Origin of the sequence: Pseudomonas sp. P9_35 (assembly GCF_034008205.1) — a bacterium.
Lineage (GTDB): Bacteria > Pseudomonadota > Gammaproteobacteria > Pseudomonadales > Pseudomonadaceae > Aquipseudomonas > Aquipseudomonas kilonensis.
Genome location: NZ_CP125373.1, coordinates 1,266,240 through 1,321,803 on the forward strand (window position 1 = coordinate 1,266,240; position 55,564 = coordinate 1,321,803).

General features: G+C 62.0%; 56 protein-coding genes, 1 pseudogene and 1 riboswitch (2 of these 58 only partly in view). Of the genes and pseudogenes, 33 read left to right on the forward strand and 24 right to left on the reverse strand.

What is annotated here, in order from left to right; genetic code table 11:
* A protein-coding gene (locus QMK47_RS05370) for an ABC transporter ATP-binding protein/permease (RefSeq protein WP_214511239.1) crosses the window boundary here: on the forward strand, positions 1-499 show its end. 1,229 nt of this gene lie to the left of the window's left edge; only the last 499 of its 1,728 coding nucleotides appear in the window; the start codon falls outside the window, past its left edge; the stop codon is at positions 497-499.
* Between the two features lie 264 nt (positions 500-763).
* Positions 764-1,510, forward strand: coding sequence for a FadR/GntR family transcriptional regulator (locus tag QMK47_RS05375; protein WP_003197797.1), 747 nt, complete (start codon positions 764-766; stop codon positions 1,508-1,510).
* Positions 1,511-1,780: 270 nt separating this feature from the next.
* On the opposite strand, the gene QMK47_RS05380 is transcribed toward QMK47_RS05375, so the two are convergent.
* Positions 1,781-2,134, reverse strand: coding sequence for a hypothetical protein (locus QMK47_RS05380; RefSeq protein WP_253471613.1), 354 nt, complete (start codon positions 2,132-2,134; stop codon positions 1,781-1,783).
* Between the two features lie 371 nt (positions 2,135-2,505).
* Here QMK47_RS05380 and kdgD point away from each other — a divergent pair, with 371 nt between their 5' ends.
* The 5 genes from kdgD (at position 2,506) to QMK47_RS05405 (ending at position 9,256) form a co-directional block, all read left to right on the forward strand.
* Positions 2,506-3,417 (forward strand): 5-dehydro-4-deoxyglucarate dehydratase, encoded by a 912-nt coding sequence (gene kdgD / locus QMK47_RS05385; protein WP_003177964.1) that lies wholly within the window; start codon positions 2,506-2,508, stop codon positions 3,415-3,417.
* A gap of 128 nt (positions 3,418-3,545) precedes the next feature.
* Positions 3,546-4,991: an aldehyde dehydrogenase family protein gene (locus QMK47_RS05390; protein WP_253471616.1), complete on the forward strand. Its 1,446-nt coding sequence runs from the start codon at positions 3,546-3,548 to the stop codon at positions 4,989-4,991.
* A gap of 202 nt (positions 4,992-5,193) precedes the next feature.
* Entirely contained in the window at positions 5,194-6,558 is a 1,365-nt protein-coding gene (locus QMK47_RS05395; RefSeq protein ID WP_003177968.1) for an MFS transporter, read from the forward strand.
* Positions 6,559-6,571: 13 nt separating this feature from the next.
* Positions 6,572-8,125 carry a galactarate dehydratase gene (gene garD, locus QMK47_RS05400; RefSeq protein ID WP_018601854.1) on the forward strand — a complete coding sequence of 518 codons (1,554 nt, stop codon included), beginning with the start codon at positions 6,572-6,574 and terminating at the stop codon, positions 8,123-8,125.
* Positions 8,126-8,314: 189 nt separating this feature from the next.
* Positions 8,315-9,256 carry an AEC family transporter gene (locus QMK47_RS05405; protein ID WP_253471618.1) on the forward strand — a complete coding sequence of 314 codons (942 nt, stop codon included), beginning with the start codon at positions 8,315-8,317 and terminating at the stop codon, positions 9,254-9,256.
* A gap of 118 nt (positions 9,257-9,374) precedes the next feature.
* Here the strand turns inward: QMK47_RS05405 and QMK47_RS05410 are convergent, their stop codons facing one another.
* From QMK47_RS05410 to gatC, 6 genes are all read right to left on the reverse strand, one after another.
* Positions 9,375-9,755, reverse strand: a complete 381-nt coding sequence (locus tag QMK47_RS05410; RefSeq protein WP_003177973.1) for a carboxymuconolactone decarboxylase family protein — start codon at positions 9,753-9,755, stop codon at positions 9,375-9,377.
* A complete protein-coding gene (locus tag QMK47_RS05415; RefSeq protein ID WP_320390511.1) occupies positions 9,752-10,813 on the reverse strand; it encodes a calcium/sodium antiporter in 1,062 nt (353 codons plus the stop codon). The genes QMK47_RS05410 and QMK47_RS05415 overlap by 4 nt, the downstream gene beginning before the upstream one ends.
* A 49-nt stretch (positions 10,814-10,862) precedes the next feature.
* Positions 10,863-11,240, reverse strand: a complete 378-nt coding sequence (locus QMK47_RS05420; protein WP_214511243.1) for a septal ring lytic transglycosylase RlpA family protein — start codon at positions 11,238-11,240, stop codon at positions 10,863-10,865.
* A gap of 191 nt (positions 11,241-11,431) precedes the next feature.
* A complete protein-coding gene (gene gatB, locus QMK47_RS05425) occupies positions 11,432-12,877 on the reverse strand; it encodes an Asp-tRNA(Asn)/Glu-tRNA(Gln) amidotransferase subunit GatB (protein WP_253471620.1) in 1,446 nt (481 codons plus the stop codon).
* A 10-nt stretch (positions 12,878-12,887) separates the two neighbouring features.
* Positions 12,888-14,339, reverse strand: a complete 1,452-nt coding sequence (gatA, locus tag QMK47_RS05430) for an Asp-tRNA(Asn)/Glu-tRNA(Gln) amidotransferase subunit GatA (protein WP_106273656.1) — start codon at positions 14,337-14,339, stop codon at positions 12,888-12,890.
* A 16-nt stretch (positions 14,340-14,355) separates the two neighbouring features.
* Positions 14,356-14,643, reverse strand: a complete 288-nt coding sequence (gene gatC / locus QMK47_RS05435; RefSeq protein WP_003197816.1) for an Asp-tRNA(Asn)/Glu-tRNA(Gln) amidotransferase subunit GatC — start codon at positions 14,641-14,643, stop codon at positions 14,356-14,358.
* A gap of 214 nt (positions 14,644-14,857) precedes the next feature.
* On the opposite strand from gatC, the gene mreB reads away from it, so the two are divergent.
* From mreB to tldD, 8 genes are all read left to right on the forward strand, one after another.
* Positions 14,858-15,895: a rod shape-determining protein MreB gene (gene mreB / locus QMK47_RS05440; protein WP_002555108.1), complete on the forward strand. Its 1,038-nt coding sequence runs from the start codon at positions 14,858-14,860 to the stop codon at positions 15,893-15,895.
* Between the two features lie 140 nt (positions 15,896-16,035).
* Positions 16,036-17,187, forward strand: coding sequence for a rod shape-determining protein MreC (gene mreC, locus QMK47_RS05445; RefSeq protein WP_258691207.1), 1,152 nt, complete (start codon positions 16,036-16,038; stop codon positions 17,185-17,187).
* Positions 17,184-17,672, forward strand: coding sequence for a rod shape-determining protein MreD (gene mreD, locus QMK47_RS05450; RefSeq protein ID WP_003197820.1), 489 nt, complete (start codon positions 17,184-17,186; stop codon positions 17,670-17,672). The genes mreC and mreD overlap by 4 nt, the downstream gene beginning before the upstream one ends.
* 273 nt (positions 17,673-17,945) lie before the next feature.
* Positions 17,946-18,542, forward strand: a complete 597-nt coding sequence (locus QMK47_RS05455; RefSeq protein WP_214511245.1) for a Maf family protein — start codon at positions 17,946-17,948, stop codon at positions 18,540-18,542.
* Positions 18,543-18,598: 56 nt separating this feature from the next.
* Positions 18,599-20,056 carry a ribonuclease G gene (rng, locus tag QMK47_RS05460; RefSeq protein WP_018613976.1) on the forward strand — a complete coding sequence of 486 codons (1,458 nt, stop codon included), beginning with the start codon at positions 18,599-18,601 and terminating at the stop codon, positions 20,054-20,056.
* Positions 20,057-20,116: 60 nt separating this feature from the next.
* Entirely contained in the window at positions 20,117-23,920 is a 3,804-nt protein-coding gene (locus tag QMK47_RS05465) for a YhdP family protein (RefSeq protein WP_320389905.1), read from the forward strand.
* A 139-nt stretch (positions 23,921-24,059) separates the two neighbouring features.
* Positions 24,060-24,923: a carbon-nitrogen hydrolase family protein gene (locus tag QMK47_RS05470; RefSeq protein WP_320389906.1), complete on the forward strand. Its 864-nt coding sequence runs from the start codon at positions 24,060-24,062 to the stop codon at positions 24,921-24,923.
* Between the two features lie 5 nt (positions 24,924-24,928).
* The gene (gene tldD / locus QMK47_RS05475) at positions 24,929-26,371 is read left to right on the forward strand and encodes a metalloprotease TldD (RefSeq protein WP_214511248.1); all 1,443 of its coding nucleotides are present in this window, start codon (positions 24,929-24,931) and stop codon (positions 26,369-26,371) included.
* Between the two features lie 174 nt (positions 26,372-26,545).
* Here the strand turns inward: tldD and yjgA are convergent, their stop codons facing one another.
* Positions 26,546-27,070 (reverse strand): ribosome biogenesis factor YjgA, encoded by a 525-nt coding sequence (gene yjgA / locus QMK47_RS05480; protein ID WP_014336624.1) that lies wholly within the window; start codon positions 27,068-27,070, stop codon positions 26,546-26,548.
* Between the two features lie 108 nt (positions 27,071-27,178).
* Between yjgA and pmbA the strand changes: the two genes are divergently transcribed.
* The 6 genes from pmbA to QMK47_RS05510 all read left to right on the forward strand — a co-directional run bounded on the left by pmbA (position 27,179) and on the right by QMK47_RS05510 (position 32,553).
* Positions 27,179-28,525, forward strand: coding sequence for a metalloprotease PmbA (pmbA, locus tag QMK47_RS05485; RefSeq protein ID WP_253471632.1), 1,347 nt, complete (start codon positions 27,179-27,181; stop codon positions 28,523-28,525).
* A 259-nt stretch (positions 28,526-28,784) separates the two neighbouring features.
* Positions 28,785-29,180 carry a FagA protein gene (locus QMK47_RS05490; RefSeq protein ID WP_214511250.1) on the forward strand — a complete coding sequence of 132 codons (396 nt, stop codon included), beginning with the start codon at positions 28,785-28,787 and terminating at the stop codon, positions 29,178-29,180.
* Positions 29,173-30,549 (forward strand): class II fumarate hydratase, encoded by a 1,377-nt coding sequence (locus QMK47_RS05495; protein ID WP_253471634.1) that lies wholly within the window; start codon positions 29,173-29,175, stop codon positions 30,547-30,549. The genes QMK47_RS05490 and QMK47_RS05495 overlap by 8 nt, the downstream gene beginning before the upstream one ends.
* A gap of 27 nt (positions 30,550-30,576) precedes the next feature.
* Complete coding sequence (locus QMK47_RS05500) at positions 30,577-31,017, forward strand: hypothetical protein (protein WP_253471637.1); 441 nt, start codon at positions 30,577-30,579, stop codon at positions 31,015-31,017.
* Between the two features lie 2 nt (positions 31,018-31,019).
* Positions 31,020-31,643 (forward strand): superoxide dismutase, encoded by a 624-nt coding sequence (locus tag QMK47_RS05505; protein WP_320389907.1) that lies wholly within the window; start codon positions 31,020-31,022, stop codon positions 31,641-31,643.
* Positions 31,644-31,662: 19 nt separating this feature from the next.
* Positions 31,663-32,553, forward strand: a complete 891-nt coding sequence (locus tag QMK47_RS05510) for a ZIP family metal transporter (protein WP_253471642.1) — start codon at positions 31,663-31,665, stop codon at positions 32,551-32,553.
* A 224-nt stretch (positions 32,554-32,777) separates the two neighbouring features.
* On the opposite strand, the gene QMK47_RS05515 is transcribed toward QMK47_RS05510, so the two are convergent.
* The 10 genes from QMK47_RS05515 to QMK47_RS05560 form a co-directional block, all read right to left on the reverse strand.
* Positions 32,778-33,053, reverse strand: coding sequence for an HPr family phosphocarrier protein (locus tag QMK47_RS05515; protein ID WP_212797529.1), 276 nt, complete (start codon positions 33,051-33,053; stop codon positions 32,778-32,780).
* Between the two features lie 15 nt (positions 33,054-33,068).
* Complete coding sequence (rapZ, locus tag QMK47_RS05520; protein WP_003197845.1) at positions 33,069-33,926, reverse strand: RNase adapter RapZ; 858 nt, start codon at positions 33,924-33,926, stop codon at positions 33,069-33,071.
* Between the two features lie 2 nt (positions 33,927-33,928).
* The gene (ptsN, locus tag QMK47_RS05525; RefSeq protein ID WP_003197847.1) at positions 33,929-34,393 is read right to left on the reverse strand and encodes a PTS IIA-like nitrogen regulatory protein PtsN; all 465 of its coding nucleotides are present in this window, start codon (positions 34,391-34,393) and stop codon (positions 33,929-33,931) included.
* A gap of 12 nt (positions 34,394-34,405) precedes the next feature.
* Positions 34,406-34,714 carry a ribosome hibernation-promoting factor, HPF/YfiA family gene (gene hpf / locus QMK47_RS05530; RefSeq protein WP_003178005.1) on the reverse strand — a complete coding sequence of 103 codons (309 nt, stop codon included), beginning with the start codon at positions 34,712-34,714 and terminating at the stop codon, positions 34,406-34,408.
* A 76-nt stretch (positions 34,715-34,790) separates the two neighbouring features.
* A complete protein-coding gene (locus tag QMK47_RS05535; protein ID WP_003197849.1) occupies positions 34,791-36,284 on the reverse strand; it encodes an RNA polymerase factor sigma-54 in 1,494 nt (497 codons plus the stop codon).
* A gap of 164 nt (positions 36,285-36,448) precedes the next feature.
* Positions 36,449-37,174 (reverse strand): LPS export ABC transporter ATP-binding protein, encoded by a 726-nt coding sequence (gene lptB, locus QMK47_RS05540; RefSeq protein WP_214511256.1) that lies wholly within the window; start codon positions 37,172-37,174, stop codon positions 36,449-36,451.
* Positions 37,174-37,722 carry a lipopolysaccharide transport periplasmic protein LptA gene (gene lptA, locus QMK47_RS05545; RefSeq protein ID WP_214511257.1) on the reverse strand — a complete coding sequence of 183 codons (549 nt, stop codon included), beginning with the start codon at positions 37,720-37,722 and terminating at the stop codon, positions 37,174-37,176. The genes lptB and lptA overlap by 1 nt, the downstream gene beginning before the upstream one ends.
* Positions 37,709-38,278, reverse strand: a complete 570-nt coding sequence (gene lptC / locus QMK47_RS05550; protein ID WP_072346983.1) for an LPS export ABC transporter periplasmic protein LptC — start codon at positions 38,276-38,278, stop codon at positions 37,709-37,711. Before lptC ends, lptA begins: the two co-directional genes overlap by 14 nt.
* A 7-nt stretch (positions 38,279-38,285) precedes the next feature.
* Complete coding sequence (locus QMK47_RS05555; RefSeq protein ID WP_014336638.1) at positions 38,286-38,810, reverse strand: KdsC family phosphatase; 525 nt, start codon at positions 38,808-38,810, stop codon at positions 38,286-38,288.
* Positions 38,811-39,785: a KpsF/GutQ family sugar-phosphate isomerase gene (locus QMK47_RS05560; RefSeq protein WP_018614011.1), complete on the reverse strand. Its 975-nt coding sequence runs from the start codon at positions 39,783-39,785 to the stop codon at positions 38,811-38,813.
* A 274-nt stretch (positions 39,786-40,059) separates the two neighbouring features.
* On the opposite strand from QMK47_RS05560, the gene QMK47_RS05565 reads away from it, so the two are divergent.
* The 10 genes from QMK47_RS05565 to hisC all read left to right on the forward strand — a co-directional run bounded on the left by QMK47_RS05565 (position 40,060) and on the right by hisC (position 48,035).
* Positions 40,060-40,869: an ATP-binding cassette domain-containing protein gene (locus tag QMK47_RS05565; RefSeq protein ID WP_003197859.1), complete on the forward strand. Its 810-nt coding sequence runs from the start codon at positions 40,060-40,062 to the stop codon at positions 40,867-40,869.
* Positions 40,869-41,666, forward strand: coding sequence for a lipid asymmetry maintenance ABC transporter permease subunit MlaE (mlaE, locus tag QMK47_RS05570; protein WP_046063856.1), 798 nt, complete (start codon positions 40,869-40,871; stop codon positions 41,664-41,666). Before QMK47_RS05565 ends, mlaE begins: the two co-directional genes overlap by 1 nt.
* On the forward strand, positions 41,666-42,133 hold the full coding sequence (mlaD, locus tag QMK47_RS05575) for an outer membrane lipid asymmetry maintenance protein MlaD (protein ID WP_053118499.1): 468 nt from the start codon (positions 41,666-41,668) through the stop codon (positions 42,131-42,133). The genes mlaE and mlaD overlap by 1 nt, the downstream gene beginning before the upstream one ends.
* Positions 42,134-42,144: 11 nt before the next feature.
* Positions 42,145-42,798, forward strand: coding sequence for a phospholipid-binding protein MlaC (locus QMK47_RS05580; RefSeq protein WP_214511258.1), 654 nt, complete (start codon positions 42,145-42,147; stop codon positions 42,796-42,798).
* An 8-nt stretch (positions 42,799-42,806) separates the two neighbouring features.
* A complete protein-coding gene (locus QMK47_RS05585; RefSeq protein ID WP_253471647.1) occupies positions 42,807-43,112 on the forward strand; it encodes a lipid asymmetry maintenance protein MlaB in 306 nt (101 codons plus the stop codon).
* Between the two features lie 115 nt (positions 43,113-43,227).
* Entirely contained in the window at positions 43,228-43,467 is a 240-nt protein-coding gene (locus QMK47_RS05590; RefSeq protein ID WP_018614022.1) for a BolA family protein, read from the forward strand.
* Between the two features lie 22 nt (positions 43,468-43,489).
* On the forward strand, positions 43,490-44,755 hold the full coding sequence (murA, locus tag QMK47_RS05595; RefSeq protein ID WP_018614024.1) for a UDP-N-acetylglucosamine 1-carboxyvinyltransferase: 1,266 nt from the start codon (positions 43,490-43,492) through the stop codon (positions 44,753-44,755).
* Positions 44,756-44,884: 129 nt separating this feature from the next.
* On the forward strand, positions 44,885-45,520 hold the full coding sequence (gene hisG, locus QMK47_RS05600; RefSeq protein WP_053178222.1) for an ATP phosphoribosyltransferase: 636 nt from the start codon (positions 44,885-44,887) through the stop codon (positions 45,518-45,520).
* A gap of 123 nt (positions 45,521-45,643) precedes the next feature.
* Positions 45,644-46,981: a histidinol dehydrogenase gene (gene hisD, locus QMK47_RS05605; protein WP_212797519.1), complete on the forward strand. Its 1,338-nt coding sequence runs from the start codon at positions 45,644-45,646 to the stop codon at positions 46,979-46,981.
* 1 nt (position 46,982) lies between these two features.
* Positions 46,983-48,035: a histidinol-phosphate transaminase gene (gene hisC / locus QMK47_RS05610; RefSeq protein ID WP_320389908.1), complete on the forward strand. Its 1,053-nt coding sequence runs from the start codon at positions 46,983-46,985 to the stop codon at positions 48,033-48,035.
* A gap of 321 nt (positions 48,036-48,356) precedes the next feature.
* On the opposite strand, the gene QMK47_RS28675 is transcribed toward hisC, so the two are convergent.
* Both QMK47_RS28675 and QMK47_RS28680 read right to left on the reverse strand, forming a co-directional pair.
* A complete protein-coding gene (locus QMK47_RS28675; protein WP_373557688.1) occupies positions 48,357-49,199 on the reverse strand; it encodes a methyl-accepting chemotaxis protein in 843 nt (280 codons plus the stop codon).
* 15 nt (positions 49,200-49,214) lie between these two features.
* Positions 49,215-50,495 (reverse strand): annotated as a pseudogene (locus tag QMK47_RS28680) (HAMP domain-containing protein); the annotation flags it as partial.
* A 218-nt stretch (positions 50,496-50,713) separates the two neighbouring features.
* On the opposite strand from QMK47_RS28680, the gene QMK47_RS05620 reads away from it, so the two are divergent.
* A complete protein-coding gene (locus QMK47_RS05620; protein ID WP_214511263.1) occupies positions 50,714-51,529 on the forward strand; it encodes a M48 family metallopeptidase in 816 nt (271 codons plus the stop codon).
* A 126-nt stretch (positions 51,530-51,655) separates the two neighbouring features.
* Here the strand turns inward: QMK47_RS05620 and QMK47_RS05625 are convergent, their stop codons facing one another.
* The 3 genes from QMK47_RS05625 to QMK47_RS05635 all read right to left on the reverse strand — a co-directional run bounded on the left by QMK47_RS05625 (position 51,656) and on the right by QMK47_RS05635 (position 54,498).
* A complete protein-coding gene (locus QMK47_RS05625; protein ID WP_214511264.1) occupies positions 51,656-52,240 on the reverse strand; it encodes a TMEM165/GDT1 family protein in 585 nt (194 codons plus the stop codon).
* Between the two features lie 89 nt (positions 52,241-52,329).
* A riboswitch (yybP-ykoY riboswitch) is annotated at positions 52,330-52,450 on the reverse strand.
* 50 nt (positions 52,451-52,500) lie between these two features.
* Entirely contained in the window at positions 52,501-53,499 is a 999-nt protein-coding gene (locus tag QMK47_RS05630) for a class I SAM-dependent methyltransferase (protein WP_253471654.1), read from the reverse strand.
* Positions 53,500-53,532: 33 nt separating this feature from the next.
* Positions 53,533-54,498, reverse strand: coding sequence for a 2-hydroxyacid dehydrogenase (locus tag QMK47_RS05635; RefSeq protein ID WP_253471656.1), 966 nt, complete (start codon positions 54,496-54,498; stop codon positions 53,533-53,535).
* A 278-nt stretch (positions 54,499-54,776) separates the two neighbouring features.
* Between QMK47_RS05635 and QMK47_RS05640 the strand changes: the two genes are divergently transcribed.
* Positions 54,777-55,406, forward strand: a complete 630-nt coding sequence (locus tag QMK47_RS05640) for a LysE family translocator (protein WP_072346960.1) — start codon at positions 54,777-54,779, stop codon at positions 55,404-55,406.
* Positions 55,407-55,450: 44 nt separating this feature from the next.
* On the opposite strand, the gene QMK47_RS05645 is transcribed toward QMK47_RS05640, so the two are convergent.
* Positions 55,451-55,564 carry the 3' portion of a CatB-related O-acetyltransferase gene (locus tag QMK47_RS05645; RefSeq protein WP_320389910.1) on the reverse strand. 504 nt of this gene lie beyond the right edge of the window, so the window shows 114 of its 618 coding nt (coding positions 505-618); the start codon falls outside the window, past its right edge — the gene reads right to left on this strand; the stop codon is at positions 55,451-55,453.

The following is a 55,564-nucleotide window of genomic DNA, read 5'->3' on the forward strand; positions in this document are numbered from 1 at the left end:
ATCGACCCTGCTGCGGGCGATGGGGCATTTGTGGCCGGCGGGGCACGGGACGATCCGGCTTCCGGCCGCGCGTTACCTGTTCCTGCCGCAGAAGCCATATCTGCCGATTGGCAGCCTGCGTGAAGTATTGAGTTATCCACAGGCTGGCGATATCTATCCCAACGAACGTTATGCACAGGTGCTGGAAACCTGCCGCCTGCCGCACCTGATTGCGCGGCTGGATGAAAGCAACCACTGGCAGCGCATGCTCTCGCCCGGCGAGCAACAACGCCTGGCCTTTGCCCGCGCATTGCTTTATGCACCGCAATGGTTGTACATGGACGAAGCCACGTCGGCGATGGATGAAGAAGACGAGGCGACGCTGTACCAGGCGCTGATCGACCAGTTGCCGGGCCTGAGCATCGTCAGCGTCGGCCACCGAAGCAGTTTGAAACGTTTCCATCCGCGACATGTGCGTATCGAAAATGGCCAACTGGTGGAGCGCACCGTAACCGCATAAACGCCACAAAACCTGTGGGGGCGAGCTTGCTCGCGATAGCGGTGTATCAGTTGATATTGATGTGGCTGACCCACCGCCATCGCGAGCAAGCTCGCTCCCACAAGGTTTTGGGGTGAACCGGATACCGCTCCAATGTGGGAGCGAGCTTGCTCGCGATGAAGCCGACTCGGTTTCAGCGCCAGACTCATCGCTGCACCCACGGTGATCGTACAACCACGTTGCGCTATGATGTTGCCATTCAGCCGTTTACCGAGACACAGCCCCATGGAAAACCCGATCGAAGTACCACGCTTTCCCCGCAAGCGCCGCAGCCTGGCGCAGGAGCTGGTGACGGTGTTGACCGAGCAGATTCGCGACGGCCTGCTCAAGCGTGGCGATAAATTGCCCACCGAGTCGGCGATCATGGAAGCCCATGGCGTCAGCCGTACCGTGGTGCGCGAGGCGATTTCCCGCTTGCAGGCGGCCGGCCAGGTGGAAACCCGCCATGGCATCGGCACTTTCGTGCTGGACACGCCGAGCCCGAGCGGTTTTCGCATCGACCCGGCCACCGTGGTCACCTTGCGTGACGTGCTGGCGATCCTGGAATTGCGCATCAGCCTGGAAGTGGAATCCGCCGGGCTGGCGGCGCAGCGCCGTAGCGACGAGCAACTGGCCGCCATGCGCGCCGCCCTCGACGCCTTGAACGAAAGCGCCGCCCACGCCAGCGATGCGGTGGCCTCGGACTTTGCCTTCCACCTGGAAATCGCCCTGTCCACCGGCAACCGCTACTTCACCGACATCATGACCCACCTGGGCACCAGCATCATTCCGCGTACCCGGGTAAACTCGGCGCGCCTGGCCCACGATGACCAGCAGCGCTACATGAACCGCCTGAGCCGTGAGCACGAGGAGATCTACGACGCCATCGCCCGCCAGGACTCCGAGGCGGCCCGCGCGGCCATGCGGTTGCACCTGACCAACAGCCGCGAGCGGCTGCGCCAGGCCCATGAAGAGGCGCAGGCGCAGGGCTGAAAGTCGCTCACTGTCCTGCTGGCAAAGATGCTGTCGTGGCAAGGATGCAGTTGTGGCGAGGGAGCTTGCTCCCGCTGGGCCTGTAGGAGCTGTCGAGCGAAGCGAGGCTGCGATCTTTCCCCAGACACCTGAGTCGCAAGCGAAAGATCAAAAGATCGCAGGCTTCGCCAGCTCCTACACAGTCGAGCGGGAGCAAGCTCCCTCGCCACAGGGAAGTGGTGACTGGCTTTGTATCTGTGTGCCCGTCTGACGAGTCGTAAGCGCGTGGTCCTACGCGTTGACCCGCAACATTTGCGGCTCGGATGTATCGGGATCCCAGCTCTCGTAGCTAACCTCGTAACGAAGCTCAACCAATTTGCCGAGATAAGCTGTCAACTCGGCGCTGGTTACAGTCACTGTCACATCCTTGCGCGGCGTACCCTCTTCGCCCTCGGTCAGAGGTGTAAACGCGCCTGCCGGAGTTGGAGGCGTCGAGCCGAGGCCCAGAGTCAGTTGGGCGTTCGAGTACGGTGCGAAAGCTGCATCCGGAATCTTCACGGTTAACGTCGTTGTCCTTGACAGGCTGATCGTGACTTCACCAGTGGTTGGAAAATCCTTGAGCGTTGGCTTCGCAAACATCGTCATGATGTCACTCCCTGTGAGGCAGCCCTGATCGTCGCGTACGGGCGGCTCACTTAAAAGATTGTGAAAGGGGCTACGGCCGTGCCCAGCACAGCCATGCCAGGGTTATGCCCCCTTGCCGTGGCGACGCCTACTGGCAGAGTTGACAGTGACGACGAGCGGTCCTGATGCTCGGGCGGCAGTTTTCATCCTTCTTCCAATCCCGCTCAAACCCCCGATTTACAAGGTTTCACGACAAACGTTCCGGTCCCGACACCCGACAAAAGACGAAATGCAGTTGACGTTCATATTTTAAGTTGTACGATGACCTACAACTTCACGTGAAGCTGAACCGTTTCCTACAACACATCATTTGCGTCCAGGGTGTTCGAATAATGAATCCACAAGAACTGAAGTCCATCCTCTCGTCTGGCCTGCTGTCGTTCCCGGTCACCGATTTCACTGCTCAAGGCGATTTCAATCGCGACAGCTACATCAAGCGCCTCGAGTGGCTGGCCCCGTATGGCGCCTCTGCTTTGTTCGCAGCGGGCGGCACCGGTGAATTCTTCTCCCTGGCCGCCAGCGAGTATTCCCAAGTCATCAAGACCGCCGTCGATACCTGCGCCACCAGCGTGCCAATCCTTGCCGGTGTTGGCGGTGCCACTCGCCAGGCCATCGAATACGCTCAAGAAGCCGAGCGCCTGGGTGCCAAGGGCCTGTTGCTGCTGCCGCATTACCTGACCGAAGCCAGCCAGGACGGTGTTGCCGCCCACGTTGAAGCCGTGTGCAAATCGGTGAAGATCGGCGTGGTGGTGTACAACCGCAACGTCTGCCGCCTGAACGCCACTTTGCTGGAGCAACTGGCCGAGCGCTGCCCGAACCTGATTGGCTACAAGGATGGCCTGGGCGATATCGAACTGATGGTGTCGATCCGTCGCCGCCTCGGCGATCGCTTCAGCTACCTGGGCGGCTTGCCGACCGCTGAAGTCTATGCCGCGGCCTACAAGGCCCTGGGCGTACCGGTCTACTCCTCGGCGGTGTTCAACTTCATCCCGAAAACCGCGATGGATTTCTACCACGCCATTGCCCGCGACGATCACGAGACCGTCGGCAAGATCATCGACGACTTCTTCCTGCCTTACCTGGACATCCGCAACCGCAAGGCCGGTTACGCGGTGAGCATCGTCAAGGCCGGCGCGAAGATCGTTGGCTATGACGCCGGCCCTGTGCGCACGCCGCTGACCGACCTGCTGCCAGAAGAATACGAAGCCCTGGCCGCGCTGATCGACAAGCAAGGCAAGCAGTAACAGACCCGATGAGGCCGCTGAGTAATCAGCGGCTTTTTGCGTAAGGCTTGTCGTTCCCACGCTCTGCGTGGGAATGCCGCCAGGGACGCTCTGCGTCCCCAGATCGCTTTTGTAGAAGGAGTAGCTCCGTGGCAGATTCAAAGCGTTTCGATAACTACATCAACGGTCAGTGGGTGGCCGGTGCCGACTATTGCACCAACATCAACCCATCTGACTTGTCCGATGTCATCGGTGAATACGCCAAGGCTGACGCAGCGCAGGTCAATGCCGCCATCGAAGCCGCCCGCGCCGCCTTCCCGGCCTGGTCGACCTCGGGCATCCAGGCCCGTCATGATGCGCTGGACAAAGTCGGCAGCGAGATCCTCGCCCGCCGCGAAGAACTCGGCCAACTGCTGGCCCGGGAAGAGGGCAAGACCCTGCCCGAAGCCATCGGCGAAGTGACCCGCGCTGGTAACATTTTCAAATTCTTCGCCGGTGAATGCCTGCGCCTGTCGGGCGATTACGTGCCGTCGGTGCGCCCGGGCGTCAACGTCGAAGTCACCCGCGAAGCCCTCGGTGTGGTCGGCCTGATCACCCCGTGGAACTTCCCGATTGCCATTCCCGCGTGGAAAATCGCCCCGGCCCTGGCCTACGGCAACTGCGTGGTGATCAAACCTGCCGAGTTGGTACCGGGCTGCGCCTGGGCCCTGGCCGAGATCATCTCCCGCGCCGGTTTCCCGGCCGGTGCATTCAACCTGGTGATGGGCAGCGGCCGTGTGGTCGGCGAAGTGCTGGTCAACAGCCCGAAAGTCGACGGCATCAGCTTTACCGGTTCGGTGGGCGTGGGGCGGCAGATCGCCGGCAACTGCGTGTCCCGCCAGGCCAAGGTGCAGTTGGAAATGGGCGGCAAGAACCCGCAGATCATCCTTGATGACGCGGACCTCAAGCAGGCCGTCGAACTGGCGGTGCAGAGCGCGTTCTACTCCACCGGCCAGCGTTGCACGGCCTCCAGTCGCCTGATCGTCACCGCCGGCATCCATGACAAGTTCGTCGAGGCCATGGCCGAGCGCATGCAGTCGATCAAGGTCGGCCATGCGTTGAAGGCCGGCACCGATATCGGTCCGGTGGTTTCCGAAGCCCAGCTCAGCCAGGACTTGAAGTACATCGACATCGGCCAGAGCGAAGGTGCTCGGTTGGTCAGTGGCGGTGGCCTGGTGACGTGCGACACGGAAGGTTACTTCCTGGCGCCGACCCTGTTCGCCGACAGCGAAGCCTCGATGCGCATCAGCCGCGAAGAGATCTTCGGCCCGGTGGCCAACGTCGTGCGCGTGGCCGACTACGAGGCGGCGCTGGCGATGGCCAACGACACCGAGTTCGGTCTGTCCGCCGGTATCGCCACCACCTCGTTGAAGTATGCCAACCACTTCAAGCGCCATTCCCAGGCGGGCATGGTGATGGTCAACCTGCCGACCGCCGGCGTGGATTACCACGTGCCGTTCGGCGGGCGCAAAGGCTCGTCCTATGGTTCGCGTGAGCAAGGTCGCTACGCGCAAGAGTTCTACACCGTGGTGAAGACCTCTTACATCGGCTCCTGATACACCGCAATACCTGTAGGAGCTGTAGGAGCTGTAGGAGCTGTCGAGTGCAACGAGGCTGCGATCTTTCCCCTGACAATTGAGTCGTGAGCGAAAGATCAAAAGATCGCAGCCTCGTTTGCACTCGACAGCTCCTACAAGCGCCTACAGGGCTTAACACAACATTTACCCGCATAAAAATAAATAGTGGGAGTACCTCTACATGCAAGCGACCAAGCCGACTCACGTCCGCTATTTGATCCTGCTCATGCTGTTCCTGGTGACGACGATCAACTATGCCGACCGTGCCACCATCGCCATCGCAGGCTCCAGCCTGCAAAAAGACCTCGGCATCGATGCCGTCACCCTCGGTTATATCTTCTCCGCTTTCGGTTGGGCCTATGTGGCCGGGCAGATTCCTGGCGGCTGGCTGCTCGACCGTTTCGGCTCGAAAAAAATCTATGCCTTGAGCATTTTCACCTGGTCGCTGTTCACCGTGCTGCAAGGCTATGTGGGTGAATTCGGCATGTCCACGGCCGTGGTTGCGCTGTTCATGTTGCGCTTCCTGGTGGGGTTGGCCGAAGCGCCGTCCTTCCCGGGCAACGCACGGATCGTCGCCGCCTGGTTCCCGACCGCAGAACGTGGCACCGCCTCGGCGATCTTCAACTCGGCGCAGTATTTTGCCACCGTGTTGTTTGCACCGCTGATGGGCTGGATCGTCTACCGTTTCGGCTGGCAGCACGTGTTCATCGTGATGGGCGTGATTGGCATCGTGTTCTCGCTGATCTGGCTGAAAGTGATCCACAGCCCGCGCCAGCATCCGATGATCAACGAGGCCGAGTTCAATCACATCGCCGCCAACGGCGCGATGGTCGACATGGACCAGGACAAGGGCAAGGAAAAGAAAGCCGACGGTCCGAAGTGGGATTACATCCGTCAACTGCTGACCAACCGCATGATGCTCGGCGTGTACCTGGGCCAGTACTGCATCAACGGCATCACCTACTTCTTCCTGACCTGGTTCCCGGTGTACCTGGTGCAGGAACGCGGCATGACCATCCTCAAGGCCGGTTTCATCGCGTCCTTGCCGGCGATCTGCGGTTTCATCGGCGGCGTCCTTGGCGGGGTGATTTCCGATTACCTGCTGCGCAAAGGCCACTCGCTGACCTTCGCCCGCAAGGCGCCGATCATCGCCGGCCTGCTGGTGTCCAGCAGCATCGTGGCGTGCAACTACGTCGACATCGAATGGATGGTGGTGGGCTTCATGGCCCTGGCCTTCTTCGGTAAAGGCGTCGGTGCGCTGGGCTGGGCCGTGGTTTCCGATACGTCGCCAAAACAGATCGCCGGCTTGAGCGGTGGCCTGTTCAACACCTTCGGCAACCTGGCATCGATCACCACGCCAATCGTCATTGGCTACATCATCAGCGCCACCGGTTCGTTCAAGTGGGCACTGGTGTTCGTCGGTTGCAACGCGCTGGTGGCGGTGTTCAGCTACCTGGTCATCGTCGGGCCGATCAAGCGTGTGGTGCTCAAGGAACCAACGGCCAAGGATGCCGACATCTCCAGCCTGTCTGAAGCTAAATCCTGAAGGAGCGGCGTCAATGCAACTGATTGAACATGCCGATTCGCCGCGTTACATCCGCTTGCATGAGCGGGACAACGTAGTGATCGTCGTCAATGACCAGGGCGTACCGGCCGGGACCGAGTTCCCGGACGGCCTGGTCACCGTGGATTTCGTGCCGCAGAGCCACAAGGTCACCCTGGTGGACATTCCCGAGGGAGGCGAGGTGATTCGCTATGGCCAGGTCATCGGCTATGCGCTGCAACCGATCCCCCGTGGCAGCTGGGTCAAGGAAGACCAGTTGCGCATGCCGACCGCGCCGCCGCTGGACAGCCTGCCGCTGTCCACTGATGTGCCGGTGGCCGATGCACCGCTGGAGGGCTACACCTTCGAGGGTTATCGCAACGCCGACGGTACCGTCGGCACGCGCAATATCCTGGGCATCACCACCACGGTGCAGTGCGTGACCGGGGTGCTGGACCACGCGGTCAAGCGCATCAAGGATGAGCTGCTGCCCAAGTACCCGAACGTCGATGACGTGGTGGCGCTGACCCACAGCTATGGCTGTGGCGTGGCGATCACTGCCACCGATGCGTACATCCCGATTCGTACCGTGCGCAACCTGGCGCGCAACCCGAACCTGGGGGGCGAGGCATTGGTGATCAGCCTGGGCTGCGAGAAATTGCAGGCCGGGCAGGTGATGCATGAGAACGACAGCTCGGTGGACCTCAGCGAGCCTTGGTTGTATCGCTTGCAGGATTCCAGTCACGGTTTCACCGAAATGATCGAGCAGATCATGGAACTGGCCGAGACCCGCCTGAAGAAACTCGACCAGCGCCGTCGCGAAACCGTACCGGCTTCGGAGCTGATCCTGGGCATGCAGTGTGGCGGCAGCGATGCGTTCTCCGGCATCACCGCCAACCCGGCGCTGGGCTACGCCTCGGATCTGCTGCTGCGTGCCGGGGCGACGGTGATGTTCTCCGAAGTCACCGAAGTGCGCGATGCGATCTACCTGCTGACCTCTCGGGCACAAACCCAGGAGGTCGCCCAGGAACTGGTGCGCGAAATGGACTGGTACGACCGCTACCTGGCCAAGGGCGAAGCCGATCGCAGTGCCAACACCACGCCTGGCAACAAGAAGGGCGGGCTGTCGAACATCGTCGAAAAGTCCCTGGGCTCGATCGTCAAGTCCGGCAGTAGCGCGATCAATGGCGTGCTGGGTCCGGGCGAGCGCTTCAAGCAAAAGGGCCTGATCTTCTGCGCCACGCCGGCCAGTGATTTTGTCTGCGGTACGCTGCAACTGGCGGCGGGGATGAACCTGCACGTGTTCACCACCGGCCGCGGCACGCCGTACGGCTTGGCGATGGCTCCGGTGGTGAAGGTCTCGACCCGCACCGAACTGGCCCAACGCTGGCCGGACCTGATCGACATCGACGCCGGCCGGATCGCCACCGGACGGGCGACCATCGAAGAGTTGGGTTGGGAGCTGTTCCACTACTACCTGGACGTGGCCAGTGGCAAGAAACAGACCTGGGCCGAGCGGCACAAGCTGTACAACGACATCACGTTGTTCAACCCGGCGCCGATTACCTGATCCTGGCCTTGGGGGGTAGCGATTGATCGTTCCCACGCTCCGCGTGGAAATGCCTCAACGGACGCTCCGCGCTCGATTCTTGGAACGCGGAGCGCCCCTGGCTGCATTCCCACGCAGAGCGTGGGAACGATCAGTGGGAAAGTGGCTTATCATTAGCCACCTAACGACACTGCTCTCAAGGTCCCCTGCATGCTGGCAATTTTCCTCGAAACCCTGAACATCACCGCGCCGGTGTTTGCCATGCTGTTTTTGGGGGTGTTGCTCAAGCGCATCAACTGGATCAACGACAACTTCATCCATATCGCCTCATCCCTGGTGTTCAACGTCACCATGCCGGCGCTGTTGTTCCTCGGCATCCTCCATGCCGACCTGCACGCGGCGCTGCAGCCCGACCTGCTGATCTATTTCTCCATCGCTACCCTGGCAAGTTTCGCCATGGCCTGGGGCTGGGCGATCTGGCGCTGCCCGCGCGAAGATCGCGGCATCTATACCCAAGGTGCGTTTCGTGGCAACAACGGGGTCATCGGCCTGGCGCTGGCGGCGAGCATGTATGGCGATTATGGGATTTCCCTGGGGGCGATTCTCGCGGCGCTGGTGATCCTGTTCTACAACACCTTGTCGACCATCGTGCTGGCGGTCTACAGCCCGGTGATCAAGTCTGACCCGTGGAGCATCTGCAAGAGTGTGATCAGCAACCCGCTGATCATCAGCGTGATTGTCGCCGCGCCGTTCGCCTATTGGCACATCGGCCTGCCGAACTGGTTCGAGACCTCGGCCAAGTACCTGTCGCAAATGACCTTGCCCCTGGCGTTGATCTGCATTGGCGGCACGCTGTCGCTGGTGGCCTTGCGCAAGAGCGGCAAGATGGCCCTGAGTTCGAGCCTGGTGAAGATGGTCGGGCTGCCGCTGCTGGCTACCCTCGGTGCGTGGCTGTGGGGCTTTCGCGGGGCGGAGTTGGGGATCCTGTTCCTGTACTTCGGCAGCCCCACCGCCGCCGCCAGTTACGTCATGGCCCGGGCGGCCGATGGCAACCATGAACTGGCGGCGGCGATCATCGTCATCACCACGCTGATGGCGGCGATTACGACCAACCTGGGGATCTTTGTGTTGCAGTGGGGTGGGTGGATCTAGCCCTGGGTTTGCGCTGTTCTTGAGGTCCAAATCGCGAGCAAGCTCGCTCCCACAGTGGCTTGTGGGTGTATTGCAATCACCTGTGGGAGCGAGCTTGCTCGCGATAGCGATCTAACAGTCACTCAGGTTTCTGATAGCTATCGATCACTTCCTGCGCCGCCCGAAACGCATCGATCGCAGCCGGCACGCCCGCGTACACCGCGCAATGCAGCAATGCCTCGCGAATCTCTTCCACCGTGCAGCCATTATTCAGCGCGCCGCGCACATGGCCTTTGAGTTCCTGCGGGCACTTGAGGGCGGTGAGGGCGGCCAGGGTGATCAGGCTGCGGGTCTTCAGCGGCAGGCCTTCGCGGCTCCAGACGCTGCCCCAGGCATGTTCGTTGACGAAGTCCTGCAATGGCTGGGTGAACTCGGTGGCGTTGCCCAGGGCGCGGTCGACGAATGCGTCGCCCATGACCTGGCGACGCATGTCCAGGCCGGTCTTTGGAGTGTCGGTCATGGCAAATCCCTCTTGTGGTGTTGGCGGCGCCAGGCGCGCAGGGAGGTGAACAGCAAGAACGTGAGCAGGGCCGGCAGTACATAAAACAGCATCAGCCGTTCCAGTTGGCCGGCCAGGGGCATGCCGGTGGTGAAGGACATCACGTGCAGCCCATAGGCCAGGTACAACCCCAGCAATAGCAAGCCCTCGGCGCGGGTGACACGATAACCGGAATAGAACACCGGCAGGCACAGCACCGCCACGCCGAGCATCACCGGCAGGTCGAAATCCAGGGCGTTCGGTGAGACCGACAGTGGCGTGGGGGCGGCGAGGGCGGTTATCCCCAATACCCCGAGCAGGTTGAACAGGTTGCTGCCGATGACGTTACCCACCGCAATGTCCCGTTGGCCGCGCAGGGCGGCGATCAACGAGGTGGCGAGTTCCGGCAGCGAGGTGCTGACGGCAACGATGGTCAGGCCGATGATGCGCTCCGAAAGCCCCAGGTCCATCGCCACTTTCACCGCCGCGCCCAGCAGCAGGTGCCCGGCGAAAATCAGCATTGCCAAGCCCAGCACGATCATCGCCAGGCTCTTGGGCCACGACCCCCGGGTCACCTCGATACCCACCGTGTGCGGCCGTCCCGAGTGCCGCGACTGGCGCAGCAACAGGCCCAGGTACACCGCCAGGCCCACCAGCAGCCACACGCCGTCCAACCGGGTCAGCTCTTCATTCCAGGCCAGCACGAACACCAGCAGGCTGGCACCGATCATCAACGGAATGTCCAGGCGCACCAGTTGGCGCGAGACGCGCAACGGAATGATCAGCGCCGACAGCCCAAGGGTGACGAGGATGTTGAAGATGCTGCTGCCGATCACGCTGCCCACGGCGATATCGGCGTTTTGCGCCAGGGTCGCCTGCAGGCTGACGGCCATTTGTGGGGCGCTGCTGCCGAACGCGACGACGCTCAGGCCGATGATCAGTGGTCGTACCTGCAAGCGTGCCGCCAGGCCCACGGCGGCGCGCACCAGCAGTTCGGCGCCGCCGATCAGCAACAGCAGGGCGCCGAACAATTCGATCAGGCTGAGCAACGGTAGGGCGGTGAGTAGGGAAATGGCCGGGCTCCGTCTATCAATCGTCGAGGGCTTGCACGCGCACCCGTGCGGTGCCGCTGCGCAACATGCCCAGTTGCTCGGCGGCTTCGCGGGACACGTCGATCAAGCGGCCTCGGGAGTATGGGCCACGGTCGTTGATGCGCACCACCACGCTGTCATTGTTGCTCAGGTTGGTGACTTTCACCCGGGTGCCAAACGGCAACTGGCGATGGGCGGCGGTCAGGCTGTGCTGGTCGAAACGCTCGCCGCTGGCGGTGCGCTTGCCGTGGTGCCTGGCACCGTAATAAGAGGCGACGCCGGTCTGGTCGTAGCCGTGTGGATCGACCGTCCCGCTCTGGCTGGCGCAACCGGCCAGCAGGGACAGCAGGGCGCAGGCGCCGAGGAGACGCTTCATGTAGGGTTTTCCAACTACAGATAGGGGAGCTGGCCAGTGGGAGTAATGCCTGTGGGAGCAAAGCTTGCTCGCGATGAACGATAACGCGGTCCACTGATGGATCGAGGTGTCTTCATCGCGAGCAAGCTTTGCTCCCACAGGCTCGCTCCCACAGGGGGTTGAGCCAGATTCAAAGACTGGCTCCATGGCAATCAGCCCTCGAGCTTGCTTTTGAGCAGTTCGTTGACCTGTTGCGGGTTGGCCTTGCCCTTGGAGGCTTTCATGGCCTGGCCGACGAAGAAGCCGAACATCTTGCCGCGCTTGGCTTCGTCTGCCGCACGGTACTGTTCGACTTGCTCGGCGTTGGCCGCGAGCATTTCATCGAGCACGGCGGAAATGGCGCCGGTGTCGGTGACCTGCTTCAAGCCGCGCTTCTCGATGATCTCGTCGGCGCTGCCTTCACCATTGGCCATGGCTTCGAACACCATCTTGGCGATCTTGCCGGAAATGGTGTTGTCCTTGATCCGCACCAGCATGCCGCCCAGTTGTTCGGCCGAGACCGGCGACTGGTCGATTTCCAGGCCCTGTTTGTTCAACAGGCTGCCCAGTTCGACCATCACCCAGTTGGCCGCCAGCTTGGCGTCGCCGCCGATGCTCACGACTTTCTCGAAGTAATCGGCCTGCTCGCGGCTGGTGGCCAGGACGTTGGCGTCATAGCTCGACAGCCCGAATTGCGCCTGGAAGCGCTCGCGTTTTTGCGGCGGCAGTTCCGGCAGGGTGGCGCGCACCTCGTCGAGGAACGAGTTCTCGATGACCACCGGCAGCAGGTCTGGATCGGGGAAGTAACGGTAGTCGTTGGCTTCTTCCTTGCTGCGCATCGGACGAGTCTCGTCCTTGTTCGGATCGTACAGGCGGGTCTGCTGGATGACCTTGCCGCCGTCCTCGATCAGTTCGATCTGGCGCTGGATCTCGCTGTTGATCGCCTTCTCGATGAAGCGGAACGAGTTGACGTTCTTGATCTCGCAGCGGGTGCCGAATTCGACCTGGCCCTTGGGCCGGATCGACACGTTGCAGTCGCAGCGCAGCGAGCCTTCGGCCATGTTGCCGTCGCAGATGCCCAGGTAGCGCACCAGCGCATGGACCGCCTTGACGTAGGCCACGGCTTCCTTGGCGCTGCGCATGTCCGGCTCGGAAACGATTTCCAGCAGCGGCGTGCCGGCGCGGTTCAGGTCGATACCGGTGGCGCCGTTGAATTCTTCGTGCAGGCTCTTGCCGGCGTCTTCTTCCAGGTGCGCCCGGGTAATACCGACGCGCTTGACCGTGCCGTCTTCCAAGGCGATGTCCAGGTGGCCCTTGCCAACGATCGGCAATTCCATCTGGCTGATCTGGTAGCCCTTGGGCAGGTCCGGGTAGAAGTAGTTCTTGCGGGCGAACACGTTGTGCTGGCCGATCTCGGCGTCAATCGCCAGGCCGAACATCACCGCCATGCGCACCGCTTCGGCGTTGAGCACCGGCAGCACGCCGGGCATGCCCAGGTCCACCAGGCTGGCCTGGGTGTTGGGCTCGGAACCGAAAGTGGTGGAGCTACCGGAAAAGATTTTCGACCGGGTGGTGAGCTGGGTATGAATCTCCAGCCCGATCACGACTTCCCATTGCATGTGTTTCTCCTCAGAAGCCGGTTGGGGTGCGGGTGTGCCAGTCAGTGTGTAACTGATACTGGTGGGCAACGTTCAACAGGCGGCCTTCCTGGAAATACGGCGCGAGCAACTGCACGCCCACCGGCAGGCCATCGACGAAACCGGCCGGCATGGACAGGCCCGGCAAGCCGGCGAGGTTGGCGGTGATGGTGTAGACGTCTTCCAGGTACTCGGCGACCGGGTCACTGTTCTTGGCACCGAGTTTCCAGGCCGGGTTTGGCGTGGTTGGGCCGAGGATGATGTCGACCTCATTGAAGGCGGCCATGAAGTCGTTCTTCACCAAGCGACGGATTTTCTGCGCCTTGAGGTAGTAGGCGTCGTAGTAGCCGGCGGACAGCGCGTAGGCGCCGACCATGATCCGGCGCTGCACTTCGGCACCGAAGCCTTCGCCACGGGAGCGCTTGTACAGGTCGATCAGGTTTTCCGGGTTCTCGCAGCGATAGCCGAAGCGCACGCCGTCGAAACGCGACAGGTTCGAGGACGCTTCCGCCGGGGCGATCACGTAGTACGCGGGAATCGCGTGCTGCATGTTCGGCAGGCTGATTTCCTTGATGACTGCGCCGAGCTTCTCCAGCTCCTTGACGCTGTTGTGGACCAGTTCGGCGATGCGTGGGTCGAGGCCGGCGCTGAAGTACTCCTTCGGCACGCCGATGCGCAGGCCCTGCAGCGAGCCGTTGAGGCTGGCGCTGTAGTCCGGCACTGGTTCATCGATGCTGGTGGAGTCGTTCGGGTCGAAGCCGGCCATGCCTTGCAGCAGGATCGCGCAATCTTCGGCGGTGCGGGCCAGCGGGCCACCCTGGTCGAGGCTGGAGGCGTAGGCGATCATGCCCCAGCGCGAGACGCGACCGTAGGTCGGCTTCAGGCCAGTGAGGTTGGTGAACGCCGCCGGTTGGCGAATCGAACCGCCGGTGTCGGTGGCGGTGGCGGCCGGCAACAGGCGTGCAGCCACGGCGGCAGCGGAACCACCGGACGAGCCGCCCGGTACGTGTTCCAGGTTCCACGGGTTTTTCACCGCGCCGTAGTAGCTCGACTCGTTGGCCGAGCCCATGGCGAATTCGTCCATGTTGGTCTTGCCCAGGGTCACGGTGCCGGCGGCGGCCAGCTTGGCGACCACGGTGGCATCGTACGGGGCCTTGAAGTTGTCGAGCATCTTCGAGCCGCAGCTGGTGCGGATGCCCTGGGTGCAGAACAGGTCCTTGTGGGCAATCGGCGCACCGAGCAGGGCGCCGGTTTCACCATTGGCGCGCCGGGCGTCGGCGGCCTTGGCCTGGCTCAGGGCCAGCTCCTGGGTGAGGCTGATGAAGCTGTTGAGCTGCGGGTCGAGCTGGGCTATGCGCGCCAGCAGGACCTGGGTCAGCTCTTCGGAAGAAAACTTTTTATCGGCGAGTCCGCGGGCGATCTCGGCCAGGGTCATGTGATGCATGAGAGGCTCTTTCCCTTTAGTCGATGACTTTCGGAACCAGGTACAGGCCGTTTTCGACCGCTGGTGCGATGGACTGGTAGGCCTCGCGGTGATTGGACTCGGTCACGACGTCGGCGCGCAGGCGCTGGCTGGCTTCGAGTGGGTGTGCCAGTGGTTCGATACCGTCGGTATTGACCGCCTGCATCTCGTCGACCAGCCCCAGAATGCTGTTCAGGGCAGAAGTGATGTGTGGAAGATCGGCTTCATTGAGGCCCAGACAGGCCAGATGAGCGATTTTTTCCACGTCGGAGCGTTCAAGCGCCATGGGATTCTCCAGTGGAAAACAAAACGGACGTAACCTGTCCGTGTGTTAGATTGTCGGAACACTACCGCATTTCTACGGTCTTACGGCCGCGATTTCGGGGTTTGGTGCACAGAAAAGCGGCCAATTTAACATATTGGCGCCTTGCCCAAAATCCCTGTCGTTGTTAGAGTTTGCCGCACTTTTTTACCCACGCGTTGCCTAGGGTCCCTTTCCCATGTTCAAGAAACTGCGTGGCATGTTTTCCAGCGATCTTTCCATTGACCTGGGCACTGCCAACACCCTTATTTACGTGCGCGAGCGCGGTATCGTCCTGAATGAACCCTCGGTCGTGGCCATCCGCACCCACGGTAACCAGAAAAGTGTCGTGGCTGTCGGTACGGAAGCCAAGCGCATGCTGGGCCGTACACCGGGCAACATCGCGGCCATTCGCCCCATGAAGGACGGCGTGATCGCCGACTTCAGCGTCTGCGAAAAGATGCTGCAGTACTTCATCAACAAGGTTCACGAAAACAGCTTCCTGCAGCCCAGCCCTCGTGTGCTGATCTGCGTTCCATGCAAGTCCACCCAGGTAGAGCGACGCGCTATCCGTGAATCGGCCCTCGGCGCCGGTGCCCGCGAAGTGTTCCTGATCGAAGAGCCAATGGCTGCTGCCATCGGTGCCGGCCTGCCGGTGGAAGAAGCCCGCGGCTCGATGGTCGTCGACATCGGTGGTGGTACCACTGAAATCGCGCTGATCTCCCTCAACGGTGTGGTCTACGCCGAATCCGTACGTGTGGGCGGCGACCGTTTCGACGAAGCGATCATCACTTATGTGCGTCGCAACTACGGCAGCCTGATCGGCGAATCCACCGCCGAGCGCATCAAGCAGGAAATCGGCACGGCCTACCCGGGCGGTGAAGTGCGTGAAGTCGACGTGCGCGGTCGCAACCTGGCCGAAGGCGTTCCACGGGCCTTTACCCTCAACTCCAACGAAGTGCTCGAAGCGCTGCAAGAATCGTTGGCGACCATCGTCCAGGCCGTCAAGAGCGCCCTGGAGCAGTCGCCACCGGAGCTGGCGTCGGACATCGCCGAGCGCGGCCTGGTGCTGACCGGTGGTGGTGCGCTGCTGCGTGACCTCGACAAGCTGCTGGCCCAGGAAACCGGGCTGCCGGTGATCGTTGCCGAAGACCCGTTGACCTGTGTTGCCCGCGGCGGTGGCCGTGCATTGGAAATGATGGACAAGCACACCATGGACCTGCTCTCCAGCGAATAAGTTGGCTGGATCGTCTATGTTGTTCGCTCCCGGGCAGCACTTTGCAGTGCTGCCCGTTGGCGTTTATCTTCTGTCATTCGTATCCAGGCCGGTTTGATGCCGTATGAATAAAGAAAACATTTGCCTGGGAGGAGCGGCCTATTAAACCGCTTTTCGCCAAAGGCCCCTCATTGGGTGTGCGCCTGCTGGTGCTGACCGTGCTCTCGGTCGCGCTGATGGTGGTCGATGCCCGCTTCACGCTGCTCAAACCTGTGCGCAGCCAGATGTCGCTGGTGTTGATGGAGTCCTACTGGATCACCGACCTGCCGCAGCGCTTGTGGCAAGGTGTGGCCAGCCAGTTTGGCAGCCGGACCGAACTGGTCGCTGAAAACGAAAAACTCAAGACCGAAAACCTGCTGTTGCAGGGGCGCATGCAGAAGCTGGCGGCCCTCACCGAGCAGAACGTTCGGCTGCGCGAGCTGCTCAATTCTTCGGCGCTGGTCAACGAGAAGGTCGAAGTGGCCGAGTTGATCGGCATGGACCCCAACCCCTTCACCCACCGCATCATCATCAACAAGGGTGAGCGCGACGGCGTGGTTCTCGGCCAGCCGGTACTCGACGCCCGGGGCCTGATGGGCCAGGTGGTGGAGTTGATGCCCTACACCTCCCGAGTGCTGCTGCTGACCGATACCACCCACAGCATTCCCGTGCAGGTCAATCGCAACGGCTTGCGCGCGATTGCCAGCGGCACCGGCAACCCGGAACGCCTGGAACTGCGGCATGTGGCCGATACCGCCGATATCAAGGAAGGCGACCTGCTGGTCAGCTCCGGCCTTGGCCAGCGCTTCCCGGCCGGTTATCCGGTGGCAACGGTCAAGGAAGTCATCCATGACTCCGGCCAGCCGTTTGCCATCGTTCGCGCGGTGCCGACGGCTGCATTGAATCGCAGCCGCTACCTGCTGCTGGTATTCAGCGACAACCGTACGCCCGAAGAGCGTGCCAATGACGCTGCCGTGGCCCAGGAAGCCCAGGACCGCCAGGGCGGCGAGTCGGCTGCCCCATCGACAGCGACGCCGGCGCCTGTCCCTGCCACGGTGCCAAAACCACCAGTGCCTGCACCCGCGACGGCGGCTCCGGCCACCACGCCGGCGGCAACCCCGGCCACCACGCCCGCCGCGCCTGCTGTGAAACCGACCCGCTCGGCCACCCACGCACCCGCCGCGCAGCCTGCTCAACCAGCCCGGCCCGCCGCCAAACCGCCAGCCTCCACGCCGGCCACCGCGCCAGCCCCCAGGGGAGCACGAGAAGAATGAGCAGTACCCAATCCGGTAACGGCTGGATGGTCTGGCTGACCTTCGCCATCGGCCTGTTGCTCAGCGTTTCGCCGCTGCCGCAGTTCATGGAAATCCTGCGCCCACTGTGGCTGGCCCTGTTGCTGGCCTTCTGGGCGCTGGCCTTGCCGCACAAGGTCGGCATGGTCACCGCCTGGTGCCTGGGTCTGGCCGAGGACGTACTTTATGGCACGTTGCTGGGGCAGAACGCGCTGATCCTGACGCTGATCACCTTCCTGGTGCTGTCGCTGCAACAACGCCTGCGGATGTTCCCCATGTGGCAGCAGTGCCTGGTGATCCTGGTGATCTTTGGCCTGGCGCAACTGGTGCAGTTGTGGCTCAGCGCGCTGACTGGCAACCGCCAGCCGACCCTGGCGCTGGTCTTGCCAGCCCTGGTCAGCGCCTTGCTCTGGCCCTGGGTCAGCTTCGGTTTGCGTGGCCTGCGCCTGCGTTTCAAAATCAACTGATTCGCTCAGGATATCTACACTTTTTTTTGGTGACTCATATCCTTGTGGCCAGAGATTGAATCCCGCTGGGCTCTGTAGGAGCTGGCGAAGCCTGCGATCTTTTGATCTTGATCTTGATCTTGATCTTGATCTTGATCTTTCGCTTGCGACTCAATTGTCTGGGACAAGATCGCAGCCTCGCTTCGCTCGTCAGCTCCTACACAGCTCCTACGGCGCAGCCCAGCGGGAGCAATCTTTGGCCACAAAAGCCGGTCGCGTTAGGGAGATGTCTTGATGAAACCGCTCTACCTCGCCTCAGGCTCGCCGCGTCGGCGTGAACTGCTCACGCAGATCGGCGTGCCCTTTACCGCCATCGGCGCGGACATCGACGAAACTCCCCTGGACCACGAAACCCCTTCGGCCTACGTCGAGCGCCTGGCGCGCGGCAAGGCCGAGGCGGGTCGGCGAGCCCTGGACGCCGGCATGGATGGCTGCGTGCTGGGCGCCGATACGGCTGTGGTACTGGACGGGCGAATTCTCGGCAAACCCGTGGACCAGGCCGATTCCATGACGACGCTTTTGAGCCTGTCCGGTCGCGAACATGAAGTATTGACCGCCATTGCCATACTGGATGGGCAGCGTTGCGAATCCCGCGTTGTGCGCACCCTGGTGCGCTTTCGGTCGATCACGGAACAGGAAGCGGCGGCCTACTGGGCCAGCGGTGAACCCCGGGACAAGGCCGGCGGCTATGGTATTCAAGGGCTGGGCGCGGTGTTTGTCGCCGGGCTTGAAGGCAGTTATTCAGCCGTGGTCGGCCTGCCGCTGTGCGAAACCGCAGAACTACTGGGCCATTTCGGCATACCCTGTTGGCAAACCTTGAGCGCGCGCTGAGCGCCGTCTGACTTGATGCGGCCATAATCGTGAACATGCCTGAACGAGACCCTGCCATGAGTGAAGAGATCCTGATCAACATCACGCCGATGGAATCGCGCGTGGCGGTGGTTGAAAACGGTGTTCTGCAAGAGGTCCACGTCGAGCGCACGCAAAAGCGTGGCATCGTCGGCAATATCTATAAAGGCAAGGTGGTGCGGGTGCTGCCGGGCATGCAGGCGGCCTTCGTCGACATCGGCCTGGACCGCGCGGCATTCATTCATGCGTCGGAAATTTCCATGCGCGAAGGACCGGCCGTGGAGAGCATCAGCGCGCTGGTGCATGAAGGGCAGAGCCTGGTGGTGCAGGTCACCAAGGACCCCATCGGCTCCAAGGGCGCGCGCCTGACCACGCAACTGTCGATTCCGTCGCGCTACCTGGTGTACATGCCGCGCACCGCCCATGTCGGTATTTCCCTGAAGATCGAAGACGAAGCCGAGCGCGAGCGCCTCAAGCAGGTGGTCAGCGACTGCGTGGAAAAAGAAGGCATCAAGGAAGCCGGTGGGTTCATCCTGCGCACCGCCGCCGAAGGGGCCGGGGCCGATGAGATCCTCATGGACATCCGCTACCTGCGCAGGCTTTGGGACCAGATCGCCGCGCAGATCAAGACTATCGCCACCCCCAGCGTGATCTACGAAGACCTGGGCCTGGCGCTGCGGACCTTGCGCGACCTGGTCAGCCCCAAGATCGAGAAAATCCGTATCGACTCCCGGGAAACCTTCCAGAAAACCACGCAGTTCGTCGCCGAACTGATGCCGGAAATCGCCGACCGCCTCGAGCATTATCCTGGCGAGCGGCCGATTTTCGACCTGTACGGAGTCGAAGACGAAATCCAGAAAGCCCTTGAACGCAAGGTGCCGCTCAAGTCCGGCGGCTACCTGGTGGTGGACCCGGCCGAGGCCATGAGCACCATCGACGTCAACACCGGGGCGTTCGTCGGCCATCGCAACCTGGAAGAAACCATCTTCAAGACCAACCTGGAAGCCGCCACCGCCATTGCCCGGCAACTGCGCCTGCGCAACCTGGGCGGGATCATCATCATCGACTTCATCGACATGGAAGATGAAGAACACCAGCGCCAGGTGCTGCGGACCCTGGAAAAACAACTCGAACGCGACCACGCCAAGACCAACATCATCGGCATCACCGAGCTGGGCCTGGTGCAGATGACCCGCAAGCGCACTCGCGAAAGCCTCGAACAGGTGCTGTGCGAGCCGTGCAGCAGTTGCCAGGGCCGCGGCAAGCTCAAGACCCCGGAAACCGTGTGTTACGAAATCTTCCGGGAAATTCTCCGGGAGGCGCGCGCCTACCAGGCGACTGGCTATAGAGTGTTGGCGAACCAGAAAGTGGTGGATCGCCTGCTCGACGAGGAGTCAGGCAATGTCGCGGAGCTGGAAGCGTTTATCGGACGCACGATTCGCTTCCAGGTGGAAACCATGTATTCCCAGGAACAATACGACGTGGTGTTGCTCTGAAGAGCTTGGGAAGCGGCGGGCCCGCGGATTTGATCGTCTTTGCCAGGGGAGCCCACTGACATGGAGCGTCTGACACGCATTTTGGCGGCGCTGACTCGCTGGGGGCTGGGGCTGTGCGCCCTGCTGCTGGTGTTGCTGGCGTTGTACGTCAGCCTCGGTCGCGAGCTGGTCCCGCTGGTAGCCGAATACCGCGCCGAGGTCGAGACCCAGGCCAGCGCTGCCTTGGGCATGCCTGTGCACATCGGCAGCCTCGACGGTAGCTGGAGCGCCCTGGCGCCAATCCTGGCGGCGCGCGACGTGGTGGTCGGCGAAGGCCCCAATGCCTTGCACCTGGATCAGGTGCGAGCCGTGCCTGACCTGTGGGACAGCCTGCTGGCACGTCAGGTGCGCATTGCCCACCTGGAAGTCAGCGGCCTGAAGATCAGCCTCAAGGAGGGCGCCGACGGCAAGTGGGCCCTGGAAGGCCTGCCGGTGAAGGACGACCAGCCCCTCGATCCGCAGCAATTGCTCGAACGCATGCAGGTGGTTGCCAAGTTCTCGCTGCTCGATAGCCAGGTGACTTTGCAACCTGTCGAACAACCACCGCTGACCCTCACCTACGTCGGCTTGAGCCTGCGCACCGGCGCCACCCGCCAACGGCTGGACGTGCGCTTGACCCTGCCTGACGGCCAGCCTCTGGCGATCAACCTGCGCACCCGTATCCGCGCCAGTGACTGGAAGAATGGCCAGGCCGATGCGTACCTGAGCCTGCCGCAAAGCGACTGGTCCAAATGGCTGCCCAAACGCCTGACCCAACAATGGAATTTTTCCCGGATCAAGGCCGGTGGCGAGTTCTGGCTGAGTTGGGGCGGCGGTACGGTGCAAAGCGCGGCCATGCGCTTGAACGCTCCTGACATCCTGGGTGCCTACGCCGAGCGCAAGCCGGTGCAGATCCATAACCTGGCGCTCAATGGGTATTTCCAGCGTGGCGACCAGGGCTTTACCGCGACCTTCGATTCCCTGGCGATGAACTTGGGCGAAACCCGCTGGGAATCGCGCCTGCAACTGCAACAGAGTGCTGCCACCGAAAAGGCCGAGGAGCGCTGGCACCTGCAGGCCGACCGCCTCGACTTGACCCCGCTTACGCCTTTGCTCAATGCCCTGGCACCGTTGCCTGAAGGCCTGGCGACGACCATCGACCGTCTCAAGGTGACCGGTGCCCTGCGCAACGTGCTGCTGGACTACCGGCCGCAGAACACCGGTGACCAGAAAATCAGCTTCGCCACCAACCTGGACACCGTGGGCTTTGATGCCTATCGCGGCGCCCCGGCTGCACGCAATGTATCGGGAAGCCTGAGCGGCGACCTCGGTGGCGGCGAGTTGCGCATGGACAGCAAGGATTTCTCCCTGCACCTGGACCCAATTTTCGCCAAGCCCTGGCAGTATCTGCAGGCCAACGCCCGGCTGACCTGGAAGCTCGACAAGCAAGGCTTCACCCTGATCGCGCCATATTTGAAGGTGCTGGGCGAGGAGGGCCGGATTGCCGGCGATTTCCTGATCCGCCTGCATTTCGACCATAGCCAGGAAGACTACATGGACCTGCGGGTCGGCCTGGTGGACGGTGACGGACGCTACACCGCCAAGTACCTGCCGGCGGTCCTCAGCCCGGCGCTGGATGAGTGGTTGCGTACGGCCATCGTCAAGGGCGCGGTGGACGAGGGCTTCTTCCAGTATCAAGGCTCGCTCAATCACGGTGCCGAAGACGCGGCACGCAGTATCAGCCTGTTTTTCAAGGTGCACGACGCCGAACTGGCGTTCCAGCCGGGCTGGCCTTCGGTCAGCAAGGTCAGCGGCGATGTCTTCGTCGAAGACAGCGGCGTGCGCATCTTCGCCAGCCAAGGACAATTGCTCGATACCCAGGTCAAGGATGTTTCGGTGAACATTCCCCATGTACCCAGCGGGCAGAGTGTTCATCTGTTTCTGGACGGCGGGTTCGCCGGCGGACTGGGCGACGGTCTGAAAATCCTCCAGACCGCGCCGATCGGGACCGCCGAGACATTCGCCGGCTGGGAAGGCGAGGGCGACCTGCAAGGCAGCGTCAAGCTCGACATCCCGCTGGTCAAAGGCGAGCAACCGAAGATCCTGGTGGACTTCGTCACCGACAAGGCCCGTCTCAAGCTCAGCGAGCCGGCACTGGAACTGACCCAACTCAAGGGCGATTTCCGCTTCGACAGCAACAAGGGCTTGAGCGGCAAGGGCATCAGTGCCCGGGCATTCGACCGGCCCGTGACCGCACAGATTTTCGCTGAAGGCCGCGCCGGGGCGCTCAACACACGAGTCGCGGCGTCCGGGCAGGTGGAGATCAAGAAACTCACCAGTTGGTTGAATGTCACCCAGCCGTTGCCGGTATCCGGTGTCGTGCCTTACCAGTTGCAAGTGATCCTCGACGGTGCCGACAGCCAGTTGTCGGTCAGCTCCAACCTCAAGGGCGTGGCGGTGGACCTGCCGGCACCCTTCGGCATGGCCGCCGATGTCGGGCGCGACACGGTGTTTCGCATGACCCTGCAAGGGCCGGAGCGGCGTTATTGGGTCGATTATGGCGACCTGGCCAATTTCACTTACGCCGCGCCGAGCGGGAAAGTCGCCGATGGTCGTGGCGAATTGTTGCTGGGGGCCGGCGATGCCGTTCTGCCCGGGGCCAAGGGACTGCGACTGCGCGGCACACTGTCGGAGCTGGACGTGAGTCCCTGGCAGGATTTGGTCAACAAGTACGCGGGCCAGGATCCGGGCGGCAGTGCCAAGCAACTGCTCAGCAGCGTCGATCTGACTGTCGGCAAGCTCACCGCCATGGGCACGACCCTGGACCAGGCATCGGTGCAACTGGACCGCAAGCCGGACGCCTGGGCCTTGCGGCTCGACAGCCAGCAGGCCAAGGGCAATGTCAGCCTGCCGGACGCAAAGGCCACCCCGATTGGGATCAAGCTTGATTATGTGCGCCTGCCGGCCACAGACCCGACGGTCCAGGCGGATGAAAACTCACCGGACCCATTGGCGTCGGTCGATCCCGGCAAAATCCCGGCCATGGATATTGCCATCGACCAATTGTTCCAGGGCCCTGATCTCATCGGTGCGTGGTCGTTGAAAGTGCGCCCGACCGCCAAGGGCATCGCGCTGAACGAGCTGGACATGGGCCTCAAGGGCATGGTGTTGAACGGCAGTGGTGGTTGGGAAGGGGCGCCCGGTTCCACCAGCAGTTGGTACAAGGGTCGTATCGGCGGCAAGAACCTGGGCGACGTGCTCAAGGGCTGGGGGTATGCCCCAAGCGTGACCAGCCAGACGTTCCGCCTGGATGTCGATGGCCGCTGGCCCGGCTCGCCAGCGTGGGTCGCCACCAAGCGCTTTTCCGGCAGCCTCGACGCGTCGCTGAACAAGGGCCAGTTTGTCGAAGTCGAAGGCAGTGCCCAGGCGTTGCGGGTATTTGGCCTGCTGAACTTCAACTCCATCGGCCGCCGCTTGCGCCTGGACTTCTCCGACCTGTTCGGCAAGGGGCTGAGCTACGACCGGGTCAAGGGACTGCTGGTGGCGAGCGACGGTGTGTACGTGACCCGCGAACCCATTACCTTGACCGGGCCGTCGAGCAATCTGGAGCTCAATGGCACGCTGGACATGGTGGCCGACCGGGTCGACGCCAAGCTGCTGGTGACGCTGCCGGTGACCAACAACCTGCCGATCGCCGCGCTGATTGTTGGCGCACCGGCGGTGGGTGGGGCGCTGTTTCTGATCGACAAACTGATCGGTGACCGCGTAGCGCGCTTTGCCAGCGTAAGATATGACGTCAAGGGGCCGTGGAAAGAGCCGAAGATCAGCTTCGACAAGCCGTTTTGACAGGTGATGCGATAACCCCTGTGGGAGCGAGCTTGCTCGCGATGAGGCCGGTACATCTAACATGTGTGTTGACTGATACACCGCCATCGCGAGCAAGCTCGCTCCCACAAAGGGCACTGCCAAACAACGGGGAACTGTCATGCCAGTCGCAGTGATTCAAATGGTCAGCCAAAGCGATGTGCTCGCCAACCTGGCCCGTGCCCGTGTGCTGCTGGAGCAGGCTGCCGCTGGCGGCGCCAGGCTGGCCGTGCTGCCGGAGAATTTCGCCGCGATGGGGCGGCGGGACATTGCCGATATCGGTCGTGCCGAAGCCTTTGGTCAGGGACCGATCCTGCCCTGGTTGAAACAGGTCGCCCGAGACCTCAAGTTATGGATTGTGGCCGGCACGTTGCCGTTGCCACCGGTGGACCAGCCCGAGGCCAGGTCCCATGCCTGTTCGTTGCTGGTCGACGATCAGGGCCAGATCGTGGCGCGCTACGACAAGTTGCACCTGTTCGATGTGGATGTGGCGGACAATCGCGGGCGCTATCGCGAGTCGGATGACTATGCTTATGGCGCTAACGTGGTGGTTGCCGATACCCCCGTGGGCCGGGTGGGCCTGACGGTCTGTTATGACTTGCGGTTTCCGGAGCTCTTCAGCGAGCTGCGGGCTGCCGGGGCCGAACTGATCACTGCGCCGTCGGCGTTTACCGCGGTGACCGGCGCGGCCCATTGGGAGGTGCTGATCCGTGCCCGGGCCATCGAGACCCAGTGCTACATGCTGGCGGCCGCCCAGGGCGGCGTGCATCCGGGGCCGCGGGAAACCTTTGGCCATGCTGCGATTGTCGACCCCTGGGGCCGTGTGCTGGCACAACAGGATCAAGGTGAGGCCGTGCTGCTGGCCGAGCGCGACAGCAGTGAACAGGCGTCCATCCGGACGCGCATGCCGGTGGCGAGCCATCGGCGCTTTTTCTCGCAGGGCGCTCGACAGCGGCCTGTCCAAGACGACGAATTCAAGGCGTAAATCATATGAGCGGGTTGTTGTCCTCAGTCAGTGAACACCTTCTAGCCCCCGGCGGCGTAACCATCGAAAGCCTGCAAGGCGTGCTGGGCGACCTGGCCGGCCCGGGCATCGATGCGGCCGACCTGTATTTCCAGGGGCAGATCTCCGAGTCCTGGTCGCTGGAAGACGGCATCGTCAAGGAAGGCAGTTTCAACCTCGACCAGGGCGTGGGCGTGCGCGCCCAGTCCGGGGAAAAGACCGGTTTTGCCTACAGCAACGCCATCACCCTCGAAGCCCTCGGCGCTGCTGCCCGTGCGGCCCGCTCGATCTCCCGCGCCGGGCAGAACGGCACGGTCCAGGCGTTCAGCAGCCAGGACGTGGCGCAGTTGTATGCGCCGGATAACCCGCTGGAAGTCATGAGCCGCGCCGAAAAAGTCGAGCTGCTCAAGCGCATCGACGTCGCCACCCGTGCCCTCGACCCGCGCATCCAGCAAGTGTCGGTCAGCATGGCCGGGGTCTGGGAGCGGATCCTGGTGGCTTCCACCGACGGCGGCCTGGCAGCGGACGTGCGGCCGCTGGTGCGGTTCAACGTCAGCGTGATCGTCGAGCAGAACGGTCGCCGTGAGCGCGGCGGCCATGGCGGCGGCGGGCGCACCGACTACCGTTATTTCCTCAGCGAAGACCGCGCCATGGGCTACGCCCGCGAAGCGCTGCGTCAGGCGCTGGTCAACCTGGAGGCCATTCCGGCCCCGGCAGGTACGTTGCCGGTGGTGCTGGGGTCCGGTTGGTCCGGCGTGCTGCTGCACGAAGCAGTCGGCCACGGCCTGGAAGGCGATTTCAACCGCAAGGGCAGTTCGGCCTACAGCGGACGCATGGGGGAAATGGTCGCCTCGAAACTCTGCACCATTGTCGATGACGGCACCCTGGCCGGGCGTCGCGGCTCCCTGAGCGTCGACGATGAAGGCACCCCGACCGAATGCACCACGCTGATCGAGAACGGTGTGCTCAAGGGCTACATGCAGGACAAACTCAATGCCCGGCTGATGGGCGTGGCCCGCACTGGCAACGGTCGCCGTGAATCCTACGCGCACCTGCCGATGCCGCGCATGACCAACACCTACATGCTCGGTGGCCAGAGCGATCCGGCGGAAATCATCGCCTCGGTGAAAAAAGGCATCTATTGCGCCAACCTCGGCGGCGGCCAGGTGGACATCACCAGCGGCAAGTTCGTGTTCTCCACCAGCGAGGCCTACCTGATCGAAGACGGCAAGATCACCGCACCGGTCAAGGGCGCGACCCTGATCGGCAACGGGCCGGAGGCGATGAGCAAGGTGTCGATGGTCGGTAACGACCTGGCGCTGGACAGCGGTGTGGGCACGTGCGGCAAGGATGGGCAATCGGTGCCGGTGGGCGTCGGCCAGCCGACCTTGAAGATCGATGCGATTACCGTGGGTGGCACGGGCGCTTAAAGATGTACACGATTCGTGTAGGAGCTGTGTAGGAGCTGTGTAGGAGCTGTCGAGTGCAACGAGGCTGCGATCTTTCCCCAGACACTTGAGTCTCAAGCGAAAGATCAAAAGATCAAAAGATCAAAAGATCAAAAGATCGCAGCCTGCGGCAGCTCCTACAGGGCCGGGTGAAACTCAGCGCAGGCCGCGTTGGGTTTCGTCCAGCTCACGGATGTACTTGAAGATTTTACGGCTCGAGGCCGGTGGCTTGTTCTGCGCCAGTTCGTGCTGGGCCTGACGGATCAGGGAGCGCAATTGCTGACGGTCAGCCTCCGGGTAGTCGATGACGAATTTTTCCAGGGTGCCATCGTCGCCTGCGATCAAGCGATCGCGCCAGCGCTCCAGGTTGTGGAAACGTTCGTTGTACTGCCGGGTGGAGGCATCGAGTTGATCGAGCAGGACCAGGATGGCGTCAGTGTCCTGATCGCGCATCAGTTTGCCGATGAATTGCAGGTGCCGTTTACGCGCGATATTCGCGGTGTGCTTGGGCGCATCGGCCAGGGCCCGGCGCAAGGCGTCGGTCAAAGGCAGTTTGGCCAGCAAGTCAGGCTTGAGTGTTGTCAGGCGCTCGCCGAGGTCAACCAGAGCATGCAGCTCGCGTTTGACCTGGGATTTGCTTTTTTCACCCTCGTAGAGGGAGTCGTCGTAAGAATCAACCATGGTGGCAGTCCGCAAAGAAACGCCGCCATGATAACCAGTCGGGGGCCGCTTGTCCGGCCCGGTCGCTCGAAGGCCATCACCGAAAGAAGAATTTGAGTGGAGAACACCATGAGTGCAGTTCAAAGCGTCGGCCCGCAAGCATTGCCGGCACTGCAGGAACAAGTCGAGCAGATCCTCGCCGAAGCCAAGCGCCAGGGCGCCAGTGCTTGTGAAGTGGCGGTGTCGCTGGAGCAGGGCCTGTCGACGTCGGTGCGCCAGCGCGAGGTGGAAACCGTCGAATTCAATCGCGACCAGGGCTTTGGCATCACCTTGTACGTGGGCCAGCGCAAGGGCTCGGCCAGCACTTCGGCGAGCGGCCCGGAGGCCATTCGCGAAACCGTCGCCGCGGCACTGGCGATTGCCAAGCACACCTCCGAAGACGAAGCCTCGGGCCTGGCCGATGCCGCGCTGATGTGCAAGGAACTGCGCGACTTCGACCTGTTTCACGCCTGGGACATCACCCCCGAGCAGGCCATCGAACAGGCACTGCGTTGCGAAGCGGCGGCATTCGAGGCCGACAGCCGGATCAAGAACGCCGACGGCACGACGCTCAATACCCACCAGGGCTGCCGGATCTATGGCAACAGCCACGGTTTCATCGGCGGTTATGCATCGACCCGCCACAGTCTCAGTTGTGTGATGATCGCTGAAGCCGACGGCCAGATGCAGCGCGATTACTGGTACGACGTGAGCCGCCAGGGCACCTTGCTGGCGGACCCGGTGAGCATTGGCCAGAAAGCCGCGCAACGGGCGGCCAGCCGCCTGGGCGCGCGGCCGGTGCCGACCTGTGAAGTGCCGGTGCTGTTTTCGGCCGAGCTGGCCGGTGGCTTGTTCGGCAGTTTCCTGTCGGCGGTGTCCGGCGGCAACCTGTACCGCAAGTCGTCGTTCCTCGAAGGCGCGCTGGGCCAGAAACTATTCCCGCAATGGATGACCATCGACGAGCGTCCGCACCTGATGCAGGCCATGGGCAGCTCGGCGTTCGACGGCGATGGCCTGGCCACCTACGCCAAGCCGTTCGTGGAAAACGGCGAGCTGGTGTCCTACATCCTCGGCACCTATTCGGGCCGCAAGCTCGGCATGCCGAGCACCGCCAATGCCGGTGGCGTGCATAACCTGTTCGTGACCCATGGCGAAGAAGACCAGGCGGCCTTGCTGCGGCGCATGGGTCGTGGCCTGCTGGTGACCGAACTGATGGGCCACGGCCTGAACATGGTAACCGGCGACTATTCCCGTGGCGCGGCGGGTTTCTGGGTCGAGAACGGCGAGATCCAGTTCCCGGTCCAGGAAGTCACCATCGCCGGGAACATGCGCGACATGTTCAAGCAGATCGTAGCGGTGGGCAACGATCTGGAACTGCGCAGCAACATCCGCACCGGTTCGGTGTTGATCGAGCGGATGACGGTGGCGGGTAGCTAACGCTCACCGCGTAAAAAAGGCGCGTCATCCACTGGGGTGACGCGCCTTTTTTGTGCCCGCAAATCCTCTGGCGAGGGCGCTTTTGTGGCGAGGGAGCTTGCTCCCGCTCGGTTGCGCAGCGACCGTAAGATTTTGGGGTCGCTTCGCGGCCCAGTGGGAGCAAGCTCCCTCGCCACAAAAGAATTTGTCACGGCTCATGGTTGTGTTGCTTCTTATTATCATCTAATAATGAATCTCATTTGCCGAGTGAGCCCCGGTCATGAGTTCTGCCCTGCACGAACAACCCTACCTTGAAAGCTGGCGCTGGATGAGCCGCCAGATCCGTTGCGCGATGAACCCGGACGAGCCGCGGTTGATCGAGCACTACCTGGCCGAGGGCCGCTATCTGGCCTGCTGCACTGCCACTTCGCCATGGATGATCGCCGAGACCGCGTTCCGGCTGCTGCTCGACACCGCCTCGGATGTCGCGCTGCCCTGGCATTGGCGCAATCTCTGCCTCGACCAGGCCTGGCGCCCCCTGCGTGAGCTCGAACAACAATCACTGTGCCGCTGCCGCCTCAAGCGCTGGCAGAGCCATGCCTGGGCGCTGGCGACCTGCGCCCTGGAGCCGTCGATTCCTCTTATTGAACTGGTGCAAGGATCTCCCGATGAGTAATACCCGTATCGAACGCGACAGCATGGGCGAGCTGCAAGTCCCGGTGGATGCCCTCTATGGCGCCCAGACCCAGCGCGCAGTGGATAACTTTCCGGTCAGCGACCAGCGTATGCCGGCGCAGTTCATCCGCGCCCTGATCCTGGCCAAGGCTGCCGCCGCCCGGGCCAACGTAGAGCTGGAACAGATCAGCGCGGCCCAGGGCAAGGCCATCGTCGATGCGTCCCTGGGGCTGCTCGAGGGCCGTTTCATGGACCATTTCCCAGTGGATATCTTCCAGACCGGCTCCGGCACCAGCTCCAACATGAACGCCAACGAAGTGATCGCCACCCTCGCCAGTCGTCTGCTGGGGGAAGCGGTCAATCCGAACGACCACGTCAATTGCGGCCAGAGCAGCAACGACATCATTCCCACCAGCATTCATGTCAGCGCGGCGCTGGCCTTGCATGAGCAACTGCTGCCGGCGCTGTTGCACCTGGTGCAGGTGATCGAGCGCAAGGCCGAGGAGGTCCACCCATTCATCAAGACGGGTCGTACCCATCTGATGGATGCCATGCCGGTGCGCCTGAGCCAGGTGCTCGACGGTTGGGCGCAGCAGCTCAAGGCCAATATCGGCCACTTGCAGGATGTGCTGCCGAGCCTGCAATCCCTGGCCCAGGGCGGTACGGCGGTCGGCACGGGAGTCAATGCCCATCCACGCTTCGCCGAGCTGTTCAGCCAACAACTGACGCAATTGACCCAGGTGCAATTCACCCCGGGCAAGAATCTGTTTGCGCTGATTGGCTCCCAGGACACCGCCGTAGCGGTTTCCGGGCAGCTCAAGACCACCGCCGTGTCGCTGATGAAAATCGCTAACGACCTGCGCTGGATGAATTCCGGGCCGCTGGCAGGCCTGGGCGAGATCGAACTCGAAGGCTTGCAACCGGGCTCCTCGATCATGCCCGGCAAGGTCAACCCGGTCATTCCTGAAGCCACCGCGATGGTGGCGGCCCAAGTGATTGGCAACGACACGGTGATCACTATCGCCGGTCAATCGGGCAACTTCGAATTGAACGTGATGCTGCCGATCATCGCCCAGAACCTGCTGAGCAGCATCGCCTTGATGTCCACCGCCAGCCGTTTGCTGGCGGACAAGGCCATCGCCACCTTCAAGGTCAACGAGGCGCGGCTCAAGGAAGCGTTGTCGCGCAACCCGATCCTGGTGACCGCGCTCAATCCCATCATTGGGTACCAGAAGGCCGCTGAAATCGCCAAGAAGGCTTACCAGCAAGGTCGGCCGGTCATCGATGTCGCCCTGGAGCACACCGACCTGACGCGCAGCGAACTCGAAGTCCTGCTGGACCCGGAGAAGCTCACCGCCGGCGGCGTGTAACCCCGACACCTGTGTGGAGGACTCATCATGGAACACTGGAAACGTACGATCGAACGGGCCAATCGCTGTTTCATGCTGGGCGAATTGGTAGACGCCCGCGAAGCTTACCTGCAAGCCCTCGCGCTGGCCCAGGTGCTGTTCGAGCGTTGGGCGGATGCCGACGAAGCCGTGGCCGCGTGCGTCGTCTCCCATCACAACCTGGCGGACCTGCACTTGCGCCTGAACCAGCCGGAGGAGAGCGCCGAGTATTTGTGTGCGATCCACCAACGGTTGTTGCAGACGATGCAGGACGAACGCCTGGCACCGGCCCTGCGCACTGCCGCGTTGCGTCAGAGCCACAAGACCTATGTCGAACTGCTGAATTTCATCAGCGAGCACGGTGAGTACCCGCGGACCCAACGCCTGCTGCACTGCAATGCCGCTACGCCCCGGCAGAGCAATGCCCCTCTTCATCATGGAGTTCATTGAACATGGCTTTTACCTTGCCTGCATTGCCCTACGCCTATGACGCCCTGGAACCGCACATCGATGCGCAAACCATGGAGATCCACTACACCAAGCATCACCAGACCTACATCAATAACCTCAACGCAGCGGTGGACGGCACCGAATACGCCGGGTGGCCTGTCGAAAAACTGGTGTCCAGTGTCGAGCAGTTGCCGGCAAGCCTGCAGGCCGCGGTGATCAACCAGGGCGGTGGTCATGCCAACCATTCGCTGTTCTGGGAAGTGATGACGCCCCGGGGTGGCGGCCGGCCCGATGGCGCCCTGGCGGCGGCGATCGAAGCGCAGCTGGGCGGTATCGAGGGTTTCAAGGAGGCCTTCACCAAAGCGGCGCTGACTCGTTTCGGCAGCGGTTGGGCCTGGTTGAGCGTGACCCCGCAAAAAAAACTGGTGGTGGAAAGCAGCGGCAACCAGGACAGCCCGCTGATGAAGGGCAACACGCCGATTCTTGGCCTGGACGTCTGGGAGCACGCCTATTACCTGCGTTACCAGAACCGCCGTCCGGAATACATCAGCGCCTTCTACAACGTGATCAACTGGCCTGAGGTCGCCCGGCGCTACCAGGCTGCGCTGGCTTCGAGTCCTTCATGAAAGCAACCCAAGGCTGACTATGGATACTCAAACACTGGCGATTGGAAGCGGACGGATGTTCCGCTATGCCTTGGGGTCGTTGTTGCTGTTGGCCGGGATGACGTTGTTGGCGGCGCAGGGCCTGGCATGGCTGGATCTGGAGCCCAGGTTGTTGCGCGCGCTCGAGGGCGGCGGGCTCTGCGCCTTGGGTACCGCGCTGGGGGCCGTGCCGGTGCTGGTCATCCGGCGCATGCCCCAGGCCGTCAGCGATTCCCTGCTGGGCTTCGGTGCCGGGGTGATGCTCGCGGCCACGGCGTTTTCGCTGATCGTGCCGGGCATTGCCGCAGCCGAGCAGTTGGGATTGACGCCTTGGGCAGCCAGCGGCCTCATCAGTTTTGGCATTCTATTGGGCGCGTTCGGGCTGTATCTGGTGGACCGCAAGGTTTCGGCCAGCCCCGAAAGGCTGGTCGCGGCGCCGGGCCGTCCGATCATTGCACCGCGGATCTGGTTGTTCGTGTTTGCCATCATTGCTCACAACATCCCCGAAGGCATGGCAGTGGGGGTGTCGGCGGGCGGCGGCATGCCGGATGCCGATAGCCTGGCGATGGGCATCGCCTTGCAGGATGTACCCGAAGGGCTGGTGATCGCGCTGGTGCTGGCTACGGCGGGGATGTCGCGGGCCAAGGCGTTCTTGATCGGCGCGGCGTCAGGGCTGGTCGAGCCCGTGTTCGCGCTGCTGTGCGCCTGGTTGGTGAGCCTGGCCGAGATGCTCTTGCCCCTGGGGCTCGCGTTGGCGGCCGGGGCGATGTTGCTGGTGGTGACTCACGAGGTCATTCCAGAATCCCGCCGCAATGGTCACGAGAAGCTGGCGAGCTTGGGGCTGTTGCTGGGATTTTGTCTGATGATGGTGTTGGACACGGCGTTGGCGTGATGCAGGTCTGCGGGGAGTGAGCTTTTTATGGCAAGAGGCTTTTGTGGCGAGGGAGCTTGCTCCCGCTGGGCTGCGAAGCGGCCCCCATGTTTTATCACGGCGATGCGGCGTAGGGCGGTTTACGACTGCTTCGCAGCCGAGCGGGAGCAAGCTCCCTCGCCACAAAGGTCCTTCGCTATAGCAAGCTCTTTCAGCGCGACAGGCTCGCCTGGCGCTTAGGGCCGTTATTCGCCTTCGTCGAAATATCGGTTGATCAGGTCCACCAAGGCATCCATCGCTTCTTGCGCCTGCTCCCCTTCAGTGCTCAGGTGGATCTTGGTGCCCTTGCCAGCGGCGAGCATCATCATCGCCATGATGCTTTTACCGTCGACCGCAGTCTCGGGTGTGCGGCCAACCCTGATGGTGGTGTCCTTGAACTGGCCTGCGACTCCGACGAACTTGGCCGACGCTCGGGCATGCAAACCCAGCTTGTTGATGATTTCAATTTCCTGAGCAGGCATCGCGATGTGAATCCTTTAGCTGAGGTCGCGGTGGCGAACCTGGACGTTCTTCAGGGATTGTTGCAGGAGTTGACCCAGGCGTTCGGTCAGGTAGACGGAGCGGTGATGGCCGCCGGTACAACCGATGGCGATCGTGACATAGGCGCGGTTGCTCGCGGCAAAGCGGGGCAGCCATTTGAGCAGGTAGCTGGAGATGTCCTGGTACATTTCCTCGACATCCGGCTGGGCGGCCAGGTAGTCGATCACCGGTTGGTCGAGCCCGGACTGCGCGCGCAATTCCGGTTTCCAATAAGGGTTGGGCAGGCAGCGCACATCGAACACCAGGTCGGCGTCTACGGGCATGCCACGCTTGAAACCGAACGACTCCACCAGGAACGCCGTGCCCGGCTCGGGTTGGTTGAGCAGGCGCAGCTTGATCGTGTCGCGCAACTGATACAGGTTCAGGTGCGTGGTGTTGACCTTCAGGTCTGCCAGGTCGGCGATCGGCCCCAGTAGCTGGCTTTCATCCTCGATGGCTTCGGCTAGCGAACGGTTGGCATTGCTCAGCGGGTGGCGCCGGCGGGTTTCGGAAAAACGCTTGAGCAGTGTCTCTTCATCGGCATCCAGGTACAGCACGTCGCACTGGATATGCCGGCTGCGCACTTCCTCGAGCAGTTCAGGAAAACGCGACAGGTGGCTTGGCAGGTTACGCGCATCGATGGACACCGCCACCAGCGGCTGCGCGAGCTCGGTATGGATCAGGGCGCGCTCGGCCAGTTCCGGCAGCAGGCCGGCGGGCAGGTTGTCGATGCAATAGTAGCCGCTGTCCTCAAGCACGTTGAGGGCCGTGCTTTTACCGGAGCCGGAGCGGCCACTGACAATGATCATGCGCATTTTTAATGACCGTTCTGCTCGTCCAGGACAACCTGGTACAACGCTTCGTTGCTCGGTGCGCTGCGCAGTTTTTCGCGCACTTCCTTGCGGTCCAGCATGCTGGCAATCTGGCGCAGCAGCTCGAGGTGCGCATCGGTCGCCGCTTCCGGTACCAGCAATACAAACAGCAGGTCGACCGGGGCGCCGTCGATGGCGTCGAAATCTATAGCGGTTTCAAGGTGCAACAGCGCACTGATCGGTGCGGCACAACCCTTGAGACGGCAGTGGGGAATGGCGATGCCGTTGCCAAAACCGGTGGAACCGAGTTTTTCACGGGCAACCAAGGCCTCGAAGACGTCCTGCATTTCCAGATCCGGTACCTCGCGGTGGATCAGGTTGGCAATGTGTTCGAGGGCTTTCTTTTTACTGCCGCCCGGCGCGTTCACTTGGGAACGGCCGGGGGTCAGGATGGTTTCTAGTCGGATCATGGATTGGGGGGGTTAACGACCGGTTGCGCCCTGGAGGAGGCTCTGGGTCTTTTCCTTATGCTTTTTGAGTTGGCGATCCAGCTTGTCGGTCAGCAGGTCAATCGCGGCATACATGTCTGTGTGCTCTGCGTTGGCGACCACTTCTCCGCCGGGGATATGCAGCGTGGCTTCGATTTTCTGCAGCAGCTTCTCGACGTTCATCGTGACTTGCACGTTGGTGATCTTGTCGAAATGCCTCTCCAATCGGTCGAGTTTTTCGCCGATGTAGGTGCGCAGGGGTTCGGTCACTTCCAGTTGGTGTCCACTGATGTTGACTTGCATACAGCTTCTCCTTCGTTGCCAGTGCATAAAGCGGCAGGCAGAAATGCCTGCCACTGGAACGCTGTGGCGTGGCCTGTTACATCAACCGCTTGCGTTCGCTCGAAGGCGCGATCCCGAGGGATTCGCGGTATTTGGCGACGGTACGGCGGGCCACCTGAATGCCTTGTGCCTCCAGTAAACCAGCGATCTTGCTGTCACTCAACGGCTTTTTCTGATTTTCCGCGGCCACCAGTTTTTTGATGATCGCGCGGATGGCCGTGGACGAGCATTCGCCGCCTTCGGAGGTGCTGACGTGGCTGGAGAAAAAGTATTTCAATTCATAGATGCCCCGTGGGGTATGCATGAATTTCTGGGTGGTTACCCGGGAAATCGTCGACTCGTGCATGCCCACTGCCTCGGCAATGTCATGCAGGACCAACGGTTTCATCGCTTCATCGCCGTACTCCAGGAAGCCGCGCTGATGCTCGACGATCTGGGTGGCAACTTTCATCAGGGTTTCGTTGCGGCTTTGCAGGCTCTTGATGAACCAGCGCGCTTCCTGCAACTGGTTGCGCATGAAGGTGTTGTCGGCACTGGTGTCGGCACGCTTCACAAAACCGGCGTACTGGGCGTTGACCCGCAGCTTGGGCACCGACTCCTGGTTGAGCTCCACCAGCCAGCGATCATTGTGCTTGCGCACGATCACGTCGGGGACCACATATTCGGGCTCGGTGGATTCGATCTGCGAGCCGGGGCGCGGGTTGAGGCTCTGCACCAGTTCGATGACCTGGCGCAGCTCATCTTCCTTGAGCTTCATGCGACGCATCAGTTGGCTGTAGTCGCGGCCGCCCAACAGGTCGATGTAATCGGTGACCAGTCGCTTGGCTTCGGCCAGCCACGGTGTCTTGGCGGACAGCTGGCGCAGTTGCAGCAACAGGCATTCGCCCAGGTTGCGGGCGCCGATGCCGGCCGGTTCGAACTGCTGGATGCGATGAAGGACGGCTTCGATCTCGTCCAGCTCGATGTCGAGCTCGGGGTCGAAGGCTTCCAGGATTTCTTCGAGGGTCTCGTCCAGGTAGCCCTGGTTGTTGATGCAGTCGATCAGGGTCACGGCGATCAGGCGATCGGTGTCGGACATCGGCGCCAGGTTCAACTGCCACAGCAGGTGGCTTTGCAGGCTTTCGCCAGCAGAGGTGCGGGTGGTGAAGTCCCACTCGTCGTCATCGCTGCTTGGCAGGCTGCTGGCGCTGGTCTGGTAGACGTCTTCCCAGGCCGTGTCCACGGGCAGTTCGTTGGGGATGCGTTCGTTCCATTCGCCATCCTCCAGGTTGTCCACCGTCGGGGCGGTTTCCTGATAGGCCGGTTCCGGGATTTCAGTGTTGGTCTTCTGCTCGACGTTGTCGGCCAGCGGGTCGGTGTTGTCGAAGTCGTCGCCTTCTTCCTGGCGTTCGAGCATCGGATTGGACTCCAGGGCCTCCTGGATTTCCTGTTGCAGGTCCAGGGTCGACAATTGGAGCAGGCGGATGGCCTGTTGCAGCTGCGGTGTCATCGTCAGCTGCTGGCCCATTCTCAAGACTAGCGATGGTTTCATGGCAGGGGCTTAACACCTTATTAGCCGGCGCACATGCGCCATCCACTACAGGGCGCCGAGGCGCCAAACTTAAGCAAATTATATGCCTGAAACTGAAGTGTTTGCCTAGAGCGTCGCCATAATAAAATTAAACGACGCTCGGACAATTCGCCAGACACTTGTGCTTACAGGCGGAACTCATGGCCCAGATACACTTCCTTGACCAGGTCATTGGCCAGGATGGCTGCGGAGTCGCCTTCGGCGATCAGCTGGCCGTCGTTGACAATGTAGGCGGTTTCACAGATATCCAGCGTCTCGCGCACGTTGTGGTCGGTGATCAGCACGCCGATCCCCTTGGCCTTGAGGTGATGGATGATCTGCTTGATGTCACCTACCGAGATCGGGTCCACGCCAGCGAACGGTTCGTCGAGCAGGATGAACTTCGGTGCGGTGGCCAGGGCGCGGGCGATTTCCACGCGACGCCGCTCACCGCCGGACAGGCTCATGCCCAGGTTGTCGCGAATGTGGTTGATGTGGAATTCCTGCAGCAGGCTTTCCAGCTCCTGGCGACGACCGGCCTTGTCGAGTTCCTTGCGGGTCTCGAGGATCGCCATGATGTTGTCGGCAACCGACAGTTTGCGGAAGATCGACGCTTCTTGCGGCAAATAGCCGATACCGGCCTTCGCCCGGCCGTGCATCGGCTGGTGGCTGACATCCACGTCGTCGATCAGCACGCGCCCCTGATCGGCCTGGACCAGGCCGACGATCATGTAGAAGCAGGTGGTCTTGCCCGCGCCGTTGGGGCCGAGCAGGCCGACGATCTGGCCGCTGTCGATGGACAGGCTGACATCACGCACGACTTGACGGCTCTTGTAGCTCTTGGCCAGATGCTGAGCTTTCAGAGTTGCCATTACTGGGCCTTCTGCTCGTCGGTTTTCTTTTTCGGTTGGATCACCATGTCGATCCGCGGACGCGACTCGGTCACCTTGCTGCCGGTGGCGCGACCGGCGCTGGCGAGTTTCTTGTTGGTGTCGTAGACGATTTTCTCGCCTTGGGTCACGTTGTTGTCCTTGTCGACGACCTTGGCACGGTCGATCAGGACCACGCGATCCTGGGAGGCGTGGTACTGGATGGTTACCCCATAGCCCTGCACGGGCTTGGTATCGCCTGCGGTTTGCAGTTGCTCGAAGTAAGCCAGGTTGCCCACCGAGGTCACCACGTCGATGTCGCCGGACGGGGTGCGGGTGATGGTCACGGTATTGCCGGTGACCTTCATCGAGCCCTGGGTGATGATCACGTCGCCTTTATAGGTGGCGATGCCATTCTTGTCGTCGAGCTGGGCGTCGTCGGCCTGGATGCGGATAGGCTGGTTGCGGTCGTCGGGAAGAGCCCAGGCGCTCGCGCTTCCCAGTGCTGCGCCCAGACTGAGCAAAATAGGGAGGGTTTTAGCGAGCTTCATACTGTCCTCTTACGTTCGATAGCAGGTGTATCCTGCTTTCCTTCAAATACGCTTTCATTCCCGTGCCGGTCGATACACCCCCGGCGCCGTCGATTCTAACGGGTTGCTCGGTCTGCGCATATTCTTGCTGTGGGAACACGGTCATGCGCGTGCTGGTGATGATGGTCGTACGGTTTTTTTCGTCGGTTCGGGCGACGCGCACCGAGTCGATCAGTTCCACTTCGGTACCGCCGGAATTGACTTCGGCATGCTCGCTCTGCACGTGCCACGGAAACTCGGTGCCGCGGAACATGTTCAGGTCGGGCTTGGTGACCAGCGTAATGTCAGTGGCCTTTACGTGGTCGACCTTGTCGGACGTCATCTCGTACTGCACTTTGCCGTCGGGCAGGTACTGCAGGGTATGCGTGTTGGTCGCGTACCAGTCGATCTTTTCCTCGACCTGGGCCGCAGGCCGGTCGAGAAACCGTTCGGGGCTGATGTTCCAGTAGCCCACCGCAGCAAAAATCGCCGCGATACAGCCGAACACCACGATGGTGCGAATCTTCTTGCTCAGCATATATGGCTCACAGGTACGCGGCGTTGGCCGCTTCGAGGCGGCCCTGGGCGCGCAGGATCAGTTCACAGAATTCGCGGGCCGCACCTTCGCCGCCTCGCGCCGTGGTGACACCGTGGGCGTGTTCACGGACGAAGCTGGCCGCGTTGGCGACCGCCATGCCCAGGCCGACCCGGCGAATCACCGGCAGGTCTGGCAGGTCGTCACCGAGGTAGGCCACCTGTTCATAGCTTAGGTTGAGTTGCCCCAGAAGCTCGTCCAGCACCACCAGTTTGTCTTCGCGTCCCTGGTAAAGGTGCGGGATGCCGAGGTTCTTCGCGCGCCGCTCGACCACCGGGGTCTTGCGGCCGCTGATGATAGCGGTCTGCACGCCGGCGGCCATCAACATCTTGATGCCTTGGCCGTCGAGGGTGTTGAACGTCTTGAACTCGCTGCCGTCTTCAAGGAAGTACAGGCGACCGTCGGTCAGCACTCCGTCCACATCGAAAACCGCCAGCTTGATGGCCTGGCCGCGTTGCAACAGGTCTGTGTTCATTTACATGACTCCCGCACGCAGCAAGTCGTGCATGTTCAGGGCACCCACCGGACGGTCTTCGTCGTCGACGACCACCAGGGCGCTGATCTTGTGGTCTTCCATGATTTTCAGGGCCTCGGCGGCGAGCATCTCGGCGCGGGCGGTCTTGCCGTGGGGCGTCATGACTTGCTCGATGGTCGCACTGTGGATGTCGATGGTGCGGTCCAGGGTGCGGCGCAGGTCGCCGTCGGTGAAGATCCCGGCGAGCTTGCCGTCGGTCTCCAAGACCACCGTCATGCCCAACCCTTTGCGGGTCATTTCCATGAGCGCGTCCTTGAGCAGCGTGCCGCGCAGCACTTGTGGCAACTCCTGGCCAGCGTGCATCACGTTTTCGACTTTCAGCAGCAGGCGCCGGCCGAGGGCGCCACCGGGATGGGAAAAGGCGAAATCTTCGGCGGTGAAGCCCCTGGCTTCCAGCAGCGCCACGGCCAGGGCGTCGCCCATGACCAGGGCAGCGGTGGTGGAGGAGGTCGGTGCCAGGTTCAGCGGGCAGGCTTCGTGTTCGACATGGACATTGAGGTTTACTTCGGCGGCCTTGGCCAGCGGCGAGTCCGGGTTGCCGGTCATGCTGATCAACTGGATGCCCAGGCGCTTGATCAGCGGCAGCAGCGTGATGATCTCATTGGTGGAGCCGGAGTTGGACAGGGCCAGGATGACGTCGTCCCGGGTGATCATGCCCATGTCCCCGTGGCTGGCTTCGGCCGGATGAACAAAAAAGGCCGTGGTGCCGGTGCTGGCGAGGGTCGCGGCGATCTTGTTGCCGATGTGCCCGGACTTGCCCATGCCGACCACGACCACGCGGCCTTTGCTGGCCAGAATCATCTCGCAGGCGCGTACGAAATCAGCGTCGATATGGGGCAGCAAGCCTTGCACGGCTTCGAGCTCGAGGCGGATGGTACGTTGTGCCGATTGAATCAGGTCGCTGGATTGGCTCATGTCAGAAATCGTATAGCCCGATGAAAAGGCGGCGATTATAGCGGCAATGAACAATTCCCTCACGTAAGTTCGTCATGCTTTGTTCAAGGGGCCGCAAGGTTCGACATAAAATGTGGCTTTTTACCTTAAACCAGGCTTAACAGGCGGGGCGTTGGCCTTGGGCGCTTGGCTGTTGCAGTGATATAGTTCGCCGCCGGTTCGCGTGCCCGGCGGTGCCGGCGCTTGTCGGCTGCCCAGGGCATTCGAATGTGAGGCTGCATCGCAAGGAGTTTAGATGAGTGCCGACAACGCCTACGCGGTCGAGCTGAAGGGACTGTCCTTCAAGCGAGGGACGCGCAGCATTTTCAATGACATCGATATTCGCATTCCGCGCGGCAAGGTCACCGGCATCATGGGGCCTTCCGGGTGTGGCAAGACCACGCTGCTGCGGCTGATCGGGGCACAACTGCGCCCCAGCGCCGGCGAAGTCTGGGTCAATGGTCAGAATCTTCCCGAGTTGTCTCGCAGCGACCTGTTCGATGCGCGCAAGCACATGGGCGTGCTGTTCCAGAGTGGCGCGCTGTTTACCGATCTTGATGTGTTCGAGAACGTGGCGTTCCCGTTGCGGGTCCATACCGAGCTGCCGGAAGAGATGATCCGCGACATCGTCCTGCTCAAGTTGCAGGCCGTCGGGCTGCGGGGTGCCCTCGACCTGATGCCCGACGAGCTGTCCGGCGGCATGAAGCGTCGGGTCGCGTTGGCGCGGGCGATTGCCCTCGATCCGAAGATCCTCATGTACGACGAGCCCTTCGTCGGGCAGGACCCGATCGCCATGGGCGTGCTCGTGCGCCTGATCCGCCTGCTCAACGATGCGCTGGGCATCACCAGCATCGTGGTCTCCCACGACCTGGCCGAAACCGCGAGCATTGCCGACTATATCTATGTGGTTGGCGATAGCCAGGTGCTGGGGCAGGGCACGCCCCAGGAACTGGCGGATTCTGATAATCCGCGCATTCGCCAATTCATGAAGGGTGATCCGGACGGGCCGGTGGCGTTCCATTTCCCGGCCACGGATTACCGTACCGATCTGCTGGGGAAGCGCTGATGCGCAAGAAATCACTGTTGGAAAGAATTCGCCTGTTTGGCCGCTCCGGCATCGATGTGGTGGCGGTACTGGGCCGTTCCTCGCTGTTCCTGATGCACGCCTTGCTCGGTCGCAACTCGACGGGCGGCGGTTTTGGCCTGCTGGTCAAGCAGTTGCACTCGGTGGGCGTGATGTCCCTGGTGATCATCGTGGTCTCCGGGATCTTCATTGGCATGGTGCTGGCGCTGCAAGGCTTCAGCATTTTGTCCAGCTACGGTTCGGAGCAGGCGGTCGGGCAGATGGTTGCGTTGACGCTGCTGCGTGAGCTCGGCCCCGTGGTCACGGCGCTGCTGTTTGCCGGGCGTGCCGGTTCGGCGCTGACGGCCGAAATCGGTAACATGAAGTCCACCGAGCAGTTGTCCAGCCTGGAAATGATTGGTGTCGACCCGCTCAAGTACATCATTGCCCCGCGCCTGTGGGCCGGTTTCATTTCCCTGCCGGTGCTGGCGATGATTTTCAGCGTCGTGGGGATCTGGGGCGGCTCGTGGGTGGCTGTCGACTGGCTGGGGGTCTATGAGGGTTCCTACTGGTCGAACATGCAAAACAGCGTCGACTTCCTCGACGATGTCCTCAATGGCGTGATCAAAAGTGCCGTATTCGCTTTCGTCGTGACCTGGATCGCCGTGTTTCAAGGCTATGACTGTGAGCCCACGTCAGAGGGGATCAGCCGTGCCACAACCAAGACCGTGGTGTACGCCTCGCTGGCGGTCCTGGGCCTCGACTTTATTCTGACCGCCTTGATGTTTGGAGATTTCTGATGCAAAACCGCACCCTGGAAATCGGTGTCGGCCTTTTCTTGCTGGCTGGCATCCTGGCTTTGCTGCTGCTGGCCTTGCGGGTCAGTGGACTGGCGCCGACGGCAAGCACCGATACTTATAAACTTTATGCCAACTTTGACAATATCGCCGGTTTGACGGTCAGAGCAAAGGTGACCATGGCCGGTGTCACTATCGGCAAGGTCACGGCAATCGATCTGAATCGCGAGGATTTCACTGGTCGGGTGACGCTGCAGTTGGAAAAGCGCGTGGATAACCTGCCGACTGATTCCACTGCATCTATCCTCACGGCTGGGCTGCTGGGTGAGAAGTACATTGGCATCAGCGTGGGTGGGGAAGACGCCGTGCTCAAGGACGGTGGTGTCATCCACGATACGCAGTCGTCCCTGGTGCTCGAGGACCTGATTGGTAAATTCCTGCTCAATACCGTTAGCAAAGACGCCAAATGAGGAGCTTTTGAATGATCTCTATCTTGCGACGTGGCCTGTTGGTGCTGCTCGCCGCGCTGCCGTTGATGGCTAACGCCGTGGCTGCGCCTTCGGCCCATGACATCATCCAGGACACGACGACCCGGCTGTTGGCGGACCTTTCCGCCAACAAAGAGAAATACAAGCAGGACCCAAGTGCGTTCTATGACGCGTTGAACGGCATCGTCGGCCCCGTGGTGGACGCCGACGGCATCTCCAGGAGCATCATGACCGTCAAGTACTCGCGCAAGGCGAGCCCGGCGCAGATGACCCGTTTCCAGGAGAACTTCAAGCGCAGCCTGATGCAGTTCTATGGCAACGCCTTGCTTGAGTACAACAACCAGGGCATCACCGTTTCGCCGGCCAAGGACGAAAGCGGCACCCGCACCAGCGTCGACATGCAGGTCAAGGGTAACAACGGCGCGATCTACCCTGTCTCCTACACACTCGAGAAAATCAACGACGAGTGGAAGGTGCGCAACGTGATCATCAATGGCATCAACATCGGCAAGCTGTTCCGCGATCAGTTCGCCGACGCGATGCAACGCAATGGCAACGATCTGGACAAGACCATCAACGGTTGGGCCGGTGAGGTCGCCAAGGCCAAGGAAGTGGCCGAAGAAGCCAAAGAGAAGCAGGCGCAATGATCGAGTCGGTGAGTGAGTCCGCCGTTCGTCTGGGTGAGGCTGGCGTGCTGATGCTCAGTGGCGTGCTGGATTACCGCACCGGCCCGGCCCTGCGCAAGGAGGGTCGGGCGCTGATCAAGTCCATCAGTGCCGCCGAGGTGGTCATTGACTGCTCGGCGGTACAGAAGTCCAGCAGCGTCGGGCTGTCGCTGCTGCTGTGCTTCATGCGGGACGCCAAGGCTGCCGGCAAAACGTGGAGCATCCGTGGGATGCCCGAAGACATGCGCGAAATAGCTCAGGTCAGCGAGCTGACCGAGTTGTTGGCGCACCCCTGACCCACATTGTTGGAAAAGTCCCCCCGTCAGAGTCCTGCTTCGCGGGGTTCGCAGGCGCGGGGCTTTTTTGTATGATGTGCGACCCGCGCGCACAGGGCGCCGATTGAGGTTGAGCATGCAGGCTGTAGAAGTGAAGAGCTTCCTAGAAGGAAAGCTGCCTGGTACGAAGGTGGAAGTTGAAGGCGAAGGCTGCAACTTCCAGCTGAACGTGATCAGCGATGAACTGGCGACGTTGAGCCCAGTGAAGCGTCAGCAGAGCATCTATGCCCATTTGAACCCATGGATCGCCGATGGCAGCATCCACGCGGTCACGATGAAATTTTTCAGCAGCGCGGCCTGGGCCGAGCGCACCTGAGCCCAAGGGCCTCGAGATTCTTATGGATAAACTGATTATTACCGGCGGCGTTCGTCTTGATGGCGAAATCCGTATTTCCGGGGCAAAGAACTCCGCCCTGCCGATCCTGGCCGCGACCCTGCTGTGCGATGGCCCGGTGACCGTGGCCAACCTGCCGCACCTGCACGACATCACCACGATGATCGAGCTGTTCGGTCGCATGGGCATTGAGCCGGTGATCGACGAGAAGCTCAGCGTCGAGATCGACCCGCGCACCATCAAGACCCTGATCGCCCCGTACGAACTGGTGAAAACCATGCGTGCGTCGATCCTGGTGCTGGGCCCGATGGTCGCGCGCTTTGGTGAAGCCGAAGTTGCCTTGCCTGGCGGTTGCGCCATTGGCTCGCGTCCGGTGGACCTGCACATTCGCGGCCTGGAAGCAATGGGCGCGGTGATCGACGTCGAAGGCGGCTACATCAAGGCCAAGGCGCCGGAAGGCGGCTTGCGCGGCGCGCACTTCTTCTTCGATACCGTGAGCGTGACCGGGACCGAGAACATCATGATGGCCGCCGCACTGGCCAAGGGCCGCAGCGTGCTGCAAAACGCCGCGCGCGAGCCTGAAGTGGTCGACCTGGCGAACTTTTTGATCGCCATGGGCGCCAAGATCAGCGGCGCTGGCACCGACACCATCACCATCGATGGCGTCGAGCGCCTGCATTCGGCCACCTACAAAGTGATGCCGGACCGGATCGAAACCGGCACCTACCTGGTGGCCGCTGCGGTCACCGGTGGCCGCGTCAAGGTCAAGGACACCGATCCGACCATCCTTGAAGCCGTCCTGGAGAAACTCAAGGAAGCCGGTGCCGAAGTCACCTGCGGCGAAGACTGGATCGAAGTGAACATGCACGGCAAGCGGCCAAAAGCCGTCAACGTGCGGACCGCTCCGTACCCGGCGTTCCCGACCGACATGCAGGCGCAGTTCATCTCCCTCAACGCCATTGCCGAAGGCACGGGCGCTGTGATCGAGACGATCTTCGAAAACCGTTTCATGCACGTCTACGAACTGCACCGCATGGGCGCCAAGATCCAGGTCGAAGGCAACACCGCCATCGTTACTGGCACCGAGAAACTCAAGGGCGCGCCAGTGATGGCCACCGACCTGCGGGCCTCGGCCAGCCTGGTGATCTCGGCCCTGGTTGCCGAAGGCGATACCCTGATCGATCGCATCTACCACATCGACCGTGGCTATGAGTGCATCGAAGAAAAACTGCAGATGCTCGGCGCCAAGATCCGCCGCGTACCGGGCTAGTTCCGGTTGCATAGGCACAAGGATGTGCCTGTTGATTTCGTTTCAGGTCGAGGGTGTTTGCACCCTCGATGTGTGTCCGGCGCCGCTTGCGACCGGGCATGAGTACCTTGATAAGGACTGACGTTTCCCATGTTGACCATCGCACTGTCCAAGGGCCGCATCCTTGACGACACCCTGCCGCTTCTGGCTGAAGCGGGCATCGTGCCGACCGAGAATCCGGACAAGAGCCGCAAGCTGATCATCCCCACGACCCAGGCCGATGTGCGCTTGCTGATCGTGCGTGCCACCGATGTGCCGACCTACGTGGAACATGGCGCCGCCGACCTGGGCGTTGCCGGCAAGGACGTGCTGATGGAATACGGCGGCCAGGGCCTGTACGAGCCCCTGGACCTGCAGATCGCCCGCTGCAAGCTGATGACCGCCGGTAAAGTCGGCGCGCCGGAGCCCAAGGGGCGTTTGCGCGTGGCGACCAAGTTCGTCAACATTGCCAAGCGTTACTACGCCGAGCAGGGTCGTCAGGTCGACATTATCAAGTTGTACGGTTCGATGGAGCTGGCGCCGCTGATCGGCCTGGCGGACAAGATCATCGACGTGGTCGACACCGGCAACACCCTGCGGGCCAATGGCCTGGAACCCCAGGACTTCATCGCTGACGTCACCTCCCGGCTGATCGTCAACAAGGCTTCGATGAAAATGCAGCACGCCCGTATCCAGGCTCTGATCGATACCCTGCGCAAGGCAGTGGAATCGCGACACCGCGGCTGATTCACCTGCGCGACCTTGAGTCGCGCCCGTCTATCCGTGTCATAGCCAATTTTCTCAGGTGCCCACGCGAATGGACTGGTAGCTTAGGGCGCCTGAGCATTTGCCATTAATGAGGCCCTCGCTATGACCGCTCCCACTTCGATTCGCCGTCTCAACGCTGCCGACCCGGATTTCGCACATCATCTGGATCATCTGCTGAGCTGGGAAAGCGTGTCTGACGACTCGGTCAATCAGCGGGTGCTGGACATCATCAAGGCTGTGCGCGAGCGTGGCGATGCGGCCCTGGTGGAATTCACCCAGAAGTTCGACGGCCTGCAAGTGGCGTCCATGGCCGACCTGATCCTGCCGCGCGAGCGCCTGGAACTGGCCCTGACCCGGATCACCGTGCCCCAGCGCGAAGCCCTGGAAAAAGCCGCGTCCCGGGTGCGCGACTATCACGAAAGGCAGAAACAGGACTCCTGGAGCTACACCGAAGCCGACGGCACCGTGCTGGGCCAGAAGGTCACGCCGCTGGACCGCGCCGGCCTGTACGTGCCGGGCGGAAAGGCGTCCTATCCGTCCTCGGTGCTGATGAACGCCATCCCGGCCAAGGTCGCCGGCGTGACCGAAGTGGTCATGGTCGTCCCCACCCCGCGCGGTGAAATCAACGAACTGGTGCTGGCCGCCGCCTGCATCGCTGGCGTGGACCGGGTGTTCACCATCGGTGGTGCCCAGGCCGTGGCTGCGCTGGCCTATGGCACCGAAAGCGTGCCGCGGGTCGACAAGGTGGTCGGGCCGGGCAACATCTATGTCGCCACCGCCAAGCGCCACGTGTTTGGCCAGGTCGGCATCGACATGATCGCCGGCCCTTCGGAAATCCTCGTGGTGTGCGACGGCCAGACCGACCCGGACTGGATTGCCATGGACCTGTTTTCCCAGGCCGAGCACGACGAAGACGCCCAGGCGATCCTGGTCAGCCCGGACGCCGAGTTCCTCGACAAGGTCGCCGCCAGCATCGACAAGCTGCTGCCGACCATGGACCGCGCCGAGATCATCAACACCTCGATCAACGGTCGTGGTGCGCTGATCAAGGTCCGCGACATGGAGCAGGCCATCGAAGTCGCCAACCGCATCGCGCCGGAACACCTGGAATTGTCGGTCGCCGACCCGCAGGCCTGGTTGCCGCAGATCCGTCACGCCGGTGCGATCTTCATGGGTCGCCACACCAGTGAGGCCCTGGGTGACTACTGCGCAGGCCCCAACCACGTGCTGCCGACTTCCGGCACCGCGCGCTTCTCGTCGCCGCTGGGGGTGTATGACTTCCAGAAACGTTCGTCGATCATCTTCTGCTCCGAGCAGGGCGCATCCGAACTGGGCAAGACCGCTTCGGTGCTGGCCCGTGGCGAATCGCTGAGCGCCCACGCGCGCAGTGCCGAGTACCGCATTCTTGACGAGCCATCCATTGAAGGGCAGGGGAACTGAAATGAGTAAATTCTGGAGCCCGTTCGTCAAGAACCTGGTGCCCTACGTGCCGGGTGAACAGCCGAAGCTGACCCGGCTGGTCAAGCTCAACACCAACGAAAACCCCTACGGCCCATCGCCCAAGGCCCTGGCGGCGATGCAGACCGAGCTGAACGACAACCTGCGCCTGTATCCGGACCCCAACAGCGACCTGCTGAAAGGCGCCGTGGCCCGCTATTATGGCGTGCAGAGCAACCAGGTGTTCCTGGGTAACGGCTCGGATGAAGTGCTGGCGCACATTTTTCACGGTTTGTTGCAACACGACCAACCGCTGTTGTTCCCGGACATCAGCTACAGCTTCTACCCGGTGTATTGCGGGCTGTACGGCATCCAGTTCGATGCGGTGCCGCTGGATGCGCAATTCCAGATCGACCCGGCAGACTACGCCAAACCCAATGGCGGGATCATTTTCCCCAACCCGAACGCGCCGACCGGTTGCCTGCTGGCGCTGGAAGCGGTCGAGCAGATCCTCAAGGCCAGCCCGGATTCGGTGGTGGTGGTCGACGAGGCCTATATCGACTTCGGCGGCGAGACGGCCATCAGCCTGGTGGATCGCTATCCGAACCTGCTGGTGACCCAGACCCTGTCCAAGTCCCGTTCCCTGGCGGGGCTGCGCGTGGGCCTGGCGGTGGGCCATCCGGACCTGATCGAAGCGCTGGAGCGGATCAAGAACAGCTTCAACTCCTACCCGCTGGATCGCCTGGCGAATGTCGGCGGCGCGGCGGCGTTCGACGATCGTGAGCATTTCGACCGGACCTGCCAGTTGGTCATCGAGCACCGTGAATGGGTCGTGGCCCAACTGCAAGCCAAGGGCTTTGAAGTGCTGCCCTCGGCGGCCAACTTCATCTTCGCCCGCCACCCCCGGCACGATGCGGCAGGGTTGGCGGCGAAACTGCGCGAACAGAGTGTGATCGTGCGGCACTTCAAACAGGAGAGGATTGCCCAGTTCCTGCGGATCAGCATCGGCACACCGGAGCAGAACCAAGCGCTGGTAGAAGCCCTCGGCGAACTCTAAACCCTGCGTTGAACCTGTGGGAGTCTGTGGGAGCAAAGCTTGCTCGCGATAGCGGTTTTGTTGTCCGTGACGACGCCATCGCGAGCAAGCTTTGCTCCCACAGTTGTTCTGCTGTGTTCGCAAGATCGGCATTCCACCGCCGATCCCCCTGTGGGAGCGAGCTTGCTCGCGAAGGCGGTGTGTCAGTTACTTCAATGTTGGCTGATCCGACGCTATCGCGAGCAAGCTCGCTCCCACAGTTGTTTTGGGGTGTTCACAAGATCGGCGTTCCAGTGCACTTCCCCCTGTGGGAGCGAGCTTGCTCGCGATTGGGCCTTTGGATCAGACCCTGAACTGATTGATCAACCGCCGCTGCTGCTCCGCCAGTTTGGTCAACCCGGCGCTGGCCGCGCTGGATTCGTCGGCGCCGCTGGCGACTTCGTTCGCCACTTGCCCGATGTTGATCACGTTACGGTTGATGTCGTCGGCTACGGCGCTTTGTTCCTCGGCGGCGCTGGCGATCTGGGTGTTCATGTCGTTGATCACCGACACGGCCTGGGTGATCGTTTCCAGGGCCTGGGCCGCTTTCGCCGCATGCTGCACGCTTTCGTCGGTGCGGTTCTGACTGTCTTCCATCACCCGCACCACGTCCCGGGTGCCTTGTTGCAACTGTTGGATCATTGTCTGGATTTCTTCGGTCGCCTGTTGCGTCTTCTGCGCCAGGTTGCGCACTTCATCGGCGACTACCGCGAAACCACGGCCCTGTTCACCGGCTCGGGCGGCTTCGATGGCCGCGTTGAGGGCCAGCAGGTTGGTCTGCTCGGCGATCCCGCGGATGGCGGTGAGGATCGCGTTGATGTTCTCGCTGTCCTTGGCCAGGGTCTGTACCACGCCCACCGCCTTGCCGATTTCCACGGCCAGGGCACCGATGGAGGTGGAAGTGTCCCTCACGATCTGCATGCCCTGGCTGGCAGCCTGGTCTGCATGGCTGGCGGCCTGGGCGGCTTGGGTCGCATTACGGGCCACGTCCTGGGCGGTGGCGGTCATTTCGTGCACGGCAGTGGCGACTTGATCGATCTCCGACATCTGCTTGTGCACGCCCTGGTTGGTGCGGATCGCGATATCGGCGGTGTGCTCCGACGAATCGCTGACGCTCTGCACCGAGGTCACCACCTGGGTGATCATGCCCTGCAACTTGCTCAGGAAGGTATTGAAACCCCTGGCGATCGCCCCCAGTTCATCGGCGCGGTCGCTGACCAGGCGAAGGGTCAGGTCGCCTTCGCCCTGGGCGATGTCATCGAGCATCGCCACCATCTGCTTGAGTGGCCGGGCAATGCCGTGGCCCACCAGCCAGATCACCAGCAGACCGATGCCGGCAATCACCAGGCCGACTATCGCCATGCCGAAGATGTCGGCCTGGCGCTGATGGTCGAGGTCTTTTTGCAGCGCTTGCAGGTCGGCCATGACCGCGTTCAGCGGCAGCTGCAACATCAGCGTCCAGCGGGCGTTGGTTTCGCCGATGCCGAACGGCATGTACACCTCGATATGCCCGTGTTCTTCGTCGATGTCATAGCGCACTTCGCCGGCGCCCAGCTTGGCGAGATTATCCAGTGCACTGGCGTCCAGCAGGTCGCTGGCCTTTTCTCCGAGTTTGCTCGGGTCCTTGGTGAAGGCAACCAGTCGATTGTTGCTGGAGAGCAAGGCCATCTCCCCTGCGCCGTCGTACAACTTGCCATCGGCGGCCACGAGCATGTCCTGGATGAAGTTCACCGACAGGTCGGCGCCGACGATGCCCTGGAACTTGCCATCGATCATGATCGGCTCGATGAACGAGGCGAGCATGGTCATCGTGCTGCCAACGCGATAGGGCGCCGGGTCGATCACGCAGGCTTTCTTGCTGTCCTGCGAGCACAGGTAGTACTCACTGGCGCGGATGCCGGTGGAAAGCAGTTTCTGGTCGGTCACGTCGGCGAGTTTTTCCAGGCCCAGGGAGCCGTCCTGGTTACGGAACCACCACGGCAGGAAACGCCCATTGGTTTCCATGCCCACCACCTGGCTGTTCACATAGTTGGCGTCGTCATGGTCGATGGCGTTCGGTTCCCAGGCGATGTAGGCACCGAGGATCTTCGGGTTGCGCACCACGGTTTCGCGCAACAGGCTGATCATTTGCTCGCGGGGCACCTTCAATTGCGGGTTGCCGTCCGTGCCGTTCATGCCCATCAAGGCGTTGCTGATGGCCAGGCCGCGGGCGAGCAGCAGCGGGGCTTCCAGTTCCCGCTGGATCAGGCTCGCCTGGGTGCGGGCCAGGGCAGTGAGGCGTTGTTCGATGAGTTGTTCGAACTGCGCCTTGGTCCGCTGTTGCACCATGTCCTGGGTGCGCGCGCCGGCAAACAGCGCGTACAGCACCAGGGCGCCCACCACACTGAGCACGATGGCACCGGCCAGGGCGGCTACGGAAAACTGGATCGATCTGAATTTCATAAAGGCTCCGGACGCGAAAGTGACGTCTGGAGCCGTTATCGGCGTTTCTATGGCGCGGCATGAGGCGTTGTTCGTCGGGTGACTGTTTTAGCTGCGTAGGTGTCGCAAATGGACTGTGTGGGGTCTGTCCGAAAAATCTGTAATCCTTCGTTATGTATCTGGCGCCGATACAAATCAAGGCCTAGGATACGCCCACGTTTCCAGGGAGCTTTTTTTACATGAACAAGACATTGATGGTGAGTGCTCTGAGCGCGGCTCTGCTGCTCACCGGTTGCCAGTCGGTCAATACCACCAGCGGCGGAGCCGTGGGCGTGGAACGCAAGCAGTACATGTTCAGCATGCTGTCGACCGATGAGGTCAACCAGATGTACGCCCAGTCCTATCAAAAGACGATGGGTGAGGCGAGCGCCCAGGGCGCGCTGGACAAGACCAGCAACGAAGCCAAGCGCATCCAGGCCATTGCCGACCGCTTGATCGCCCAGGCGCCCGTGTTTCGCCCGGATTCGGCGCAGTGGAAATGGGAAGTGAACCTGATCAAGAGCGATGAGCTCAACGCCAATTGCGGTCCTGGCGGCAAGATCATGTTCTATACCGGCCTGATCGACAAGTTGAAGCTGACCGACGCTGAAATCGCCGCGGTCATGGGCCACGAAATCGCCCACGCCCTGCGCGAGCACGGGCGCGAAGCGATGTCCAAGGCCTATGGCATCGAGATGGCCAAGCAGGGCGCTGGTGCCTTGTTCGGCCTGGGCCAGGACAGCCTGGCGTTGGCCGACACCGTCGCCAACTATGGCATGACCTTGCCCAACAGCCGTGGCAACGAGAACGAAGCCGACCTGATCGGCCTCGAACTGGCCGCCCGCGCCGGCTACGACCCGAACGCGGCGATCACCTTGTGGAACAAGATGGCCAAGGCCTCGGAAGGCGCGCCGCCGGAATTCATGAGCACCCACCCGTCGTCGAGCAGCCGTATCGCTTCGTTGCAGGCGGCGATTCCGAAGGTGATGCCGCTTTATCAGCAGGCCAAGAAGTAAGCCTCATCATGCTGTGAAACTGTTTTTGTGGCGAGGGAGCTTGCTCCCGCTGGGCTGCGAAGCGGCCCCAAAATCTTGCGGTCGCTGCGCAACCGAGCGGGAGCAAGCTCCCTCGCCACAACAGCCTCAAACCCACCCACTGCTCTGCATCGCCTTGTACACCGCCACGATCGCCAGGACGAAGAATGCCGAGGCGGCCAGGCGGCGGATCAGGGCCAGGGGCAGCTTCTCGGCGGCGAAATTGCCCGCCAGGACCACCGGCACGTTGGCAATCAACATGCCCACGGTGGTGCCGATGATCACCAACCACAACTCCGGGTATTGCGCGGCGAGCATCACCGTGGCGATCTGCGTCTTGTCGCCGATTTCCGCCAGGAAGAACGCAATCAGCGTGGTCAGGAACGGCCCGAACTTGCGGGCCGTGTTCGCTTCCTCATCGTCCAGTTTGTCCGGGACCAGGGTCCACAGCGCCGTGGCCGTGAAGCTTGCCGCCAGTATCCAGTGCAACACCGCATTGGAGAAAAATCCGCTGACCCAGGCCCCTACTGCCCCGGCGGCTGCGTGGTTGGCGAGTGTTGCAGCAATGATGCCGGCGATGATCGGCCAGGGCTTGCGAAAGCGAGCGGCCAGGATAAGTGCGAGCAATTGCGTCTTGTCGCCGATTTCGGCCAGCGCAACGATAGCGGTAGGTACGAGGAGTGAGTCCAGCATCAGGAATTCCTAAAGGGGCGGGTCGACACGGCTATGACACGTACAGCCTTCCCGCCCCGGGTAAGGTGTGCGTGTCATAGGTCTTGTCAAACCCAGCGACCATCTGCGTGGACGCTTGGGCCGCATACGCCATGGTCTGCTGACCAAGTATGTTGACGTATGCCGGGCGAGCATGGCGCTCGCGGGAGACTACTCCCCTAGGACGGAGCGGATTCTGCCTAGGCAAATCCGATTGAGCAAGTGCTGTTGCCTAAAAGATTTCAACCGCGCTTGGCCCGGTAGATGCGAAAGCCCTGGCCTTCGGCCTTGATGGCGCAGACGCCCAGATGCTCCTCGATCAGTGGCTGGTACTTGAGGAAACTATTGGCAACCAGCCGCAGTTCACCACCGTTTTTCAGATGTTTGGCGGCTTTTCGCAGCAGGTTTTCCGTGGCGTGGTAATCGGTGTGCACGCCGACATGGAACGGTGGGTTGCTCAGGATCGCGCTCAAGCCCATCGGCGCGGCGTCGATGCCGTCACCCGTCAGCACCTCGGCCTCCAGGCCGTTGGCGGCCAGGGTCAGGCGACTGCTGGCGGCGGCAAATGCGTCCACGTCCAACAGGGTGACGGTGTTGTGCGGATAGCGCCGCTTGACCGCGGCCCCCAGCACCCCGGCACCGCAGCCGAAGTCCAGCAAATGCCCGCTGGGCAGTTTATCCAGGTGTTCCAACAGCAGCGCACTGCCGCGGTCCAGGCGACCATGGCTGAACACCCCCGGCAGGCTGATGACCTTCAACGGGCCTTCGGCCAGGGGCAATTCGTAGGTCTGGGCCAGACTTTCCAGGGACTTGGCCTCGGGCGCGTTGGCGACGGTGACCTGCCACAGTTGGCAATGCCGCGCACTGTCGAGCTTGCGTGGCTTGCCGAACGGGTTGAGCTGCTTGGACGCGCCTTCGATGCCGCTGCGCTTTTCCCCCACCAGGTACACCTCGCGCCCGGCCAGGCGCGCCGCCACGGCATTGAGGATGTAGTCGGTCAGGTCCTTGGCCTTGGGCAGGAACACCACGGCCGTGTCGAACCCACGCTCGGGTATGTTCACGCCAAAGTGGCTGCGCTCGGGGAAGCGAGCGTCCAGCGCGGCCTGATCACCAGCGTGCCAGCACCAGCCATGGGCCTCTGGCAAACGGCCGAGCAGGTCATCGGCGGGCAGGCCGGCCAGCAAGACCGAACCCTGGAATAACTCGGCCTGACGAAGCAGTACTTCACTGCGCGGATCCATGGTCTGCTCCTTGAAAAAAAGTGCGGCAGTTTATCAACTGACGACACGCCGCGCTGTACCGCTGAAAAAGCCCTGGGCGTTTTCGCTCATTTGCCCGACGATCCGTTGCCGTGCCTCGCGGCTGCCCCAGGCGTTGTGCGGTGTGACGATCAAGCGTGGAATATCGCCGGCCAGCAGCGGGTTGCCTTGGGCCGGCGGCTCCACGCTGAGCACGTCGGTGGCGGCGCCCCCCAAGTGACCGTTGCGCAGGGCTTCGGCCAGGGCCTGTTCGTCGATCAGGCCGCCACGGGCGGTGTTGACCACGAAGGCACCGGGCTTGAGCTGCGCCAGTTCGCGGGCGCCGATGAAGTTCCGAGTGTGCTCGTTGAGCGGGCAGTGCAGGGTCAAGGCATCGACTTGCGGCAACAACTGCTCCAGCGGCAAGCGGTCGGGGCGGGCCGGGCGCCCGGGGATCTGCCCCAGCAGCACACGCATGCCAAAGGCTTCGGCCAGCCGCCCGACGGCACTGCCCAATTCACCATGGCCCAGCAAGCCCAGGGTCTTGCCTTCCAGTTCGACAATCGGATAATCCAGCAGGCAGAACTGCGAAGCCTCTTGCCAGCGACCTTCACCCACCGCTTTTTGATAATCGGCCAGGCGCGTCGCCAGGTTCAGCAACAGCATGATGGTGTGCTGGGCCACCGACGGTGTGCCGTAACCCTGGCAATTGCACACCGTGATGCCATGGCTGCGGGCGGCGGCCAGGTCGACATTGTTGGTGCCGGTGGCGCTGATCAGGATCAGCTTCAGTTCGGGGCTGGCCGCCATGGCCTGTGCGTCGATCACGATTTTGTTGGTGATCGCCACGGTGGCGCCTTTGAGCCGCTCGATGACCTGGTCCGGCGTGGTCCGGGCGAACAGTTGCAGGTCACTGAAGCAGTTACGCAGCGGGCCCAGGTCCAGGTCGCCGAGGTCCAGGGAAGGGTGGTCGAGGAAAACTGCACGAGCGGTGTTCGTCATCAGCTGTACCTTTTATGTGAAGAACCGAAGGCGTAATGTGACGAGCCTATCAGATGAAATGTGGCCATGGCGGCGTATACCTGTGGCGAGGGCGCAAGCGCTGGGCTCTGTAGGAGCTGGCGAAGCCTGCGATCTTTTGATCTTCGCTTGAGATTCAAGTGTCTGGGGAAAGATCGCAGCCTCGTTGCACTCGTCAGCTCCTACACGCAGTCGAGCGGGAGCAAGCTCCCTCGCCACGGGATTTCATCCAACAAAAGCTTGTCGCAAGGAGCTCCACCATGTACCTCACCGAATTCCTCACCGTCGCCCTGATCCACCTGCTGGCCGTTGCCAGCCCCGGGCCGGATTTTGCCGTGGTGGTGCGCGAAAGCGTGACCCATGGCCGGCGTGCCGGGACCTGGACGGCGCTGGGCGTCGGCACGGCGATTTTCCTGCATGTAGGGTATTCGCTGTTGGGTATCGGCCTGATCGTGTCGCAATCGATCGTGCTATTCAACGCGCTGAAATGGGCCGCCGCCGCGTACCTGCTGTACATCGGCTTCAAGGCACTGCGGGCGCAACCGGCCAAGCCCACCGAGGACAACCTGCACAAAGAGGCCGGTGAGCGTACCCCTCGCGGCGCGTTCACCTCGGGCTTCGTCACCAATGGCCTGAACCCCAAGGCGACGCTGTTTTTCCTGTCGCTGTTCACCGTGGTGATCAACCCACACACGCCGTTGGCCGTCCAGGCCGGTTACGGTGTGTACCTGGCGGTTGCGACGGCTGCCTGGTTCTGCCTGGTGGCGCTGCTGTTCAGCCAGCAACGGGTGCGCGCCGGTTTTGCGCGCATGGGCCACTGGTTCGACCGGACCATGGGCGCGGTGCTCGTCGCCATTGGGGTGAAGCTGGCGTTTACCGAGGCGCATTGACCGTTTCGCCTTTCCTGCGATCGCCCCATGCGGATGTGGGGCGATCAATGCCGTTGGCGGACGTAATCCATGAAAGCGTCGATGTTGTCATTGCATAGCAGTGGCGACACCGCCTTGACTTCCTCCGTCGGCCACTCCCACCAGGCCGACTCAAGCAG

Bases quoted from the DNA above. Each gene is read 5' to 3' on its own strand.
- QMK47_RS05375 (WP_003197797.1), top strand. From the start codon at position 764: ATGGAAAACCCGATCGAAGTACCACGCTTTCCCCGCAAGCGCCGCAGC.
- QMK47_RS05380 (WP_253471613.1), bottom strand. From the start codon at position 2,134: ATGACGATGTTTGCGAAGCCAACGCTCAAGGATTTTCCAACCACTGGT.
- kdgD (WP_003177964.1), top strand. From the start codon at position 2,506: ATGAATCCACAAGAACTGAAGTCCATCCTCTCGTCTGGCCTGCTGTCG.
- QMK47_RS05395 (WP_003177968.1), top strand. From the start codon at position 5,194: ATGCAAGCGACCAAGCCGACTCACGTCCGCTATTTGATCCTGCTCATG.
- garD (WP_018601854.1), top strand. From the start codon at position 6,572: ATGCAACTGATTGAACATGCCGATTCGCCGCGTTACATCCGCTTGCAT.
- QMK47_RS05405 (WP_253471618.1), top strand. From the start codon at position 8,315: ATGCTGGCAATTTTCCTCGAAACCCTGAACATCACCGCGCCGGTGTTT.
- QMK47_RS05410 (WP_003177973.1), bottom strand. From the start codon at position 9,755: ATGACCGACACTCCAAAGACCGGCCTGGACATGCGTCGCCAGGTCATG.
- QMK47_RS05420 (WP_214511243.1), bottom strand. From the start codon at position 11,240: ATGAAGCGTCTCCTCGGCGCCTGCGCCCTGCTGTCCCTGCTGGCCGGT.
- gatB (WP_253471620.1), bottom strand. From the start codon at position 12,877: ATGCAATGGGAAGTCGTGATCGGGCTGGAGATTCATACCCAGCTCACC.
- gatA (WP_106273656.1), bottom strand. From the start codon at position 14,339: ATGCATCACATGACCCTGGCCGAGATCGCCCGCGGACTCGCCGATAAA.
- gatC (WP_003197816.1), bottom strand. From the start codon at position 14,643: ATGGCGCTTGAACGCTCCGACGTGGAAAAAATCGCTCATCTGGCCTGT.
- mreB (WP_002555108.1), top strand. From the start codon at position 14,858: ATGTTCAAGAAACTGCGTGGCATGTTTTCCAGCGATCTTTCCATTGAC.
- mreD (WP_003197820.1), top strand. From the start codon at position 17,184: ATGAGCAGTACCCAATCCGGTAACGGCTGGATGGTCTGGCTGACCTTC.
- QMK47_RS05455 (WP_214511245.1), top strand. From the start codon at position 17,946: ATGAAACCGCTCTACCTCGCCTCAGGCTCGCCGCGTCGGCGTGAACTG.
- rng (WP_018613976.1), top strand. From the start codon at position 18,599: ATGAGTGAAGAGATCCTGATCAACATCACGCCGATGGAATCGCGCGTG.
- QMK47_RS05465 (WP_320389905.1), top strand. From the start codon at position 20,117: ATGGAGCGTCTGACACGCATTTTGGCGGCGCTGACTCGCTGGGGGCTG.
- QMK47_RS05470 (WP_320389906.1), top strand. From the start codon at position 24,060: ATGCCAGTCGCAGTGATTCAAATGGTCAGCCAAAGCGATGTGCTCGCC.
- tldD (WP_214511248.1), top strand. From the start codon at position 24,929: ATGAGCGGGTTGTTGTCCTCAGTCAGTGAACACCTTCTAGCCCCCGGC.
- yjgA (WP_014336624.1), bottom strand. From the start codon at position 27,070: ATGGTTGATTCTTACGACGACTCCCTCTACGAGGGTGAAAAAAGCAAA.
- pmbA (WP_253471632.1), top strand. From the start codon at position 27,179: ATGAGTGCAGTTCAAAGCGTCGGCCCGCAAGCATTGCCGGCACTGCAG.
- QMK47_RS05490 (WP_214511250.1), top strand. From the start codon at position 28,785: ATGAGTTCTGCCCTGCACGAACAACCCTACCTTGAAAGCTGGCGCTGG.
- QMK47_RS05495 (WP_253471634.1), top strand. From the start codon at position 29,173: ATGAGTAATACCCGTATCGAACGCGACAGCATGGGCGAGCTGCAAGTC.
- QMK47_RS05500 (WP_253471637.1), top strand. From the start codon at position 30,577: ATGGAACACTGGAAACGTACGATCGAACGGGCCAATCGCTGTTTCATG.
- QMK47_RS05505 (WP_320389907.1), top strand. From the start codon at position 31,020: ATGGCTTTTACCTTGCCTGCATTGCCCTACGCCTATGACGCCCTGGAA.
- QMK47_RS05510 (WP_253471642.1), top strand. From the start codon at position 31,663: ATGGATACTCAAACACTGGCGATTGGAAGCGGACGGATGTTCCGCTAT.
- QMK47_RS05515 (WP_212797529.1), bottom strand. From the start codon at position 33,053: ATGCCTGCTCAGGAAATTGAAATCATCAACAAGCTGGGTTTGCATGCC.
- rapZ (WP_003197845.1), bottom strand. From the start codon at position 33,926: ATGCGCATGATCATTGTCAGTGGCCGCTCCGGCTCCGGTAAAAGCACG.
- ptsN (WP_003197847.1), bottom strand. From the start codon at position 34,393: ATGATCCGACTAGAAACCATCCTGACCCCCGGCCGTTCCCAAGTGAAC.
- hpf (WP_003178005.1), bottom strand. From the start codon at position 34,714: ATGCAAGTCAACATCAGTGGACACCAACTGGAAGTGACCGAACCCCTG.
- QMK47_RS05535 (WP_003197849.1), bottom strand. From the start codon at position 36,284: ATGAAACCATCGCTAGTCTTGAGAATGGGCCAGCAGCTGACGATGACA.
- lptB (WP_214511256.1), bottom strand. From the start codon at position 37,174: ATGGCAACTCTGAAAGCTCAGCATCTGGCCAAGAGCTACAAGAGCCGT.
- lptA (WP_214511257.1), bottom strand. From the start codon at position 37,722: ATGAAGCTCGCTAAAACCCTCCCTATTTTGCTCAGTCTGGGCGCAGCA.
- lptC (WP_072346983.1), bottom strand. From the start codon at position 38,278: ATGCTGAGCAAGAAGATTCGCACCATCGTGGTGTTCGGCTGTATCGCG.
- QMK47_RS05555 (WP_014336638.1), bottom strand. From the start codon at position 38,810: ATGAACACAGACCTGTTGCAACGCGGCCAGGCCATCAAGCTGGCGGTT.
- QMK47_RS05560 (WP_018614011.1), bottom strand. From the start codon at position 39,785: ATGAGCCAATCCAGCGACCTGATTCAATCGGCACAACGTACCATCCGC.
- QMK47_RS05565 (WP_003197859.1), top strand. From the start codon at position 40,060: ATGAGTGCCGACAACGCCTACGCGGTCGAGCTGAAGGGACTGTCCTTC.
- mlaE (WP_046063856.1), top strand. From the start codon at position 40,869: ATGCGCAAGAAATCACTGTTGGAAAGAATTCGCCTGTTTGGCCGCTCC.
- mlaD (WP_053118499.1), top strand. From the start codon at position 41,666: ATGCAAAACCGCACCCTGGAAATCGGTGTCGGCCTTTTCTTGCTGGCT.
- QMK47_RS05580 (WP_214511258.1), top strand. From the start codon at position 42,145: ATGATCTCTATCTTGCGACGTGGCCTGTTGGTGCTGCTCGCCGCGCTG.
- QMK47_RS05590 (WP_018614022.1), top strand. From the start codon at position 43,228: ATGCAGGCTGTAGAAGTGAAGAGCTTCCTAGAAGGAAAGCTGCCTGGT.
- murA (WP_018614024.1), top strand. From the start codon at position 43,490: ATGGATAAACTGATTATTACCGGCGGCGTTCGTCTTGATGGCGAAATC.
- hisG (WP_053178222.1), top strand. From the start codon at position 44,885: ATGTTGACCATCGCACTGTCCAAGGGCCGCATCCTTGACGACACCCTG.
- hisD (WP_212797519.1), top strand. From the start codon at position 45,644: ATGACCGCTCCCACTTCGATTCGCCGTCTCAACGCTGCCGACCCGGAT.
- hisC (WP_320389908.1), top strand. From the start codon at position 46,983: ATGAGTAAATTCTGGAGCCCGTTCGTCAAGAACCTGGTGCCCTACGTG.
- QMK47_RS28675 (WP_373557688.1), bottom strand. From the start codon at position 49,199: ATGATCACCCAGGTGGTGACCTCGGTGCAGAGCGTCAGCGATTCGTCG.
- QMK47_RS05620 (WP_214511263.1), top strand. From the start codon at position 50,714: ATGAACAAGACATTGATGGTGAGTGCTCTGAGCGCGGCTCTGCTGCTC.
- QMK47_RS05625 (WP_214511264.1), bottom strand. From the start codon at position 52,240: ATGCTGGACTCACTCCTCGTACCTACCGCTATCGTTGCGCTGGCCGAA.
- QMK47_RS05630 (WP_253471654.1), bottom strand. From the start codon at position 53,499: ATGGATCCGCGCAGTGAAGTACTGCTTCGTCAGGCCGAGTTATTCCAG.
- QMK47_RS05635 (WP_253471656.1), bottom strand. From the start codon at position 54,498: ATGACGAACACCGCTCGTGCAGTTTTCCTCGACCACCCTTCCCTGGAC.
- QMK47_RS05640 (WP_072346960.1), top strand. From the start codon at position 54,777: ATGTACCTCACCGAATTCCTCACCGTCGCCCTGATCCACCTGCTGGCC.